Origin of the sequence: Bacillus sp. SG20033, from assembly GCF_044570195.1 — a bacterium.
Taxonomy (GTDB): domain Bacteria; phylum Bacillota; class Bacilli; order Bacillales; family Bacillaceae; genus Bacillus; species Bacillus subtilis.
This window is the reverse complement of record NZ_CP172606.1, coordinates 567,248-623,766: the sequence shown is the minus strand read 5'-3', so window position 1 is coordinate 623,766 and position 56,519 is coordinate 567,248. Positions and strand designations below refer to the sequence as shown.

59 protein-coding genes, 2 tRNA genes, 2 rRNA genes, 2 pseudogenes and 1 riboswitch (2 of these 66 running past the window's edge) are annotated in these 56,519 nt (G+C 42.2%); of the genes and pseudogenes, 28 read left to right on the top strand and 37 right to left on the bottom strand.

The window, feature by feature from the left end; all coding sequences use genetic code 11:
• The 4 genes from ACFVP7_RS03265 to ACFVP7_RS03250 all read right to left on the bottom strand — a co-directional run.
• Positions 1 to 40, bottom strand: a 23S ribosomal RNA gene (locus ACFVP7_RS03265) (it extends 2,888 nt beyond the left edge of the window).
• Between the two features lie 170 nt (positions 41 to 210).
• A 16S ribosomal RNA gene (locus ACFVP7_RS03260) occupies positions 211 to 1,760 on the bottom strand.
• The 16S and 23S rRNA genes sit together here with 2 tRNA genes alongside, the layout of an rRNA operon.
• 97 nt (positions 1,761 to 1,857) lie before the next feature.
• Positions 1,858 to 1,931: transfer RNA gene (locus tag ACFVP7_RS03255), tRNA-Gly, on the bottom strand.
• 13 nt (positions 1,932 to 1,944) lie between these two features.
• A tRNA-Arg gene (locus ACFVP7_RS03250) sits at positions 1,945 to 2,021 on the bottom strand.
• A 335-nt stretch (positions 2,022 to 2,356) separates the two neighbouring features.
• Here ACFVP7_RS03250 and ACFVP7_RS03245 point away from each other — a divergent pair.
• Positions 2,357 to 3,211, top strand: a complete 855-nt coding sequence (locus tag ACFVP7_RS03245; protein WP_024573398.1) for a manganese catalase family protein — start codon at positions 2,357 to 2,359, stop codon at positions 3,209 to 3,211.
• Positions 3,212 to 3,271: 60 nt separating this feature from the next.
• On the opposite strand, the gene gmuG is transcribed toward ACFVP7_RS03245, so the two are convergent.
• From gmuG to ACFVP7_RS03205, 8 genes are all read right to left on the bottom strand, one after another.
• Positions 3,272 to 4,351 (bottom strand): mannan endo-1,4-beta-mannosidase, encoded by a 1,080-nt coding sequence (gene gmuG, locus ACFVP7_RS03240; protein ID WP_396582967.1) that lies wholly within the window; start codon positions 4,349 to 4,351, stop codon positions 3,272 to 3,274.
• Between the two features lie 19 nt (positions 4,352 to 4,370).
• Positions 4,371 to 5,318 carry a mannose-6-phosphate isomerase, class I gene (gene manA, locus ACFVP7_RS03235; protein ID WP_153255736.1) on the bottom strand — a complete coding sequence of 316 codons (948 nt, stop codon included), beginning with the start codon at positions 5,316 to 5,318 and terminating at the stop codon, positions 4,371 to 4,373.
• Entirely contained in the window at positions 5,315 to 6,214 is a 900-nt protein-coding gene (gene gmuE / locus ACFVP7_RS03230) for a fructokinase GmuE (protein WP_396582966.1), read from the bottom strand. Before gmuE ends, manA begins: the two co-directional genes overlap by 4 nt.
• Positions 6,215 to 6,242: 28 nt before the next feature.
• Positions 6,243 to 6,956: a transcriptional regulator GmuR gene (gmuR, locus tag ACFVP7_RS03225; RefSeq protein WP_003234096.1), complete on the bottom strand. Its 714-nt coding sequence runs from the start codon at positions 6,954 to 6,956 to the stop codon at positions 6,243 to 6,245.
• Between the two features lie 148 nt (positions 6,957 to 7,104).
• On the bottom strand, positions 7,105 to 8,502 hold the full coding sequence (gene gmuD / locus ACFVP7_RS03220; RefSeq protein WP_396582965.1) for a 6-phospho-beta-glucosidase GmuD: 1,398 nt from the start codon (positions 8,500 to 8,502) through the stop codon (positions 7,105 to 7,107).
• A gap of 17 nt (positions 8,503 to 8,519) precedes the next feature.
• Complete coding sequence (gene celB, locus ACFVP7_RS03215; protein WP_015715334.1) at positions 8,520 to 9,848, bottom strand: PTS cellobiose transporter subunit IIC; 1,329 nt, start codon at positions 9,846 to 9,848, stop codon at positions 8,520 to 8,522.
• Between the two features lie 18 nt (positions 9,849 to 9,866).
• The gene (locus ACFVP7_RS03210) at positions 9,867 to 10,199 is read right to left on the bottom strand and encodes a PTS lactose/cellobiose transporter subunit IIA (RefSeq protein WP_134991913.1); all 333 of its coding nucleotides are present in this window, start codon (positions 10,197 to 10,199) and stop codon (positions 9,867 to 9,869) included.
• Positions 10,199 to 10,510, bottom strand: coding sequence for a PTS sugar transporter subunit IIB (locus ACFVP7_RS03205; RefSeq protein WP_396582964.1), 312 nt, complete (start codon positions 10,508 to 10,510; stop codon positions 10,199 to 10,201). The genes ACFVP7_RS03210 and ACFVP7_RS03205 overlap by 1 nt, the downstream gene beginning before the upstream one ends.
• A 175-nt stretch (positions 10,511 to 10,685) precedes the next feature.
• A riboswitch (purine riboswitch) is annotated at positions 10,686 to 10,785 on the top strand.
• A gap of 55 nt (positions 10,786 to 10,840) precedes the next feature.
• Here ACFVP7_RS03205 and pbuE point away from each other — a divergent pair.
• Entirely contained in the window at positions 10,841 to 12,007 is a 1,167-nt protein-coding gene (gene pbuE, locus ACFVP7_RS03200) for a purine transporter PbuE (protein WP_338732521.1), read from the top strand.
• A gap of 12 nt (positions 12,008 to 12,019) precedes the next feature.
• On the opposite strand, the pseudogene ACFVP7_RS03195 reads toward pbuE, so the two are convergent.
• Positions 12,020 to 12,639: pseudogene (locus ACFVP7_RS03195) on the bottom strand (YdhK family protein).
• 142 nt (positions 12,640 to 12,781) lie between these two features.
• Positions 12,782 to 13,759, bottom strand: coding sequence for an HD domain-containing protein (locus ACFVP7_RS03190; RefSeq protein WP_338732519.1), 978 nt, complete (start codon positions 13,757 to 13,759; stop codon positions 12,782 to 12,784).
• A 70-nt stretch (positions 13,760 to 13,829) separates the two neighbouring features.
• On the opposite strand from ACFVP7_RS03190, the gene ACFVP7_RS03185 reads away from it, so the two are divergent.
• Both ACFVP7_RS03185 and ACFVP7_RS03180 read left to right on the top strand, forming a co-directional pair.
• Positions 13,830 to 14,309: a GNAT family N-acetyltransferase gene (locus ACFVP7_RS03185; RefSeq protein WP_338732517.1), complete on the top strand. Its 480-nt coding sequence runs from the start codon at positions 13,830 to 13,832 to the stop codon at positions 14,307 to 14,309.
• Between the two features lie 17 nt (positions 14,310 to 14,326).
• The gene (locus tag ACFVP7_RS03180) at positions 14,327 to 14,824 is read left to right on the top strand and encodes a YdhH/YoaO family protein (RefSeq protein ID WP_338732515.1); all 498 of its coding nucleotides are present in this window, start codon (positions 14,327 to 14,329) and stop codon (positions 14,822 to 14,824) included.
• A gap of 74 nt (positions 14,825 to 14,898) precedes the next feature.
• On the opposite strand, the gene fra is transcribed toward ACFVP7_RS03180, so the two are convergent.
• Entirely contained in the window at positions 14,899 to 15,270 is a 372-nt protein-coding gene (gene fra / locus ACFVP7_RS03175) for an iron chaperone frataxin (protein ID WP_396582963.1), read from the bottom strand.
• 331 nt (positions 15,271 to 15,601) lie between these two features.
• Between fra and phoB the strand changes: the two genes are divergently transcribed.
• Together phoB and ACFVP7_RS03165 are read left to right on the top strand one after the other, a co-directional pair.
• On the top strand, positions 15,602 to 16,990 hold the full coding sequence (gene phoB / locus ACFVP7_RS03170) for an alkaline phosphatase (RefSeq protein ID WP_213419582.1): 1,389 nt from the start codon (positions 15,602 to 15,604) through the stop codon (positions 16,988 to 16,990).
• A 65-nt stretch (positions 16,991 to 17,055) separates the two neighbouring features.
• Complete coding sequence (locus tag ACFVP7_RS03165) at positions 17,056 to 17,766, top strand: membrane lipoprotein lipid attachment site-containing protein (RefSeq protein ID WP_038427455.1); 711 nt, start codon at positions 17,056 to 17,058, stop codon at positions 17,764 to 17,766.
• Between the two features lie 38 nt (positions 17,767 to 17,804).
• On the opposite strand, the gene ACFVP7_RS03160 is transcribed toward ACFVP7_RS03165, so the two are convergent.
• From ACFVP7_RS03160 to ACFVP7_RS03150, 3 genes are all read right to left on the bottom strand, one after another.
• Positions 17,805 to 18,992, bottom strand: a complete 1,188-nt coding sequence (locus tag ACFVP7_RS03160; protein WP_003234124.1) for a macrolide family glycosyltransferase — start codon at positions 18,990 to 18,992, stop codon at positions 17,805 to 17,807.
• Positions 18,993 to 19,153: 161 nt separating this feature from the next.
• Positions 19,154 to 20,416, bottom strand: a complete 1,263-nt coding sequence (locus ACFVP7_RS03155) for a glycoside hydrolase family 18 protein (RefSeq protein ID WP_064672000.1) — start codon at positions 20,414 to 20,416, stop codon at positions 19,154 to 19,156.
• A 126-nt stretch (positions 20,417 to 20,542) separates the two neighbouring features.
• Complete coding sequence (locus ACFVP7_RS03150; RefSeq protein ID WP_120027833.1) at positions 20,543 to 21,217, bottom strand: GntR family transcriptional regulator; 675 nt, start codon at positions 21,215 to 21,217, stop codon at positions 20,543 to 20,545.
• A 248-nt stretch (positions 21,218 to 21,465) separates the two neighbouring features.
• On the opposite strand from ACFVP7_RS03150, the gene ACFVP7_RS03145 reads away from it, so the two are divergent.
• Positions 21,466 to 22,203, top strand: coding sequence for a sulfite exporter TauE/SafE family protein (locus ACFVP7_RS03145; protein WP_041336928.1), 738 nt, complete (start codon positions 21,466 to 21,468; stop codon positions 22,201 to 22,203).
• Between the two features lie 20 nt (positions 22,204 to 22,223).
• Here ACFVP7_RS03145 and ACFVP7_RS03140 read toward each other — a convergent pair whose 3' ends face one another.
• The gene (locus tag ACFVP7_RS03140; RefSeq protein WP_101172155.1) at positions 22,224 to 23,447 is read right to left on the bottom strand and encodes an MFS transporter; all 1,224 of its coding nucleotides are present in this window, start codon (positions 23,445 to 23,447) and stop codon (positions 22,224 to 22,226) included.
• A 309-nt stretch (positions 23,448 to 23,756) separates the two neighbouring features.
• On the opposite strand from ACFVP7_RS03140, the gene ACFVP7_RS03135 reads away from it, so the two are divergent.
• Together ACFVP7_RS03135 and ACFVP7_RS03130 are read left to right on the top strand one after the other, a co-directional pair.
• On the top strand, positions 23,757 to 24,251 hold the full coding sequence (locus ACFVP7_RS03135) for a MarR family transcriptional regulator (protein ID WP_167568892.1): 495 nt from the start codon (positions 23,757 to 23,759) through the stop codon (positions 24,249 to 24,251).
• Between the two features lie 15 nt (positions 24,252 to 24,266).
• The gene (locus ACFVP7_RS03130) at positions 24,267 to 24,896 is read left to right on the top strand and encodes a nitroreductase family protein (protein WP_003234135.1); all 630 of its coding nucleotides are present in this window, start codon (positions 24,267 to 24,269) and stop codon (positions 24,894 to 24,896) included.
• 147 nt (positions 24,897 to 25,043) lie between these two features.
• Here ACFVP7_RS03130 and ACFVP7_RS03125 read toward each other — a convergent pair whose 3' ends face one another.
• Entirely contained in the window at positions 25,044 to 27,701 is a 2,658-nt protein-coding gene (locus tag ACFVP7_RS03125; protein WP_396582962.1) for an MMPL family transporter, read from the bottom strand.
• Positions 27,701 to 28,156: a MarR family transcriptional regulator gene (locus ACFVP7_RS03120; protein ID WP_130573279.1), complete on the bottom strand. Its 456-nt coding sequence runs from the start codon at positions 28,154 to 28,156 to the stop codon at positions 27,701 to 27,703. The genes ACFVP7_RS03125 and ACFVP7_RS03120 overlap by 1 nt, the downstream gene beginning before the upstream one ends.
• 168 nt (positions 28,157 to 28,324) lie before the next feature.
• Here ACFVP7_RS03120 and dinB point away from each other — a divergent pair, with 168 nt between their 5' ends.
• The 3 genes from dinB to vmlR all read left to right on the top strand — a co-directional run bounded on the left by dinB (position 28,325) and on the right by vmlR (position 32,357).
• Positions 28,325 to 28,843: a damage-inducible protein DinB gene (gene dinB, locus ACFVP7_RS03115; RefSeq protein WP_077671250.1), complete on the top strand. Its 519-nt coding sequence runs from the start codon at positions 28,325 to 28,327 to the stop codon at positions 28,841 to 28,843.
• A 171-nt stretch (positions 28,844 to 29,014) separates the two neighbouring features.
• Positions 29,015 to 30,391, top strand: a complete 1,377-nt coding sequence (locus tag ACFVP7_RS03110) for an amino acid permease (RefSeq protein WP_014475969.1) — start codon at positions 29,015 to 29,017, stop codon at positions 30,389 to 30,391.
• A 319-nt stretch (positions 30,392 to 30,710) separates the two neighbouring features.
• Positions 30,711 to 32,357, top strand: coding sequence for an ABC-F type ribosomal protection protein VmlR (gene vmlR, locus ACFVP7_RS03105; RefSeq protein WP_338732488.1), 1,647 nt, complete (start codon positions 30,711 to 30,713; stop codon positions 32,355 to 32,357).
• 163 nt (positions 32,358 to 32,520) lie between these two features.
• Here the strand turns inward: vmlR and ACFVP7_RS03100 are convergent, their stop codons facing one another.
• The 3 genes from ACFVP7_RS03100 to ACFVP7_RS03090 all read right to left on the bottom strand — a co-directional run bounded on the left by ACFVP7_RS03100 (position 32,521) and on the right by ACFVP7_RS03090 (position 34,093).
• Positions 32,521 to 32,991: a GNAT family N-acetyltransferase gene (locus ACFVP7_RS03100; RefSeq protein ID WP_085186826.1), complete on the bottom strand. Its 471-nt coding sequence runs from the start codon at positions 32,989 to 32,991 to the stop codon at positions 32,521 to 32,523.
• 161 nt (positions 32,992 to 33,152) lie between these two features.
• Complete coding sequence (locus ACFVP7_RS03095) at positions 33,153 to 33,497, bottom strand: DoxX family protein (protein WP_129137479.1); 345 nt, start codon at positions 33,495 to 33,497, stop codon at positions 33,153 to 33,155.
• On the bottom strand, positions 33,494 to 34,093 hold the full coding sequence (locus ACFVP7_RS03090) for a TetR/AcrR family transcriptional regulator (RefSeq protein WP_128737554.1): 600 nt from the start codon (positions 34,091 to 34,093) through the stop codon (positions 33,494 to 33,496). Before ACFVP7_RS03090 ends, ACFVP7_RS03095 begins: the two co-directional genes overlap by 4 nt.
• Positions 34,094 to 34,448: 355 nt before the next feature.
• Here ACFVP7_RS03090 and ACFVP7_RS03085 point away from each other — a divergent pair, with 355 nt between their 5' ends.
• From ACFVP7_RS03085 to cotP, 3 genes are read left to right on the top strand one after another with little or no spacing between them, the layout of a single operon-like run.
• Positions 34,449 to 34,721, top strand: coding sequence for a spore germination protein (locus ACFVP7_RS03085; RefSeq protein WP_021481644.1), 273 nt, complete (start codon positions 34,449 to 34,451; stop codon positions 34,719 to 34,721).
• A gap of 13 nt (positions 34,722 to 34,734) precedes the next feature.
• Positions 34,735 to 34,977 carry a spore germination protein gene (locus ACFVP7_RS03080; RefSeq protein WP_338732481.1) on the top strand — a complete coding sequence of 81 codons (243 nt, stop codon included), beginning with the start codon at positions 34,735 to 34,737 and terminating at the stop codon, positions 34,975 to 34,977.
• A gap of 12 nt (positions 34,978 to 34,989) precedes the next feature.
• On the top strand, positions 34,990 to 35,421 hold the full coding sequence (cotP, locus tag ACFVP7_RS03075; RefSeq protein ID WP_046160102.1) for a spore coat protein CotP: 432 nt from the start codon (positions 34,990 to 34,992) through the stop codon (positions 35,419 to 35,421).
• 14 nt (positions 35,422 to 35,435) lie between these two features.
• Here the strand turns inward: cotP and ACFVP7_RS03070 are convergent, their stop codons facing one another.
• A complete protein-coding gene (locus ACFVP7_RS03070; RefSeq protein ID WP_338732480.1) occupies positions 35,436 to 36,143 on the bottom strand; it encodes a DUF421 domain-containing protein in 708 nt (235 codons plus the stop codon).
• A 207-nt stretch (positions 36,144 to 36,350) separates the two neighbouring features.
• Between ACFVP7_RS03070 and ACFVP7_RS03065 the strand changes: the two genes are divergently transcribed.
• From ACFVP7_RS03065 to ACFVP7_RS03050, 4 genes are all read left to right on the top strand, one after another.
• Positions 36,351 to 36,935 (top strand): DUF421 domain-containing protein, encoded by a 585-nt coding sequence (locus tag ACFVP7_RS03065; protein WP_254491392.1) that lies wholly within the window; start codon positions 36,351 to 36,353, stop codon positions 36,933 to 36,935.
• A gap of 120 nt (positions 36,936 to 37,055) precedes the next feature.
• Positions 37,056 to 37,286, top strand: a complete 231-nt coding sequence (locus ACFVP7_RS03060; protein ID WP_070548621.1) for a spore germination protein — start codon at positions 37,056 to 37,058, stop codon at positions 37,284 to 37,286.
• Between the two features lie 32 nt (positions 37,287 to 37,318).
• A complete protein-coding gene (locus tag ACFVP7_RS03055) occupies positions 37,319 to 37,612 on the top strand; it encodes a hypothetical protein (protein ID WP_041517676.1) in 294 nt (97 codons plus the stop codon).
• Between the two features lie 204 nt (positions 37,613 to 37,816).
• Complete coding sequence (locus tag ACFVP7_RS03050; RefSeq protein WP_015482867.1) at positions 37,817 to 38,053, top strand: spore germination protein; 237 nt, start codon at positions 37,817 to 37,819, stop codon at positions 38,051 to 38,053.
• A gap of 50 nt (positions 38,054 to 38,103) precedes the next feature.
• Here the strand turns inward: ACFVP7_RS03050 and ACFVP7_RS03045 are convergent, their stop codons facing one another.
• From ACFVP7_RS03045 to ACFVP7_RS03030, 4 genes are all read right to left on the bottom strand, one after another.
• Entirely contained in the window at positions 38,104 to 38,442 is a 339-nt protein-coding gene (locus ACFVP7_RS03045) for a thioredoxin family protein (protein WP_024572376.1), read from the bottom strand.
• A gap of 185 nt (positions 38,443 to 38,627) precedes the next feature.
• On the bottom strand, positions 38,628 to 39,017 hold the full coding sequence (locus tag ACFVP7_RS03040) for a DoxX family protein (protein ID WP_003234169.1): 390 nt from the start codon (positions 39,015 to 39,017) through the stop codon (positions 38,628 to 38,630).
• Positions 39,018 to 39,115: 98 nt separating this feature from the next.
• Positions 39,116 to 40,054, bottom strand: coding sequence for a ring-cleaving dioxygenase (locus ACFVP7_RS03035; RefSeq protein ID WP_063336268.1), 939 nt, complete (start codon positions 40,052 to 40,054; stop codon positions 39,116 to 39,118).
• 15 nt (positions 40,055 to 40,069) lie between these two features.
• Complete coding sequence (locus ACFVP7_RS03030) at positions 40,070 to 40,690, bottom strand: nitroreductase family protein (protein WP_338732468.1); 621 nt, start codon at positions 40,688 to 40,690, stop codon at positions 40,070 to 40,072.
• Positions 40,691 to 41,165: 475 nt separating this feature from the next.
• On the opposite strand from ACFVP7_RS03030, the gene mneP reads away from it, so the two are divergent.
• The 4 genes from mneP to ACFVP7_RS03010 all read left to right on the top strand — a co-directional run bounded on the left by mneP (position 41,166) and on the right by ACFVP7_RS03010 (position 44,869).
• Complete coding sequence (mneP, locus tag ACFVP7_RS03025; protein WP_038428417.1) at positions 41,166 to 42,059, top strand: manganese transporter MneP; 894 nt, start codon at positions 41,166 to 41,168, stop codon at positions 42,057 to 42,059.
• Positions 42,060 to 42,171: 112 nt separating this feature from the next.
• Complete coding sequence (locus tag ACFVP7_RS03020) at positions 42,172 to 42,984, top strand: MerR family transcriptional regulator (RefSeq protein WP_338734123.1); 813 nt, start codon at positions 42,172 to 42,174, stop codon at positions 42,982 to 42,984.
• A gap of 89 nt (positions 42,985 to 43,073) precedes the next feature.
• A complete protein-coding gene (locus tag ACFVP7_RS03015) occupies positions 43,074 to 43,763 on the top strand; it encodes a DUF554 domain-containing protein (RefSeq protein ID WP_024572371.1) in 690 nt (229 codons plus the stop codon).
• Positions 43,764 to 43,966: 203 nt separating this feature from the next.
• On the top strand, positions 43,967 to 44,869 hold the full coding sequence (locus tag ACFVP7_RS03010) for a carboxylesterase (protein ID WP_086343503.1): 903 nt from the start codon (positions 43,967 to 43,969) through the stop codon (positions 44,867 to 44,869).
• A gap of 412 nt (positions 44,870 to 45,281) precedes the next feature.
• Here ACFVP7_RS03010 and ACFVP7_RS03005 read toward each other — a convergent pair whose 3' ends face one another.
• The 3 genes from ACFVP7_RS03005 to ydfH form a co-directional block, all read right to left on the bottom strand.
• Positions 45,282 to 47,456, bottom strand: coding sequence for an MMPL family transporter (locus tag ACFVP7_RS03005; protein ID WP_338732461.1), 2,175 nt, complete (start codon positions 47,454 to 47,456; stop codon positions 45,282 to 45,284).
• A 115-nt stretch (positions 47,457 to 47,571) separates the two neighbouring features.
• Positions 47,572 to 48,213, bottom strand: coding sequence for a two-component system response regulator YdfI (gene ydfI / locus ACFVP7_RS03000; protein ID WP_003234184.1), 642 nt, complete (start codon positions 48,211 to 48,213; stop codon positions 47,572 to 47,574).
• Positions 48,206 to 49,429, bottom strand: coding sequence for a two-component system sensor histidine kinase YdfH (gene ydfH, locus ACFVP7_RS02995; protein ID WP_015252722.1), 1,224 nt, complete (start codon positions 49,427 to 49,429; stop codon positions 48,206 to 48,208). The genes ydfI and ydfH overlap by 8 nt, the downstream gene beginning before the upstream one ends.
• A 267-nt stretch (positions 49,430 to 49,696) precedes the next feature.
• Between ydfH and ACFVP7_RS02990 the strand changes: the two genes are divergently transcribed.
• The 3 genes from ACFVP7_RS02990 (at position 49,697) to ACFVP7_RS02980 (ending at position 50,545) form a co-directional block, all read left to right on the top strand.
• Positions 49,697 to 49,840, top strand: coding sequence for a hypothetical protein (locus ACFVP7_RS02990; RefSeq protein WP_014478971.1), 144 nt, complete (start codon positions 49,697 to 49,699; stop codon positions 49,838 to 49,840).
• A complete protein-coding gene (locus ACFVP7_RS02985) occupies positions 49,837 to 50,016 on the top strand; it encodes a hypothetical protein (protein ID WP_080019537.1) in 180 nt (59 codons plus the stop codon). The genes ACFVP7_RS02990 and ACFVP7_RS02985 overlap by 4 nt, the downstream gene beginning before the upstream one ends.
• An 85-nt stretch (positions 50,017 to 50,101) precedes the next feature.
• Positions 50,102 to 50,545: a carboxymuconolactone decarboxylase family protein gene (locus ACFVP7_RS02980; protein ID WP_014478970.1), complete on the top strand. Its 444-nt coding sequence runs from the start codon at positions 50,102 to 50,104 to the stop codon at positions 50,543 to 50,545.
• Positions 50,546 to 50,624: 79 nt separating this feature from the next.
• Here the strand turns inward: ACFVP7_RS02980 and ACFVP7_RS02975 are convergent, their stop codons facing one another.
• Complete coding sequence (locus tag ACFVP7_RS02975) at positions 50,625 to 51,305, bottom strand: helix-turn-helix transcriptional regulator (RefSeq protein WP_003244115.1); 681 nt, start codon at positions 51,303 to 51,305, stop codon at positions 50,625 to 50,627.
• Between the two features lie 89 nt (positions 51,306 to 51,394).
• Here ACFVP7_RS02975 and ACFVP7_RS02970 point away from each other — a divergent pair, with 89 nt between their 5' ends.
• Positions 51,395 to 52,015, top strand: coding sequence for a flavin reductase family protein (locus ACFVP7_RS02970; protein ID WP_338732456.1), 621 nt, complete (start codon positions 51,395 to 51,397; stop codon positions 52,013 to 52,015).
• 117 nt (positions 52,016 to 52,132) lie between these two features.
• On the opposite strand, the gene ACFVP7_RS02965 is transcribed toward ACFVP7_RS02970, so the two are convergent.
• Entirely contained in the window at positions 52,133 to 53,581 is a 1,449-nt protein-coding gene (locus ACFVP7_RS02965) for a PLP-dependent aminotransferase family protein (protein ID WP_338734121.1), read from the bottom strand.
• Between the two features lie 132 nt (positions 53,582 to 53,713).
• On the opposite strand from ACFVP7_RS02965, the gene ACFVP7_RS02960 reads away from it, so the two are divergent.
• Complete coding sequence (locus ACFVP7_RS02960) at positions 53,714 to 54,634, top strand: EamA family transporter (RefSeq protein ID WP_338732454.1); 921 nt, start codon at positions 53,714 to 53,716, stop codon at positions 54,632 to 54,634.
• Positions 54,635 to 54,690: 56 nt separating this feature from the next.
• Here ACFVP7_RS02960 and ACFVP7_RS02955 read toward each other — a convergent pair whose 3' ends face one another.
• The 3 genes and pseudogenes from ACFVP7_RS02955 to ACFVP7_RS02945 all read right to left on the bottom strand — a co-directional run.
• Positions 54,691 to 55,476 carry a GNAT family N-acetyltransferase gene (locus tag ACFVP7_RS02955; RefSeq protein ID WP_338734119.1) on the bottom strand — a complete coding sequence of 262 codons (786 nt, stop codon included), beginning with the start codon at positions 55,474 to 55,476 and terminating at the stop codon, positions 54,691 to 54,693.
• A gap of 193 nt (positions 55,477 to 55,669) precedes the next feature.
• Positions 55,670 to 55,916, bottom strand: a pseudogene (locus ACFVP7_RS02950) (hypothetical protein).
• 58 nt (positions 55,917 to 55,974) lie between these two features.
• Positions 55,975 to 56,519, bottom strand: partial view of an arsenical efflux pump membrane protein ArsB gene (locus tag ACFVP7_RS02945; protein ID WP_014478962.1) — the end only. The gene runs 763 nt beyond the window's last position; the window shows 545 of its 1,308 coding nt (coding positions 764–1,308); its start codon lies off the right edge, out of view — the gene reads right to left on this strand; the stop codon is at positions 55,975 to 55,977.

The following is a 56,519-nucleotide window of genomic DNA, read 5'->3' as shown; positions in this document are numbered from 1 at the left end:
AGTGCCAAGGCATCCACCGTGCGCCCTTTCTAACTTAACCGTTAAAAAGAATCACTATGTGATATCTTGTATTACTAATTGAATGTGATGTCTACTGTTATCTAGTTTTCAAAGAACACGTTTCGAAGGAATGATCCTTCAAAACTAAACAAGACAGGGAACGTTCTGTTTATAAGACCCAAGGTCTTATATTCCGTATAATATCCTTAGAAAGGAGGTGATCCAGCCGCACCTTCCGATACGGCTACCTTGTTACGACTTCACCCCAATCATCTGTCCCACCTTCGGCGGCTGGCTCCTAAAAGGTTACCTCACCGACTTCGGGTGTTACAAACTCTCGTGGTGTGACGGGCGGTGTGTACAAGGCCCGGGAACGTATTCACCGCGGCATGCTGATCCGCGATTACTAGCGATTCCAGCTTCACGCAGTCGAGTTGCAGACTGCGATCCGAACTGAGAACAGATTTGTGGGATTGGCTTAACCTCGCGGTTTCGCTGCCCTTTGTTCTGTCCATTGTAGCACGTGTGTAGCCCAGGTCATAAGGGGCATGATGATTTGACGTCATCCCCACCTTCCTCCGGTTTGTCACCGGCAGTCACCTTAGAGTGCCCAACTGAATGCTGGCAACTAAGATCAAGGGTTGCGCTCGTTGCGGGACTTAACCCAACATCTCACGACACGAGCTGACGACAACCATGCACCACCTGTCACTCTGCCCCCGAAGGGGACGTCCTATCTCTAGGATTGTCAGAGGATGTCAAGACCTGGTAAGGTTCTTCGCGTTGCTTCGAATTAAACCACATGCTCCACCGCTTGTGCGGGCCCCCGTCAATTCCTTTGAGTTTCAGTCTTGCGACCGTACTCCCCAGGCGGAGTGCTTAATGCGTTAGCTGCAGCACTAAGGGGCGGAAACCCCCTAACACTTAGCACTCATCGTTTACGGCGTGGACTACCAGGGTATCTAATCCTGTTCGCTCCCCACGCTTTCGCTCCTCAGCGTCAGTTACAGACCAGAGAGTCGCCTTCGCCACTGGTGTTCCTCCACATCTCTACGCATTTCACCGCTACACGTGGAATTCCACTCTCCTCTTCTGCACTCAAGTTCCCCAGTTTCCAATGACCCTCCCCGGTTGAGCCGGGGGCTTTCACATCAGACTTAAGAAACCGCCTGCGAGCCCTTTACGCCCAATAATTCCGGACAACGCTTGCCACCTACGTATTACCGCGGCTGCTGGCACGTAGTTAGCCGTGGCTTTCTGGTTAGGTACCGTCAAGGTACCGCCCTATTCGAACGGTACTTGTTCTTCCCTAACAACAGAGCTTTACGATCCGAAAACCTTCATCACTCACGCGGCGTTGCTCCGTCAGACTTTCGTCCATTGCGGAAGATTCCCTACTGCTGCCTCCCGTAGGAGTCTGGGCCGTGTCTCAGTCCCAGTGTGGCCGATCACCCTCTCAGGTCGGCTACGCATCGTTGCCTTGGTGAGCCATTACCTCACCAACTAGCTAATGCGCCGCGGGTCCATCTGTAAGTGGTAGCCGAAGCCACCTTTTATGTTTGAACCATGCGGTTCAAACAACCATCCGGTATTAGCCCCGGTTTCCCGGAGTTATCCCAGTCTTACAGGCAGGTTACCCACGTGTTACTCACCCGTCCGCCGCTAACATCAGGGAGCAAGCTCCCATCTGTCCGCTCGACTTGCATGTATTAGGCACGCCGCCAGCGTTCGTCCTGAGCCAGGATCAAACTCTCCGATAAAGTAGTTTGACTGACTACGCACATCGCTGTGCGATTTTTAAAAACTGAATTAACAGGTACGTTTTGTCTTGTTTAGTTTTCAAAGATCATTCAATAATGGAGCGGGTGATGAGAATCGAACTCACGACATCAGCTTGGAAGGCTGAGGTTTTACCACTAAACTACACCCGCGTGGTATCTTATATGGCGCGCCCGAGAGGAGTCGAACCCCTAACCTTTTGATCCGTAGTCAAACGCTCTATCCAATTGAGCTACGGGCGCTTATCAAGCGACTTAACTATCATACTATCATTTGATGTTGAAGTCAAGAATTTTTTTAAAAATGTTTTTCGAATCTTTTTCAATTCGACTTTTCTTATTATACACATTTTTATAATCTTGTAAACACCTTAGAAAAAACTTTTTTGTTTTCCGTTTAGTTTCACGCTGTTCATCAGCGACGTTTAATAATATACCATGCCTGTTTTATTTGGTCAACACTTTTCCTGTATTTTTTTATTTTCTTCTTTCACGCCTTCCCATGCTTATCGTGTATATATTTTATCTCATCTTACAAATAATATAAGAAAATCTCTTAAGAAGAAATGAGGCGTGTTATGTATTACTACAAAGAGGAACTGATTAATATCATTAAACCGGACAAGCCAGACCCGGCAGCTGCTAAGGTCCTGCAGGAGATATTAGGCGGTCATTACGGAGAAATGCGTACAATGATGCAGTTTTTTTTCCAAAGCTCTAATTTCAGAGGAAAGCAGAAACAGTACCGCGATCTGCTTCGCGGCATTTTTTTAGAGGAGATTGCCCACGTTGAACTGGTTCAAAACACAATCAATGCTTTATTAGATGAATCAGGCGGTGAAGGTGTCGGCAGTCAAGGTACAGATCAAGCGCCACTTGATGAAGCGGTTAAACATGCTAATCCTCATCATTATATTATTGGAGCGCAAAGTTCCCTTCCTGTTGATGCAGGGGGCAATCCGTGGAACGGGTCGTGGGTGTATAACCACGGAAACTTAATTACTGACCTGCTGGATAACCTGCTTCTTGAGTCGACAGGTGTGCTGCAAAAAACAAGAATTTATGAAATGAGCTCTAATCAGACGTTCCGCGAAACACTTGCTTTTCTGATTGTACGCGACAATGCTCACCAGAATGCATTCGCGAAAGCGCTCGAGACATTGGGCGTTGAATGGGCGAAGCTGCTCCCTGTGCCGAATTATGACATTAATAAATATCCTGAGTGCAGAAAGTATGTCGAATTAGGCTACCATAATGCACAGTTTAACTTTAGGTTGGATGAAACGAGAATCAGTGAAATCTATCAAGGGAAATCTCCAAGCCGAAATGGCGGAGAGTTACAAGTAATAGATCCTCCGGCAGGCTTTCCCGTACCAGTGCTTCCTGAAATACCAAATGAACACAGTCCTGGGTTAGGCGATATGAATGCTTAATCCAGTGGGAAGGTGCTCAAGAAACTTCTTGAGCACCTTCTTAATTGTGACATTACGGATTCACTCAACGATTGGCGTTAAAGAATCACCATTCCATATTTCTCCCTTGTTGAGTGTCCAGCTGTCATGATATAAAGCTGAAGCACCCTTGTTTACTGCTGGGCTCCATTCATCATTCCATGCCAGAAAGTAAATGGTTTTAGGATATCTTTGTTTTATTGCATTGATAAATAGGCTGTAATCGAAGCTGCCGTTTGCTGTTTGCGGGCCGACTTCTGTAAAAGCAAATGGTTTATTAAGCGCTGTTAGCTGATCATATCCATTGATCGAGTAGGCATCTTGAAAATACGCATCTAATCCGACAATATCCACGTAAGACGCGCCCGGGTAAAAATCAGTTTTAAAATCTCGGTTGGCGTCGGGAGAGTAAACCCAAAGCAAATGATCAAGTCCTCTTGTGTCGGTCATATAATGATAGATTTTCTTGTAGAGCTGTTTATATAGAGAGATTCTTTCATTATCCTTTTGGTTATATGATGTAAGTCCCCACCAAAACCATTCACCGTTCATTTCATGCAGCGGCCTGAACAAAACAGGCACACCTTGGTTCTCCAGCTCTTGAAGTCCGTCAGCAATTTTGCTGAGCATGGCATTCAGCCGCTTCCCTTCTGCTGTTGAAGAATCTAGTATTTTTTTATACTGATCGTTTGTAATCGGTGTTTTAAAATGCCCTGACTGAAAAGCAGGATTCGCCAGGTGCAAGCTGATTTGAGGGATTCCACCATTTTTCCAATACGACATTAAATCGCTGTTGCAGCTTGAATCTTCAATATTTGCTGTTTCAAGCCATCCTCTGGCATAATCGCAGCCGTAAATAGCAGGCGATTGCCCGGTGGCGCTTCGGATTCTATCAGCCTCAGCCATAGAAAATGTGTCATGACTGTAACCTCCGAACGCTCCGGAAAGGACTCTGTTTTCCGTTCGGTTCGGCAGGTGCGCAAGCCAGTTCATCACTGCTTTTGTTGTCTGCTGTGCATTAGGATTCACAGGCGACACAGCATGCGCTTCAATTGGTTTTGCTAAAACAGCAGACGCAAGTAAAAATAAAATGAGCAAAGAGATCGTATGTTTCTTAAACAAATGCAACTCCCCCCATTCATTAAGGATGAGATATCATGAATTCACATGTTCCTTCTATTGAAAACTCGCCAAAATGCGCAGGCAAGACAAAGTGTGAGCCTGCATTGCATTCATACTGACTACCATTGTTTATGATTCGTCCTGATCCGCTCAGAACACTCCCCAGCAAATAGGTTTGATATGAAGGAAAAGCAGTTCGGCCGCTAATCTTCCATTTGTACACTGAGAAATAATCTGATTGCACATAAACAGTGATCTCGGCGTTACCAACTTCTTTCACTTCCGGTGTATGCACTTTATCGATATGCGGTATCGTTATGACTTCCATGGCTTTTTCTATATGAAGAGTTCTTTTTTGGCCCTGGTCATTACAGCGGTCATAATCGTATACGCGATACGTTGTATCAGAGTTTTGCTGGATTTCCAGGACAAGGGTTCCCTCACATAAAGCATGGAGTGTACCGCTTGGCACATAAAAGAAATCTCCGGGCTTGATTTTGATTCGCCTCAGCAGCCCGTTCCAATCACCGCTTTCTATTCGTTGTTTGAACTCTTCCTTTGTGCTTGCATGATGTCCCAAAATTAGTTCGGCGTTATCTTTGCAATCAATGATATACCAGCACTCCGTTTTACCAAGGTCGCCATTTTCGTGCAGTTTTGCATAATCATCATCTGGATGGACTTGCACTGAGAGATCCATATTAGCGTCTAGCAGCTTTACCAGCAGCGGAAACACCTTCCTATCTGGAAAACCGAAAATCTCTGGATGATCTAGCCATACTTGATCTAGTGTCTTTCCTGCCAGCGGGCCGTTCTTTACAGCCGACGGGCCATGAGCATGTGCAGAAACGGCCCAGCACTCACCTGTTTTTTGTGAGGGTATTGCGTAGCCAAAAGCGTCACGAAGCTTCGTCCCTCCCCATAGTCTTTCTTTAAAGACAGGCTCTAAAAATAAAGGATGCGTCATGATCGCACCTCCCCGGATGCTGCCTCTGCTTGTAAGGCCTGGTGCGCCAAAACTAGCGTGCCGATGATTCCGGCGTTAGAGCCTAAACGTGGAGGTACAATATAATTACTTATATCATCTGACAATTCAGAAAAATCTAAGTAGTTGTTCATGATTTTCGGTACATATTGATAGATATAAGAAAACACTTGTTTCTGTTGCATGACGCCGCCGCCAAGAATGATTTTTTTAGGTGCAAGGATCAAAATATACTGAGCCAGTGCTTGGGCAATATAGTACCCTTCCAGTTCCCAGACTTGTGCTATATCTGATAAATCCGCGGCTTTTTTTCCCCAGCGCGCTTCAATGGCGGGACCGGAAGCCAAGCCTTCAAAGCAATCTCCATGATAAGGGCACTTCCCTTGGTATACGTCAGACGGATGCCTCCGGATATAAATATGGCCCATCTCTGGGTGTGACAGCCCCTGAAGGAGCCTCCCCTCTACAATAGCCCCCGCTCCGATGCCAGTGCCAATCGTTATATACAGGCAGCTGTCAATACCCTTCGCTTCACCGAAAATGAATTCACCCAGCGCCGCAGCGTTGACATCTGTACTAAATCCGACTGGGATTTTCATTTTGTTCTTAACGGTTTGCAAAAAGGGATAGTGTCTCCAGCCCGCTTTCGGCGTGGCCATAATGGTACCGTATGTTTGACTGGTTTTATCGTTATCAATGGGACCAAAGGAACCGATGCCGATTGCCTGTAATGAAAATTGGCGAAAATATTGAATTACTTTCTCTATCGTTTCATCCGGCATCTTTGTGGGGAATTCTATTCGGTCAATGATTGTTCCATCTTCTTTACCGACAGCACAAACAATCTTTGTGCCGCCTGCTTCAATACCGCCAAGCATGCAGATGGCCTCCTTGTTGTCTCCGCAATCAGCGCCGTATGTTTACAGAAGTCACAACAAACTTGTCATGCCGATGACGTGAAAAGGAATATTCAAATGGAATCCCGGTATCTAAGAAGCCCACATGTTCCACTTCAAGAATTGGATCATCCTGTTTACAGCCCAGATGCTGCTGGTCAATATGATCAGATTTGCAGGCTCTGATTTTCCGATGCGTTCCGGCGATTTTGAGCTGCAGCACATTTGTAATATGATTGTAGATCGAATCATGAAGGACATCGTCATTAATGCCCGGTATTAAATGAGTCGGCATATATGTTTTTTCTAATACATAGGGTTCACCTTCTACAATTCGCAGCCGAACGACATAATAAACCGGTGTTTTCTGATCAATAGACAAATGGGCGGCCACTTCCTCAGTGGGAAATTGCACTTCAAACTGAATGACCTTGCTTTTGATTTTTTTATCTTTCAGCAAGTTGGTCAATCCGAGAATCTCATTGCTGACTACATGTACATGGTCATCCTGTATTGCAGATTGAATAATAAACGTGCCATGGCCGCGTTTTCTAAACAGCAGACCCTCGGCAACTAAATTATCCAAGGCTCTCTTCATCGTCATGCGGCTTGAGTTAAATTCTTTTGCAAGAGATACTTCATCAGGAATGGGCTGATCGATCGGATATACGTTATTTTTAATTCTATTTCTCATTTCATTTGCAATAATTTCGTATTTATTCATTGGCATCCTCCGGCAGCTGTTAGAGTCTGATATCACATAAGCTTTTACGGATATCATAAGTTCTTTTCCCTATTTCATCAATGTTGCGGATTTTCGTCATCTCTATTCGTTATGATGATTGCCGGAAGATCTTGACCTTTAGGAAAATCTAGAAACCGCTATGCTCAGCAACCTTTTTGAACCATTTTCCGCTCTTTTTGACGGTTCTTTCTCCGTCTTTCTCAAGATTGACTGATACAAACCCGTATCGGTTTTTATAGGCATTTGTCCAAGACCAGTTGTCCATGAACGTCCATAAGTGATAACCTTTTACGTTTGATCCTTCTTGTATGGCGCGGTGAATCCATTTGAGGTGCTCTTTTATAAATTCAATCCGGTAATCATCTTGAATGATGCCTTGTTCATCCCTGAATCGCTCTTCACCTTCAACCCCCATACCGTTTTCAGAGATAAAACACTCGATGTTGCCGTAGTTTTCTTTTAAATTAATCAAAATATCATAAACGCCTTTTTCATAGATCTCCCAGCCGCGATGCGGATTCATTTTGCGGCCCGGCATGACGTAGGGATCAAAATACCTGTCCGGTAAAAAAGGAGCGTCGGGATTCGGAAGATGTTCTTTCGCTTTCACACGTCTCGGCTGGTAATAATTCACTCCCAACAGGTCAACCGTGTTCTTTTTGATGATATCAAGATCTTCAGCGTTGTAATCTGGCATAAAGCCTTCATGCTTCAAAATGTCAACCAGCTCTTTTGGAAATTCGCCTTTGACAGATGGGTCTAAAAAAGATCTGTTAAAAAACGCGTCTGCGATTTCCCCGGCTTTCACATCCGCCGGATGGCTGCTTCTCGGGTATGATGGAGTCAAATTTAAAATGATTCCGATTTTTCCGTCCTGCTCCATCTCCCTATAAGCCTGAATCGCACGGGCACTTGACAGCATCGTATGAAATCCAACCTGGACAGCCTCTTTAAAGTCGACCTTGTTTGGATAATGAAAATCATATAGGTATCCGCCTTCCACGGGAACGATTGGTTCATTATGCGTGAACCATTTTTTCACCCGGCCGCCATATAAACGGAAGCAAGTTCTTGCATAGTTTTCATACGCGTCAACCGTCTCTCTGTTGACCCAGCCGCCGATTTTTTGAAGCGCCATCGGCATATCGAAATGAAACAAATTGACAAAAGGTTCAATTCCGTTAACGATCAACTCATCAATGACATTGTTATAGAAATCTGCGGCTTTATCGTTGATCTCGCCCGTTCCGTTTGGTATTAAACGTGACCAGGAAATCGACATCCGGAACGAGTTGTGCCCAAGCTCCTTCATCAGCCTGATATCTTCTTTATAATTGTCGTAAAATTGGGATGTGTCTGCGGGGCCGACATGATCAAAAAAACGATGTGGTTCTTTCTCAAACCAATAATCCCAAATATTCTGCCCTTTTCCGTCTCTGTCGGCGGCACCCTCCATTTGTGTTGCTGAAGCGGATGATCCCCACCAAAAATCCTTTGGAAAACGATATTGTTCTGTTTGTGCCAAGTCTCTCTCCCCTTATGTCACATTTTTATGCTGTTATCATTTTGCTGAGCAGCTGTCTCCTGCACAGCCTGTTCTTTTTCTTTTGCCAGATTTAATTTATCCATTGCTTTTAGGAACGGAAACCAGATCACGAAGACAATCAGCAGATTGATAAGCTGCATTACGCCCCCCATGATTGAGTTCGTCGCCATGATGCCATTAATGAACAATGGAACCGTCCACGGCACTGTCACACCAGTCGGAGGCGGAACGAGCCCGGCTGACATAGCCAGATAGGTGACGAGCGTAACAACCATCGGTGCCAGCACCCAAGGCACAATAATGATCGGATTCATGACAATCGGAAGCCCGAAGATAATCGGTTCGTTTACGTTAAAAATACCGGGAGCGAGGCCAAGTTTTGATACTTGCTTCATCTGCCTGCTTTTCATGAATATGAGAATGGTAAACACAATCGCAAGCGTCATCCCGGTTCCGCCCATCCCTACTGTATAAATCTCCATAAACGGTTTTGAAATAATATGAGGGATTTCTTTTCCCGCCGTGTAAGCAGAAAGGTTTTCTACCTGCAGTGTATTCCAAATCGGGTCCATCACGGAGTTGATAATGATCTGTCCATGCAGTCCGAAAAACCAAAGAATTTGAATGAAAAACACGGCAATCAGCGTCGGAATGATACCGCTTCCAAGTCCGACAAGCGGAGCCTGAATTGCGTGATAAATGACGTCGTGCATATTTGTTTTAAAAAACAGAGTCACCATTACGTTAATCAGCAAAAATACGGTCAATGTGATAAAAGCCGGAATAAGTGCGGCGAATGATTTTGCTACAGCAGGCGGAACGCCGGCTGGCATTTTGATTGTCAGGTTTTTTTGAACGATTCTTCTGTAGATTTCGCCAGAAAGAAATGCCGTAATCATCCCAAGAAACATCCCTTTTGCACCGAGACGGTCGACCGGGATAACCCCTGTAATGGCATCTCCTGTTTCCGGCTGAACGATAAATGGCGTTAAGAGCAAAAAGGAAACCAAAGCGATCGCTCCGCCAAATACAGCTTCGACCTGATAGCTTTTTGACAGGTAATAACCTATCCCGAACACAACAAAGACAGACATAATGCCCATTGTCGCCGTGGAGGCAATGCCGAAATGAGACTGAAACGACGTAAGCATTGAGGCGTTCATGATTTTATTTAGAAACGGCAAATTCGTTAACACGACAAAAATGGACCCGAATATCGTCAGCGGGAAAGCCAGCATAAATGCATCACGCAACACTTGCAAATAGCGGTTATTGTTTAACCTCCCTGCAATTGGAACAAGGAATTGGCTGATTTTCTCGAACACCCTATCCACCCCGATTATTTATAGATTCTTGGTTTTAAAGAGATCAAGCATTTCTTTCACTAATTCTTTCATGGATAATGTTGACATCAGATGATCCTCTGCATGCATAAGCAGCAATGAAAAAGCTGTTGCTTCTCCGCCGGATTCCTTCTGTATCATTTGAAAGTGAATGTCATGGGCCGCGGATAAGTCCTGCTCAGCCTTGGCAATGAGGGCATCCGCCTCATCCTTGTTCCCTTCTTTGTAGGCGCGCAGTGATTGTATGATGCAGCTGCGGGCATTGCCGCTGTGCAGGATAAGCTGAAAACTGATTTGTTCGTCTGTTAAATTCGTGATTTTCACCTGTTCCATTATTGATTCTCCATTAAGGACAATGCCTGCTCATACGCTTTTTTCCCATCTGCCATTCCGTAGGCCATCATGCCAATGACTTCAACCCGAATGTTGTATTGATCCGCTTCTTTTTGGAGTTCGCTTTTCAGAAAGCTCATTTGCGGACCGATCAAAACGGCATCCGCTTTTCTCATGTCTTCTTTTGCTTTATCCTGGCCAACAGCCCAAATCTCTGCTTCCTCACCGATAGACTGTGCGTATTCCTTCATTTTTGTCACCAATAAACTGGTAGACATTCCTGAGCTGCACGCGAGTAATATTTTTTTCAACTGCTATCCCCCCTGTTATTAAAACGCTTACACAGATTATTATAGACATTTAATTTTAAATGTCTATACTTTTATAAAATAAATATAATCATACACTTGTCCGGTTCATCACTTTGTAAATTTTTCTATGGAAGATTCATTCATAATGTGGTACACTCATCAACGGAAACGAATCAATTAAATAGCTATTATCACTTGTATAACCTCAATAATATGGTTTGAGGGTGTCTACCAGGAACCGTAAAATCCTGATTACAAAATTTGTTTATGACATTTTTTGTAATCAGGATTTTTTTTATTTATCAAAACATTTAAGTAAAGGAGTTTGTTATGAATTTCAAAGTTTTCCTGCTTGCAGCTTCTACGATTGCAGTCGGATTGGTTGAGTTAATTGTGGGGGGAATTCTTCCTCAGATCGCAAATGATTTAGACATTTCCATTGTTTCAGCCGGACAGCTGATCAGTGTGTTTGCGCTGGGATATGCAGTATCTGGGCCGCTGCTTATGGCATTGACTGCGAAGATTGAGCGGAAGCGCTTATATCTAATTGCTTTATTTGTTTTCTTCCTTAGCAATCTTGTCGCCTATTTCAGCCCTAATTTCGCAACACTGATGGTATCTAGGGTATTGGCAGCAATGAGTACAGGGCTGATTGTTGTGCTTTCTTTAACAATTGCCCCGAAAATTGTAGCGCCTGAATACAGAGCCCGCGCAATCGGAATTATTTTTATGGGATTCAGCTCTGCTATCGCATTAGGCGTGCCGCTCGGAATCTTAATCAGCGATTCCTTCGGGTGGCGGATTTTGTTCCTTGGCATCGGCCTGTTGGCACTGATCTCCATGCTGATTATTTCAATCTTCTTTGAAAGAATACCGGCGGAGAAAATGATTCCTTTCCGGGAACAACTCAAGACGATCGGTAATCTGAAAATCGCGAGTTCACACCTCGTCACGATGTTTACATTAGCTGGCCACTACACGCTATACGCTTACTTTGCGCCGTTTTTAGAAGAGACTCTTCACCTGAGCTCTTTCTGGGTCAGCATTTGTTATTTCCTTTTCGGGATATCTGCTGTATGCGGAGGCCCTTTCGGAGGAGCACTATCTGACCGGCTTGGTTCCTTTAAGAGCATTTTGCTGGTGACCGGTTCCTTTGCCATCATTATGTTCTTACTGCCGCTGTCTACATCGTCTATGATTTTCTTTTTGCCTGTCATGGTGATTTGGGGTCTTCTGAGCTGGAGCCTCGCCCCGGCTCAGCAAAGCTATTTAATTGAAATTGCACCTGATTCGTCTGACATTCAGCAAAGCTTTAACACATCGGCCCTCCAAGTCGGAATTGCCCTTGGCTCAGCCATTGGCGGTGTTGTTTTGGATCAGACGGGTACTGTGGTGTCAACGGCATGGTGCGGCGGATCGATTGTGATCATCGCTGTCCTGTTTGCTTTCATTTCTTTAACAAGACCTGTTCAGACAGCAAAAAAATCCTCCTTGTAAAAGGAGGATTTTTTATGATTTAGCTGAAAGCTCATCTTCTGTGACCCATTTGTGGTTTTTCACTTTTTCGCCGCTCGTTGTCGATGTATAGTCAACCATGTATACAGTTGTTTTTTCTGCAGAGTCGATCTCGGCTGTTGCTCCTTTCATGCCTTTCATATGAGAAGCTTCTAAAATCACCTGATCTCCGGGTTGTAACGTTTTATCTCCGGCATCTTTGATTTCTTCTTGGATCACCCATTTGTGATGATCCACACGCTGTTCCCCATTAGTCGGAGTATAAGAAACAACATACGCCGTTGTATCATAGGCGCCTGTTACCGTAGCTTCGGCACCTTTCATGCCTTTCATATGAGAAGTATTGATGATTACTTGGCTGCCTACTTTGTATTTCGGATTTTTAGATTCCTGTAATCCCTCTGGAACGTCAGCTGATCCGGAATGGTCCATCTCTTCATGTGTTGAGGAGTCTGAATGATTGTCATGTGTGCTTTCTTTCGTACTGTTGTTATTGCCGCATGCTGATAAAACAAAAACAAGAGATAACATCAGAATTCCCAGTGCATTTTTAGAGATTTTCATGTTCATTCTCCTTTGCTTCATTTTTTCCTGTAACTTTTGCCCGCAGACAATGAAAACATGCCCCCTAGATAATACTATACCCCCGAATGGTATGTAAATACGCTGATATTCTCATAAAGCGTTCCCGCAGTTTGTCCTATTCCCCTTTGTTTGCAAAGCCAAACATGAAAAAAGGCCGCTGTCAGGCGGCATTTACTGATTTAAGACTTTTATATACACACCTTTTTTTGCTTTTTGATAAGCGGCCTCACCCATTTTCCTCACCTTTTCAGAAGCATCTGAGGATTTGATCCATTCGTCATCAAAAAAAATGGATGGATCGATTAGGCGCATTTTCTTCTTTTGATGGAAATCGTACTGGATGTCATCTTCTATTACTTGTATGCCGGGATGAATAGATGTAAGGAAGCTCAGAACTTCTTCATTTTTTGATGCACGCAGGATGTTCAGTACCTCTTGGTCCGTTTTCAGCAGATCCTCTGCGGATATGACATCATGCCGCAGCGCTGCCTTCAATTCTCGCGCTAAATATTCATATCCATATACATTCACAGGATTCAAAAAGAAATCAATCACTTCCTTGTAGTACACACCGACAAACCATTCGGCAGCTTCAATACTATCAGGAAACATCTTTCCGTTTCTCACAATAAGATGATCCAAAAAGGTTTGCCCTTCGTGCAGGTTAATGTATCCATATCGGTACATATCACGCAGCGTATAGTCTGTCCGATCAGCACATAGCTCCGGTGCGGGCTGTTCGAGCAATGTCCACCTTGAATCGTCAGATAAAAGTTCTTCAGTATGATAGCCGTATTTTTTTAGAATGTCCGGGATTTCAGAGTGAACAATGACTTGTTGAAAGATGTTTTCATGATAGTCTTCTGCTTGATTTTCAAAGACAACGTCGACCACATGAGAAAAAGCTGTGTGTGATACGTCGTGGAGCAGACCCGCAATCTGTTCTTCTATCGTTCCTCCGAGCTTTTTGATGAGGAGCATTACGCCGATGGAGTGCTCATACCTGGTCACATTCCACTTTCGATTGACTAAAAAGCTTGCTCCGCCTTGATAGATTCCTTTTAATCTTTGCACAGGAGCGCTTTTGATAAGCTCTTCCAGCACTCCGTCTATATGGTGGTGCCCGTAAATAACATCGCTGATTTCCATGCTGTCACCTCAACATCTATTTTTTGTTATATATTGTTTATATGCAATCTTTCAATAGAGGAGTGTTACGATGATCATCATCCCAAACAATGAGATAGCGAAACATATGTTGACCGATTTTTTTGCCAAGCATTGGGGTACACCCGAGATGGCGATTTCAAGCGGCATTTTTCGGTGTGATGAATTAGATGGATTTGCTGCAGTAAATGAAAGCGGCGAAATCCTTGGCTGTATTACATACTTGATAGATGGGAAAGATTGTGAAATTATTTCATTAGATAGTATGATTGAAAATAAAGGAATCGGCACAGCTTTACTTCAGCAGGTTGAAGAGACGGCTAAACATGCACATTGTCAACGAATAAAGCTTATCACAACGAATGATAATGTACATGCGATGGCGTTTTATCAAAAGAGAGGCTATCAATTCGCCGAAGTGTTTCCGAACGCAGTTGAAAAAGCGCGTCGACTCAAGCCGGAGATTCCCGAGGTGGCTGAAAACGGCATTTTGATTCGGGATGAAATTCTATTTTCGAAGGTAATTGATTAAACGAATAGGAGTCTTTTATGTCCAGTCATTATAAATACCCTCTCATTTTCACGGCATTCCTATTAATCACTTTCTGCTTGATCTTTTTTTCCTATCACCTGATTCATCATGTTCGTTTGGAGTATCCGAATTGGCAGGGAGAAAGCAAAGATCAGAATTGGGAAGCTGTTTTCAAAAAAAATGAAGATGCACCGAATGAATACAGCGGCGAACTTTATTGGATCGGTGATACAATTGAAACAGACAACACTTATTTGGAATCACTGATTGTAAAAAAGGATGATGAAGTTCTGCTGAGTTCTGACACGGAAATCCCGATGCATGATTATTCTGGAGGCACTTTTTCTGATGGAAACGCAAAGGAAAAGTCCGTTTCTTTTTTAGAGCGGTTAGATGAACATGAGCTTGAAGGCCATGATATTACGATTGAAGTGAAATGGAAACAAGGTAATCATTATTCTGCGAGTCAGCTTACGCTCAATGAAAAGACCTTGTTTGATGAAAAGCAGCAATAGATGATCAAAACGAAAAATAGACAAATGAAAAGGCATAACATATTTTATACAGCTCATATGTTATGCCTTTTTCTTCATTTCCGCCAAAAAGTGGAGCAGTCCGCCTTATCCAGAATATTAAACTCAATCATTTTCTCAAGTAGCGTGTAATCAACTGGATCGTTCCAAAGGATACGTATCAGCTGCTCGGTGTAGTCATATCCTGCCTTCACAATATCATCCTCTACGTGCGCTATCGTTACTTTTTCAGGAGCGACAGCTAAATGCTTTTTAGAAACACTAAAGCCAATAATAAATGTACCGTGATCCGTAAACATCGGTTGGTTCCATTTTATTTCTGTATGTAAATTTGGATATTTATTTTTTATCCAAGTTAACACCTCTTCCGTTCTTTCTCGGTGGAACGGGTCATCAATCCCGGCTAAATACTCAGAAAAAACGTCCATGTTGTTCCCTCCTAAAATAAAATGATGCCACTCCATATGAATTGCTCAGACATGTGCTTACACAATACCTCTTTCCAACATAATACTTAAAATTGTTCAAGATGTAAGCGGGTTGCTTGTATGCGACTATAGCAGATTTCAGTCCGCCTATCCACGGCCAGTATCTATTCCTCCAATTTATTTCTATAGTACTATCACTCTTTCCTTTCTCTTGATAGCAGTTCATTATTCTTGTAAATCCAATCTTTAAAATCGATTAATACTAGCTTAACAGTTTAAAAATATAATTGGGTTGTCATTGAGATTCATCTATATTTAGGAGGTTATCCAGTTGAAAAAATTCCCGAAGAAATTACTGCCTATCGCGGTTTTATCATCAATTGCGTTCAGCAGCTTAGCCAGCGGCAGTGTGCCTGAAGCCAGCGCCCAGGAAAAGAAAAAGGGGAACCACGACGAAATTAAGAATGTTATTGTTCTGATTGGTGATGGTATGGGTGTGTCTTATACGTCTGCTTATCGATACTTAAAGGATAATAAAAAGACAAAAGTTGTGGAGCCTACGGCTTTTGATCAGTATCTTGTCGGCCAGCAAACAACTTACCCCGATGATCCTGAACAAAATGTAACGGATTCTGCAGCGGCGGCAACGGCTATGTCTGCGGGAATTAAAACATACAATAATGCCATAGCGGTGGATAACGACGGATCAGAAGCCAAAACGGTACTTGAAGCTGCGAAAGAAAAAGGAAAAGCAACAGGACTTGTGGCCACTTCAGAAATTACACACGCCACTCCGGCCTCTTTCGGTTCCCACGACCACAGCCGAAAAAATATGAACTCAATTGCGGATGATTATTTTGATGAGATGGTCAACGGCAAGCACAAAATTGATGTCCTTCTAGGCGGAGGAAAGAGCAATTTTTACCGTAAGGACCGTAATTTGATCAAGGAATTCAAAAAAGCGGGATACAGCTATGTGGATAACCGCAAGGACATGCTGAAAAACAAAGACAGCCAAGTTCTCGGCCTATTCGCTGACGGCGGCCTGCCTAAAAAGATTGACCGGACGAAGGATGTTCCATCACTTAAAGACATGACAAACACAGCCATAAAAAAATTAAACAAGGATAAAGACGGATTCTTCCTCATGGTGGAAGGCAGCCAAATTGACTGGGCGGGCCATGACAATGATATCGTCGGCGCCATGAGCGAGATGGAAGACTTCGAACAAGCTTATAAGGCGGCTATTGATTTCGCTAAAAAAGACAAGCACACATTGGTTGTCGCAACGGCTGACCACTCAACCGGCGGATATTCCATCGGTGCGGACGGCATCTACAATTGGTTCAGTGAACCCATTAAAGCCGCAAAGCGCACACCAGACTTTATGGCAGAAAAGATCGCTGACGGCGCGGATGTTGAAAAAACATTGAAAACATATATCGATCAAAAAAAATTGGCTTTAACAAAAGCCGAAATTCAATCTGTTGAAGAAGCGGCAAAATCGAAGGAAGTACTGGATATCGATAACGCAATCGAGAACATCTTTAACAAACGCTCTCACACTGGATGGACCACAGGCGGACATACCGGTGAAGATGTGCCCGTCTATGCATACGGTCCGTCTAGTGAGACATTTGCCGGCCAAATCGACAATACAGAAATCGCCAAAAATGTCTTCAAGGCTTTACAATACAACATTAAGATTAACGATAAGTAAAAGAATACAAGGTGTCCCGTTGCTTGTATGAAGTAACGGGATCTCTTTTTAATGGAGGAATCATCATGAGAAGAATTCTTTCAATTTTCGTTTTTGCTATCATGCTTGCGGGCTGCTCATCAAACGCCAGTACTGAAAAACAGCATGCAGGCGGGGAGAAAACAGTAAAAGCTGAGCCGCAAAGCACTTCATCCCAGAAGGACAGCACAGATAATTATCAGCCTAATTCCCAGGTAACTGATGACCGGTCATTGCTTAAGGTCGGCCAAACGTTTTCAGATGATAAAGGAAAAGCTGTCTTAAAAGATATCAAACAAGTGAACAAAACCTATAAGATTGGCGACGTGGAGTTAACAGTAAAAGAAATGAAGCTGATCCACTTGCGCCCGGACTACAGCATGATTGATTACTTTCATGAGTTAACACACGATGAAGAGTTTGATTTCGTTAAGGTTTTCGTTGATATCAAGAACACCTCTTCAAAAAAAGTAAATGTTGCGCCGATTGCATTGATGAAAACAAATACGGGCGAAACCTTTGATTGGAACAAAGATATTTATCTTGAAGAGTTAAACGGTGAATTGGAAGGCGGGGCCGAAAAGTCCGGAAATCTCGGCTTTATTGTGAACGCATCAAGCGGCCATGCTCATGATAAGGCCGCGGATGCGGAGAAGAAAACAAAAGAGATTAAGTGGATCGAAATCACGACAAGTGACGTCTTTGACCATAACCATAAGAAAATCAGTGATGCTCAAAAAATCAAAATCAAGTTTTAAATGAAGAACTCCCGTACAAGGTACGGGAGTTCTTTTTCTTATTTGTTTTTTTGGCGAATCAACTCATCAATCCGCTCCATCACTTCTTCCATGTCCATACATTCCTTGAAGCTTTGATTGATTTTTTTAATGCCTGCCGTATACTGATCGTTGCGCAAAACCTCATCTACGGCCTGTTTTAATATTTGGGCATTGACTTCATCTTTAGAGATGACATAGCCTGCATGGAGTTCAGAGAGACGCTGCGCCACCATCGGCTGATCCTTGTCATGAGGCATGACAACCAGTGGCACGCTGAAATGAATGCCTTCGTTTACGCTGTTCATTCCGCCGTGTGTAATGAAAACATCCGATTGCTCCAGCACTTCCAGCTGAGGGACATACGGAGCAATGATAAAGTTTTCCGGCGCCTGCTTTAATTTGGTCAGGTCCGCTTTTTCTCCGGCAGCGATGACGACTTTTCCGTTAAAGCCTGAAAATGCATCAATACAAAGGTTGAAGAAATCCTCTGTATGATCCAGTACAGTCCCCATTGAAATATAAATGACCTTCTCATCTTTTAGCTGTTCAATCGGGAAATCTGTTTTTTCCGCTCTCTTTGGAAAGCTCGGCCCGATAAACAGACATTCATCCCCGAAACGATCACTTTCTGGCTGAAAATAACGGCTTGTATACACTACGTTCAATTCCCCTTTATTGTTCATGAATTGAACCAGGTTTTTCGGGGCAACACCGTACGTTTCTTTCATTTTTGCCAAAAGATCTTCGCACTCTTGATCCAATTCAAGCGGCGCTCCAGACTCCGGATGCAGCGGCAGGATTTTCAGATGCTCCTCGCCAAACAGGAAAGACGCCGATGAAGAGACCCCTGGAATATCTAAGTAATCCCTCACCAATTCCCCCGCGCCGAATTTATCATAATAAACAAAATCAAATTGAATGCTCTTAGATAAGTCTTTGACAATCTGTAAAATGTCTAATGACGTTTTGATATGGATTTTCACGAAATCAAGAATGCCATTGGGCGAACCGACATGAATAGGTGTCGTTCGCAGCAGATCCCGGTGAAGATGGACCGTTGCTCCCGCTGCTTCTAATCGTTTTTTATATTTTTCAGTGGATATATAATGGACATCATATCCCTTATCGGAAAACGCTTTTGTAATGCCTAAGGTAGGATTCACATGGCCTTCCGCAGGAAAATTCAAAATCAATACTGTCTTCATGTAGACAACTCCCTCTCAAATCGTATTCTGACTCTTTGTTTGATCAGACTACTACTAATCGTAAAATGGGAACACAACCCATGCAAGGTACAAATGAATGAACTATTCTGCTGCTCTGGACTTAATCAAAAAAAAAGACACCCCAGCTGTGGTGTCTTTTTTTATACTTTTCTGATCGTAAAAAATTTCCGCAGAAGCCATGGGCCCGGCGTAAAGCCCAGCGTTAACTGCCAAGCGCCAATAGCCTGCAATCTGTATTCACGGACGATCTGCATCTTCCGGCTCATGCTTCTGACATCCTCAAACCATACCTCATGCGTCCGTCCCTGCTGATCACTGTACCGGAAAAACGGTGATTGATATTCGGCTGAATATTGTATCGGAGCTTGGTACCTCATCGCTCTTTCGATTGCGTTTTGATTTGAAATCGCTGAAGCAACTGTGCCCGGCTGGTACGGTATGATCCAGTCGTACCCGTAGAGCGGGACTCCGATAATGATTTTTCTGCTCGGCACCTGCGCAATCGTAAACTCAATGGTTCTCCTTATTTCAGTAATCGGCGCTACAGGACCCGGCTCACTTCCGGCATGATGCCAATCATAAGCCATGATAAACATATAATTGACAACCGCTCCTATTCCTCCGTAATCATAGCCTCTCAGCCATGGAATATTATCGCTTGTTTTTGCAGGAACGGCTATCGTCAGCACATACCCTCCCGCCTGAAGTCGATCTCTCAGCTGGCGTAAAAACCCAGTGAAAAGATCGCGATCCGCGGCGCTCACCTGCTCAAAATCGATTGTGACACCCCCATATCCCCTTGTGGAAACTAAGTCATAAATGTTGTTGACCAGATTGGTTCTCGCTGTCGGATTGTTTAGCACTTGGTGAACAATCTCCGTACTGAAGCCTCCTGATGTAAGGTTCGTTATTGTTGCCAGCGGCGTGACTCGTCTTTGCCAAGTTGTCTCAATAGCGGCCGCATCATTCAATTGGTTTGCAATATCGCCGTTCGGTGCAATATGGTATTCGAAAATTGAAATCGAAGACGAGTATGGCGCATAATCATTGATTAATTCTCGATCGAGGTCTGGGTTTCGGAGCACATAAAAACTTAACGTTCCCGCAATGTAATTTGAGATCGAAGGAATCGTTATTTTTGCTCCCGCTTGTAAAGCATTTGGGTTGATGCCCGGATTGGCGGCTCGCAGTCGCTCTAATGGCACAAACGCTTTGGCTGCAATGGCGGTAAGCGTATCTCCAGGCTGGACTGTATATACATAAAGAGGGATAAGCAGAGCCTGCCCCGGCACGATATTCGTTTCATCTAAACCATTCACACCCCGTATTTGATCAACAGAAGCACCGTATCTTCTGCCTATCGAAAACAAAGAATCACCAGGCCCGACGATATGGATAAACATGTTTAACCCCCATTATTCGTTAGTCAAACCATCATAAAATCTTATTAACGGGGCCTCTTAGATATGTGGTGAATACATAAAAAAATACCAAGGGTTCTGCTCCCCCTTGGTACCAGATCATAGAAATCAATTCTCTTTACCTTCTTCAAGCACATGCTTCAAATGCTCACAGTCATGATTGAAATGAGCCAGTACATGTTGTTTGGCTGCTTCTTTGTTTTTCTTTTTCACTTCTTCAAATATCCTGCGGTGCTCACGCAGTATCGTTTCTGCACGGTGGTCGCCGGTATAATTAAGGATTCTGCAAAAATGAATCAGGTCATTTACATGCTCAAGCAAATTTTTCAAATGTCTGTTATGGCTGAAATCAACCAGCAGCTCATGAAATTTTTGATTTAAACGAATGATTTCCGTATCTTCCGTGCCGTTGTGAATCGCCTTCTCTGTTTCTTCAAGCTGTTTTTGGAGTATGGTCAGCTCTTCTTCGTCCGCTTCATCTATGACTAATTCGACTGCCAGCTGCTCCAGCGGAATTCTGATTTTATAAATCTCATCTACATCTTTTGCCGTTAATGACGTGATCGAAAAACCATTTCGGTCATCTGCTTTTAACAAACCATCTTTCTCAAGCAATCGCATGGCTTCCCTTATCGGAGAGCGGCTGACACCAAAGCTTTTCGCCAGCTGTGTTTCGTTTATCCGTTCCCCAGGCTTAAAAGTCCCGTTAAAGATCATTTTTTTTAGCTGGTTATAAAATTGCAGGTAGTAGGGAGTCGGCTTATCTAATTTAAAATCGTCCATATATAATACCTCTTTTGAATATATTCAAGGGCTTTTCTTCATCAAAATCATATAACAGATGGTAATGGGAAGCAACAAACTGCCTTGTCAGATCCCTGAATTTGAGGTACGATATGTTTGCTGAACGACGGTCGACGGACTACTGGCAACTGAAAAAACGTCGTGTTTTTCTTCGTCAATAGGACACCATACCTCCGCCAGAATAGCGCACGTTTACATTTTTACATCTTTTCAATGGAGGAAAAAATATGCTCATTATTCTTGTTATGTTTCTTCTAGGAATTATTTTAGGCTTTATTGGCGCCGGTGGAGCCGGCTTTGTCATTGCCCTTTTAACGCTTCTTTTCCATATCCCGATTCATACGGCTTTAGGCACTTCACTTGCCGGCATGGCTTTTACAAGCTTATCAGGGGCATACAGCCACTATCGCGAGGGCAACATTCAAATGAAAATCGGCTTAATAGTCGGAGGCTTTGCTGCAGTTGGCTCATTTTTCGGCGCCAAGCTGACATCTTTTATTCCGGCTGATTTGCTTCATTATTTGACGGCTGGAATGTTATTTTTATCAGCAATTCTCATTTTAATCAGATTATTTATTTTAAAAGAGAAGGCTCAAGTGAATCAAAGCACTCTTTCAACGTATACGAGAGCGGTCATCTTAGGAATTGCAGCCGGCGTTCTTTCCGGCACATTCGGCATTGGGTCGGCACCTTTTATTCAAATTGGTTTAATGATTATGCTGAATCTGTCCATTCGCCATTCTGTCGGAACGACGATGCTTGTGATCATCCCTCTGGCTGTAGGTGGAGGGATCGGATATATCACAGAAGGTTTTGTTGATTATGTATTGCTGATCAAAGTTCTGGTCGGGACAATGTGCGGTGCCTATGTAGGCGCGAAATTCACCAACCTCATGCCAAAGGTGGTTTTGAAATCAGCCATCTTTTTGACTCCGGCGATTGCAGGCCTGCTGTTGTTATTCTAAATAAAACAAAAAACCTGACGTCATGTCAGGTTTTTTTGTGAATTCTGCCCTACTCGTTCTTTCGTTAATCCAAAAAACGCCAGTGAGCCGATGACAGCTGTCACAAACATGATCGCTCCCATCGGAACAGCTGTTGTCTCATTAATGCCTACAAGCGGTGACACGATTGAACCGAGGAGCAGCGGGAGCATTCCAAGCAGCGCACTTGCACTTCCGGCGCGGTGCCCCTGCTTTTCCATGGCCAGGGTAAACGTGCTGGTCAGAACCATGCCGATCGTAATCATGTAAATGAAAATGGATATGACTAATGTAGCAAGAGGACCGTGAATCATGGTCATGGTTAATAGCACAGCCGTCGCAATCACAGCCGTAATGACCGCTATACGAAGCAGGCTTTTTTCATGAATGATTCCGCCAAAGCGCCCGATGATAAAGCTGCCCGATATAATCGCCAGCCCGTTAATGCCAAAAAGAATACTAAATACCTGTGGAGACACCCCGTAGATATCCTGGTATACAAAAGGCGTACCAGACACATATGCAAAGCTTCCCCCGTGAATAAATCCGACAGTTAACGCGTACCCCATAAAGGACCGATCCTTCAGCAGGCTGCCCATCGTTTTGACGGATGTTCCGATTGAGCTTGGAATCCGTTTTTCCGGCGGAAGCGTTTCTTTTAACCTCAATGCAATCAGAAGAACTAGTAAAAATCCGATGATCATGAGAACGTGAAAAATTGTATGCCACGTTGCGAACGGCAAAAGCAAAATGGCACCGCCTGTCATAGGCGCAACCATTGGCGCCACCGCGGTAATGACCATTAACAGCGAGAAAAATTTAGAAAGCTCTCTTCCGGTAAACACATCGCGGACGATTGCGCGAGACAGCACAAGCCCTGCAGAAGCAGTGAAGCCCTGTAAAAAACGCGCAGCCACTAAAGTTGTTATATTGGGCGACAGTGCACAAAACAGAGAAGATAACGCAAATAAAAAAATACAGATTAATAGCGGTTTTCGTCTTCCCTGCGCATCGCTGACCGGCCCGACAATCAGCTGGCCGATCGTAAGTCCGACCAGACAGGCTGTTAAACTTAACTGAACAAGTGAAGCACTTGCTGATAAATCTTCCGCGATTTCAGGAAAACTTGGCAAATACATATCTATATTAAGCGGGCCCAATATAGCAAGCATGCCGAGCAGAAACGCTAGTGCCAAGCGTTCTTTTCCAGTTGGATTGTGCAGCATGTTATCAAACCTTCCCTTCAACCTAGTCCCTTATATAATGGATGTCAGCTCCAACAATGGATTGAAGCTGTGAAACATTTGTATATTGTATCATAACTTTCAGCCTGTGAAAGCCGCTTGAGCACGTGCTCGGCAAAGTGATATTCCGAACACCTATAAATGGAATGATGCAGGGAATCATCGTGACCAGCATCATCTGAAGAAGCGGCCAGCTTTTTATCTAAGTTCTAGCCTAGCGAATTTTATACGCTGGGAGGTTTTTCTAGAGTGCAAATGGCTTGCAAGATGAAATCAATCGTTGTATATTAATTGATATGTCAATCATTGATATATCAATTAATAGTTTTGACAGGAAAGAAGGGATGGGTTTTGGCGTCATTTTGTTCAGAGGAAGCCGAGATTTTATATCAGCTGCAAGGCGTGAACAAGGTGATTGGCGTGAAGTTCGAGGCATGCACGGGCATCAGCCAATCTCGTTTGGAATTGCTGACATTGCTTTATCATGCAGATGAGATCAGTCAAAGCGACCTTCAAAAAAAAGTAAATATTGATAGCGCAGCCGTTACCAGACATCTGAAACAGCTGGAAGCCAAAGGCATGGTATCAAGGCGGCGCAAGCCTGAGGACAACCGCATCACCCTTGTTCGGTTAACAGACCAAGGAAGAGAGCGAATTGAGTCTTCTAAGAAGGAAAAGGAGCGTTTCATGAAGGAAATGCTCGCAAATGTAAGCGCAGAAGAACGCCGCCTGCTCATTGATGTGCTGGCGCGCATGCGAAACAATATAAATAATATCGAAGCTTAAGAGGAGTGTATCAACATGATCAAAACAAACGATTTTATGGAAATTATGAAAGGCCGCCGTTCTATCCGCAACTATGATCCGGCAGTAAAAATCAGCAAAGAAGAAATGACAGAGATCTTAGAGGAAGCAACAACTGCCCCATCTTCTGTTAACGCGCAGCCATGGCGTTTTCTTGTCATTGACAGCCCGGAAGGAAAAGAAAAGCTCGCACCGCTTGCAAGCTTTAACCAAACACAGGTCACAACATCATCTGCTGTCATCGCTGTATTTGCAGACATGAACAATGCAGACTACTTAGAAGAAATCTATTCAAAAGCCGTGGAACTTGGTTACATGCCGCAGGAGGTCAAAGACAGACAAATCGCTGCGCTGACCGCACATTTTGAAAAGCTTCCGGCACAGGTCAACCGTGAAACGATCCTGATTGACGGAGGTCTCGTTTCCATGCAGCTGATGCTGACTGCACGCGCGCATGGCTATGATACAAACCCGATCGGCGGATACGATAAAGAAAACATCGCGGAAACCTTCGGATTAGATAAAGAACGTTATGTACCGGTTATGCTACTTTCTATCGGAAAAGCAGCAGACGAAGGCTATGCTTCCTACCGTCTGCCGATTGATACAATTGCAGAATGGAAATAAAACAAAGAGCCCGGGAATGTTTTCCGGGCTCTTTGTTTTTAAGTACAGCCGCCGTTTGATCGTCTGACCTTTTTTGGGTAACACGACTGAAGTTCGTCGTTTAGATCATGAAAAAAGAGTGATGACCATTCATCACTCTTCTCTCGATTACTCTTTTCCTTTCTTCCTGCCGAACGGCCACCAGTTTCCTTCTCCAAAGGTCGCAATGATTGCCGGGATGAAAAGCGGAAGAATGACAAGGCCGTAAAGCAAGAGCCCGATGATGATAACACTTGCCACCTGCATCAGTGTATTAACACCTGAAGGCATCATCGCCGCGAACGTACCGGCCAATATAATGGCAGCTGTAATAATGACAGATCCCATTTTGCTCATTGACCTGACGACACCTTGCTCAATGCCAAGGTGCACCTCTTCCTTAAATCGATCCAGCAAGAAGATCGAATAATCTACCCCTAACGCGATCAAGATGACAAAGCTGAAGAATGGCACTGCCCAGCTGACACCCGCGTTTCCTAAGCCGTTTACAAAAATTAATTCTGTTATGGATATCGAAGTATAGTACGTCAGCAGCAATGACGCGATCATATAAATCGGCATGATCATTGAGCGGAACAAAATGGTTAACACGATAAACAGGCCTATAATCATAATCACCATTGTTCTGGAGAAGTCCGTTGTGGACAGCTCCTTTAAGTCCGCATTCATACTCGTGACCCCGCCGTATACGATCTGTGCATCCTCCAAAGGAGTGCCGTCAACTTCGTTTGCGACAGCTTTTTTGATTTGGTTTATTGTCGCAATAGCTTGTTCTGAGTACGGATTTGAATCCAGAACGACACTTAATTGAACACCTTTGCCGTCTGCAAAGGAATACTGGTCAATTGACTTCTTAAAGTCTTTGTCCTTCATTACTTGATCAGGAATGAATATGCCTGTATCTCTTACAGTTGGACTTTTGCTCATGTCCTCTAACATATCACTGGAAGCTGTAATACCGTCAGAGACTTTCGTCAGGCCCTGATTTGCGCTCCTCACGCCTTCGGACAGCTTCTTCAGACTTTCTGTCAGCGTTCCGGCTTGTGCCTGCTGGCCTGAGAGCTGCTGGTTCGCTTGTTCAAGACCGGTTTGAATCTGGCCAAGCTGTCCGCTGATTGCCGTAAGCTGCTGCACGGTCTGTGCGGTATTGCCGGTTTGGGAAATCTGTTTGCTCACGAGCTGCAGCTGCTGATTGATTTTGCCCAAGCCATCTGCCGCATCGCCCAGTGAACCGCCAGACCCTCCATTTGAGGCCGAGCCGGTTTGCCCTGCCATTTGATTCAGTCCGTTTTCTATATCCGTTAATCCGCTTTGGACATCGGCAATCCCTTTTACCGTCTTATCCAGCCCGTCTGAAACCGATCCTAGCTGGTTATCAATATATAAATCTTTGATTTTTTCACCAGTCGGCTGCGTAATGGTCATCACAGAGTCAACATGATCAACTTTCTCGATCGCTTTGCTGATATTTCCTAGATAGGGAATTGTATCAGCTGTTGTAAGATCTTTGTCTCCTTTTACGACAACATTGATCGGGAACGCTTTTCCTTCCCCGAATCCATCCTTAATGACCTCGAGAGCTTTTATAGATTTATAATCGCTGCTGATTTCCGCAGTTGAGTCGAATGAAATCTGGTCATCATAGGTCAAGATGAACGGAAGCGTAATCACCACCGTGATGACAATGAAAAGAAACGGACGCGCAACGGAGTGTCTGCCGAGAAACGCCCATAGTTTGTTATCACTGTGTGACAGCACTTTCTTAGAAGGCCAGAATAATTTTTCACCCAGCGTCACCATAAATAATGGCAGCAGTGTGTAGAGGATGATCATTAAAATTCCCACACCGACTGCTACCCCTACTGCGGATTGGAAAATCGCAAACTTCGCAAATCCTAAGGCGGAAAATCCGATCAATACCGCAAATCCGCTGATAAATAAGGTTTTTCCCCCTGTGCGGTAAGCGATAAGCGCCGCTTCTTTTTTATCATGCCCGTTTGCCAATTCTTCACGGAATCGTGTAAGAAGCAGTATGCAGTAATCTGTTCCAATGCCGAACAAGATCGCGACTAAGAAGGTTTGCGTAAACGTCGAGATTGGAAAATCAACATTGTATACAAGGATGCCCAGTATGGATTGACTGATCAGATAAGAAAAACCGACAACCACAATCGGGATAAAAGGCGTCACAACAGATCGGAACACGATCAACAGTAAACCGATGATCAGGCAGACTGTGATCACTTCCGTTTTCTTAAGCCCTTCCTCTGAGCTGTGAGCGAAATCCTGGTTGATAAGGGAAGCTCCCGTAATATATGCCGTCAAGTCATCAGGAACGATTTGATAAATCTCGTCCGCAATTTTTTCCGCCTTTTTATCAGAACCTGTAATCGTGATAGGCATGAGAACGGTTTTCTTGTCTTTCGACATCAACTGGTCTTTGACTTCTTTTTCCGCTGACAGAGGAGATGTTACCTCTTCTACACCGTCGATCTTTTTAATTTTATCAATCATTATCCGGAGCTGATTCTCTGTTTCTTTCTTTATAGCGTTGTCTAATGTAAAGACAACACTGATCGAATTATTGTCTTCTCCCGCTTGTTTTAAAATGGCGTTTGCCCTTTCCGAAACAGCATCAGCGGGAAGCTGGGCCTGCCCCTTTTGATTGGCCAGCTCCGTTAAGTTCGGAGAAAACAAACTCAAAACGACGGTAAGTGCTAATACTATGGCTGCAATTGCCCACTTGAATTTGATGATTGCTCTCATTAGGCAGAATCTCCTCCTTTAAATTTGCTTTTTAAAATGGTGAATATCTCAATGATGGAATGTAAGTGTTCCTCATCTATATCATCAATCAGCGGTTTGAGCGCGTTAAAGATGGCAGAATCTAATTCTTCTAGTATGTGTTCACCACTGGGTGTAATGTTAATAAGCTTAGAGCGCCTATCACTTTTTGCCGGACAGTCGTCCCATTGAACCAATCCCTTTTCGAGCAGCTTTTTCAGTCTGTTAGAGATCGCGCTCTTATGTACATTTTGGTACATAGCCAGGCTGCCGGGAGAGGTTGGGCCCTTGACTTTTAAAATTTTCAACAGGTCTGCCTGTTCCCTTGAGATATGCTTGAAGACATCCTGATTGATTTCACGATGCACAAATTCTGTCCCTTCAAGCAGGACTTCCACAAACAGGTTTATCGCCTGACATAGCTTTTGTTCATTCAATATCTTCCCCTCCTCATTATAGTTTACCCCGCTAAACTTTATGTTCAATGTCAATTAGTTTATTCCTCTAAACTATATATGTCAACAAATTTTATTCACGGGCACTCTACACGAGAACTCACGTTCGTGTATAATAGAAGCTATACACATGAAAGGGGGAATTTTAACATGTCAGATTTGGCGTTCAAATTGTATGAATATAACGTCTGGGCCAATCAACAAATATTCAACCGATTAAAAGAGCTTCCAAAAGAGGTATACCATCAAGAAATTCAAAGCGTGTTTCCGTCAATATCCCATGTATTGTCTCATGTTTATCTTTCTGATCTCGGCTGGATTGAAGTGTTTTCCGGCAAAACCTTGAGCGATGCGTTGGCTTTAGCTGAACAGCTTAAAGAACAGACAGAGGCAAAAGAAATAGAGGAAATGGAAGACCTTTTTCTGAGGTTATCCGAGCGCTTTACACTATTTTTACAGCAAAAAGAACAGCTCAATAAGCCACTCCAGATTCAAAATCCCTCAAGCGGAATCATGAAATCAACTGTTTCCGAACTGCTTCCCCACGTTGTCAATCACGGGACATACCACCGCGGCAATATCACAGCAATGCTGCGGCAGGCAGGCTACGCATCCGCACCGACAGATTATGGGCTCTACCTGTTTATGAAAAAAACTGAAAAAGCATAAGAAAGCGGCTCCCTAAATGGAGCCGCTTTTTTCGGGAAATAGTCCAAATCACATTAAAATTCTTTTCATCAATCCTTTTTTAGTAAAAAAGATAGAAATTTTAGTGTTATAATAATCATTAAAAATAGATTGCTGACTCAATAAACAATTTTCAATGGAGGAACACATAAAGTGACAGACGACATGACGAAAGACAATATAAATCAGCAAACGTTGCAGAGAGGCTTGAAAAACAGGCATATCCAGCTCATCGCCATCGGCGGAGCCATTGGGACAGGCTTATTTCTCGGCTCGGGCAAATCGATTCATTTTGCCGGACCTTCGATTTTATTTGCTTATATGATCACAGGGATCATTTGCTTTTTAATTATGAGATCGCTGGGTGAACTGCTGTTATCAAACTTGAACTATCACTCTTTTGTGGATTTTGTACAAGACTACCTAGGCGATATGGCAGCATTTATCACCGGCTGGACATATTGGTTCTGCTGGATTTCCATTGCGATGGCTGATCTGACAGCAGTCGGGCTCTACACTCAATATTGGCTCCCGGGTGTGCCGCAATGGGTGCCCGGCTTGATCGCTCTTATTATTTTACTGATTATGAACCTGGCGACAGTCAAGCTTTTTGGAGAATTAGAATTTTGGTTTGCTTTGATTAAAGTCATTGCCATTTTGGCGTTAATCGTCATTGGCCTTGTGATGATTTTCAAAGGCTTTTCCACAAGCTCAGGAGTGTCCAGCTTCACAAACCTCTGGAGCCACGGAGGCCTGTTCCCGAATGGCATGCACGGGTTTATCCTCTCGTTCCAGATGGTTGTGTTTGCTTTTGTCGGCATTGAGCTTGTCGGGCTTACGGCCGGTGAAACAGAAAACCCTGAAAAAGTAATCCCTAAGGCGATCAACAATATCCCTGTCCGTGTGCTGCTTTTTTATATCGGGGCTCTTCTCGTGATTATGAGCATCTATCCTTGGGATGTCATCAATCCCAGCGAAAGCCCATTCGTACAAGTATTTGTCGCGGTTGGCATCGTCGGGGCTGCAAGTATTATCAACTTTGTTGTGTTGACATCCGCTGCTTCAGCGTGCAACAGCGCTGTATTCAGTACAAGCCGTATGGTCTATTCCCTGGCGAAAGATCACAATGCGCCTGAGTCAATGGCGAAACTGACTCAGCGTAAAGTGCCTAGAAATGCTTTATTCTTTTCAGCTATCGTGATTTTAATCGGTGTTACGTTAAACTACATCATGCCAGAAGGCGTATTCACCCTGATCACAAGTATTTCAACCGTATGCTTTATCTATATTTGGGGGATTACGGTCATCTGCCATATGAAATACCGCAAAACAAGACCTGAATTAGCGAAAACAAACAAGTTTAAGCTTCCGCTTTATCCGTTTACAAATTACCTGATTCTTGCGTTCCTGGCGTTTGTTCTGGTTGTGCTGGCACTGGCACAGGATACTCGTGTTTCCTTATTTGTCACACCGGTTTGGTTTATTTTGCTGATTGTGATTTATAAAGTGAGAAAAGCGAAGCATCAATAACACTCGAAACTCCTGCCTCAAAAATGAGAGCAGGAGTTTTTTTGATGAAAATGACCTTTGCTTTTGAATTTGAAGGTATGCTATAGTGTTTGTAATCAAAACAAGAAGGGATGATGGGTGGACAATGATTAACTAATCTTATTTTTACCGTTTGAAATCAATATTTCAAATCAAAAAATAGGATTAGTCTGCCCATTTTCTATATATACGACACTGCTATTTATAAAAAATAGCTTATTTGATCATGCACAGGCACGGCTAATCCTTCCAACACATTTGGGAGGATTTTTTTATTCTCCCTTTAAAGCGAGGGATATGGATGAAAGAGATCGTAACATTAACAAACGTTAGCTATGAAGTAAAGGATCTGACTGTTTTTAAAAAGGTAAATGCCAGTGTTCAGCAAGGAGATATCATTGGGATTATCGGAAAAAACGGCGCTGGGAAATCTACGCTGCTGCACCTCATTCACAATGACTTAGCCCCTGCACAGGGTCAAATCCTTCGGAAGGATATAAAACTGGCTTTGGTTGAACAGGAAACCGCGGCGTATTCCTTTGCGGATCAGACACCTGCCGAAAAGAAGTTACTGGAGAAATGGCATGTGCCTCTTCGTGATTTTCATCAGTTAAGCGGCGGTGAAAAACTGAAAGCGCGGCTGGCGAAAGGACTATCAGAGGATGCAGATCTGCTGCTGTTAGATGAACCGACAAACCACCTTGATGAAAAAAGCCTGCAATTTCTCATCCAACAGCTGAAACATTATAGCGGCACTGTGATTCTCGTTTCTCACGATCGATATTTTTTAGACGAAGCCGCAACAAAAATATGGTCGCTTGAGGACCAGACGCTGATTGAATTCAAAGGGAATTACTCCGGGTATATGAAGTTCCGGGAGAAGAAAAGACTCACCCAGCAGCGTGAATATGAAAAGCAGCAAAAAATGGTTGAACGGATTGAAGCACAAATGAATGAGCTCGCTTCTTGGTCGGAAAAAGCCCATGCCCAATCGACGAAAAAGGAAGGGTTTAAAGAATATCACCGGGTAAAAGCGAAGCGTACGGATGCCCAAATAAAATCCAAGCAGAAGCGGCTTGAAAAAGAGCTGGAAAAAGCAAAGGCGGAACCCGTTACCCCAGAATATACAGTCCGCTTTTCAATCGATACAACCCACAAAACAGGAAAACGTTTTTTAGAAGTTCAGAATGTAACAAAAGCGTTTGGAGAAAGGACCCTCTTTAAAAACGCAAACTTTACGATTCAGCACGGCGAAAAGGTTGCGATCATAGGCCCCAATGGCAGCGGAAAAACGACATTACTGAACATCATTCTGGGACAGGAAACAGCAGAAGGAAGTGTATGGGTGTCGCCGTCTGCAAACATCGGCTATTTAACGCAGGAGGTGTTTGATTTGCCTTTAGAACAAACACCGGAAGAGTTATTTGAGAATGAAACATTTAAAGCAAGAGGGCACGTTCAAAATCTGATGAGACACTTAGGTTTTACAGCTGCCCAATGGACTGAACCGATCAAGCATATGAGTATGGGTGAGCGTGTAAAGATCAAGCTGATGGCATATATTCTGGAGGAAAAAGACGTGCTGATTTTAGATGAGCCGACAAACCATCTCGACCTGCCTTCACGCGAACAACTGGAAGAAACACTGTCACAATACAGCGGCACATTGCTGGCGGTTTCACATGACCGATACTTTCTCGAAAAAACAACAAACAGTAAACTCGTCATCTCAAACAACGGCATCGAAAAGCAGTTAAATGACGCCGCTCCTTCTGAAAGAAATGAGCGGGAAGAGCTTCGATTAAAGCTTGAGACAGAAAGACAAGAAGTGCTGGGAAAACTCAGTTTTATGACGCCAAATGATAAAGGGTATAAGGAGCTTGATCAGGCTTTCAATGAGCTTACGAAACGAATAAAAGAGCTGGATCATCAAGACAAAAAAGACTGAGGGAGAAAGTTCAAGCGGCATTGAAAAGGACAACAGCTGTTGTCCTTTTTCTTTATATGTTCAAGCCTTCCCATGACATTAATGTTTCTAATGATGACTTATAGTATCCTGCCACCGCTTCCAGATAGGCATGTTGTATTTGGGTAACGTAAGCGGCTTTTCACTATAGCTGTTTCCGCATACGTATATTGGTCATGGCATAACCCATCTTCTGATAGAGATAGACGGCTGTCTCGTTGTGTGCAAATACATGAAGAGCCAGCCTTTCCGCACCAAGCTCTCTTGCTCTTTCATCAAGCGTTTGAAGCGCCAATTGAGCAAGTCCTTTTCCGCGAAAGGCTTCATACAACCCAAAGGAATAGATAAACGCTTCCTTTTGCGGATGAAACGGATCAGCATACAGCCAGAGCCAGCCCATTCTTTCCCCTTGGTCATTTGTGATGTTCCAAAAATAATGATTGCTGCTGTCACGCCCATTCGGAATCATGTTCTCATATGCCTGCTCCGATTTCTCAAGCGCCTCTTTTTCCGTCCAAGTTCCTGACGTTATGTTTTGTTTCGCATAATTTTGCACGGACATCCCGCGAAAGGCTTCGAACTCTTCCTCAGTCATGTCTTCCAAAGTTAATGCCATCCTGTATTCCTCCTTTATAAAAAAAGCCCAGCTGATGCCGGACGAATAACGCAGAAATGGAGCTCTATTTTACTGATTCAGTTAATTCCTGGACTTTCTATTATTCGATAAGAAAAGGAGATTTCCTGCAATGGGCTTGTTCTTAAACATTAGTGAAAAGCTTACGTGTAACTCCCCAGGATGATCATGATAGAAACAATCAAACAAATCATCGCTGGTATCGCCATGATGACCGATTGTCTTGCTCGAAACATATGCGCATGAATTGCTCCCGCCATGAGAACGACAAACAGAACACCTGCTCCAATTGCTGCATACCGATTCCAAATTCCCGCTGTCATAGCAAGTGCCCCGGCTATTTCAAGAATGCCAGTAACAGTCAGAAACCATATTGGATATTGATAATGCCGCCAATGCTCAACTTGAAAGGGAACGCGGCTTACCTTTATGATGCCTCCCGCAAGCATAAAAACTGCCAAACTGACTTTCATCATAATAGATATCATCTTACGTCATTCCCTTTCGGAAGCATCCCGTATATTAAAAGATTCACAACCTCTGCTGCGAGGCTTGCCGGATCTTTGATTCCGGTTAACAAAAATGATTCGGTTAAATGTTCAATCATGCCGACCAAACACTCAGCGACAGTTTCCATATCCAGTTCAGAGTGAAAATAGCCAAGCCGCTGTTCTGCTTCTAAGTTCTCTTTCAAAACCATCGCCAAGTCTTTTTTCATTTGTTTTGCTTCCGGGTTGAGAAAAAAGCCGATCTTGGTTAAATCCTTGTCCTCAGCCAAAAATTGAAAAACAGTCTCTACAGCTAGCAGTACCCGTTTTGACACATCCTCCGTGTTTAATCCGTTTTCCAGAAGAAGTGACTCTGTCAGCTTTCTGACTCGAGAGTGAAAATCGGTGATTAACTCGGCAAAGATGGCTTCTTTGCTTTGAAAGTACAGATAAAATGAAGGCTGTGTGAACCCAGCTTTTTTCACAATTTCACTTACCTTCGCGTCATGGAATCCCCGAATCGAAAATTCATTAGCGGCAGCTTTGAGTAACCGTTTCCGGCTTTCTTCTCCTTTACGTCCTTTTTTGCTTTTCAACGAGGACCACCCCCAAAAATAATACTCGCAAGTAATGTTACTCACGAGTATTATTTCATGGCATTTGCTTCATTGTCAATGATTTCAATCTGATCCTGTTTGCCAGCTTCCTTTATTAAAGGGTCTCATGTATTTCGAATAACTGAATCAATTCATTTATTACTGTATCAATGGCTTTTTATTCACTGATAAGTATTTGCCAAATAGATTGAAATTCAGGCTGTGACAAACTTTATTCTTTTTTTCTAACGAGCATCACTCCAGGGCCAGATAGAGTTTTGCCCGCAAATGCAAGGAACAATTGGGTGCAGCGGCGCATAATGTACTGTACAGAATGATGGAAGGGTGTGATGGGATGCCGTCTACAATAATCAACCTATATTATTTAAAGATCAACAGTATTTCGGGCAATGGTTCAATTACAATAGGTGAAGCCGCGCATAACAGCCATACCGCAAATAATAAATCCCAAGGGATCAACTCCTCTTTCGGTGATACATCACCTGCAGAATCAATCATGGAAAACTTCTTAAATGATCCTGATGTCAACGATCAGACAGAACTCGGAAACTCTGATACTACCAATATGAATGCTCCTCCGCTTCCAGTACCGCCAATTTTAGATTAAAAGGAGTTTCGCTATGCCATACCAAATTAACATCGCAAATATTAAGGTGAACGGCGTCACACAAAACGGAAATATTGATGTCGGTCCAACCGTACACAACAGCCATACAGCGAACAGCAAATACTTTGGGGTAAACTTTTCTCTAGGGGATTTTTCGCCTTCTTCTTCTCTTTTAAATACTGGGAACCTCGATACTGATATCAGTGATCAAGACCAAATTGGAAACCCTTCTGCACCGATTTCAAACCAAATTTAAGGAGGATCCTAGATGGATCTCGAAAAAATGAGAAAGTGGCTTGAGATTACAAATGAATATAAGCAAAATGACTTTTGGACAAATGTGCTCAAGTATAAAGCCCCGGAACAATTTTTTAATACCAACACCTATACGCTCGTTTACGACTTTTATCAAGATGAAGAAGATAATTTTATCATTGTGGAAATGCCCGGTGTGTATGAGGAAGAATTAACGATCCGTTTACTATCTAAAACCCAGCTGTTGATCAAAGGGACGATCACGCCTGTTTTTCCTGCCGAAATGGAAGTGCTGCGTGAACGGTATTACGGAGAAATTGAGCGAATCATTCAGCTTCCCGAAGCCACTGAATCTCATTTGTTACAGATTCAGCTGTTAAACGGGCTTCTGCACATTTCGTACCCAAGACAAGTTGGAACCATTGCGTTCAATAAGGGGCTTTAAGATTGATTGTTCCTTCATTCCTTATCCATAGGGACTGATATATGGTCTTTATACTGATCCACATAAATATCCCCATTACCCAGCAGCACTGCGTACACGGTCTCTTTCACCTTTATGTATCTTTTTTGCAATTCTTCCAAAAGCCAGGATTCCGTCAAACGATTCTGCTTTAAATTATTCTCAATGATTTCTCCGTCCATAATAAGCTCTATCGGAAGCCTGTGTTCTTGGTTTACCGCAATCATTAAATCCTGTTTGGTCACATGCCGGAATTGCGGTTTTCTTAACACAGTCAGCTGACCATTCGTTTCAAGAATGGCAAAAAGAACTTCTTCGATATTAAATATTTCTTTTTCCCGCAATTGCTGATTTAAATAATCAAGTGTGTAACGCATTTTCCTCATATTTGATTCAAGTATCTTCCCGTTTTGAATCAGCACTGTTGGATCGCCGGCAAAAAATTTCCTCAGCTTCCTGTTCTTTATCGACAGAAACGAAATTAGAAAAATGGTTAACACAAAAATACTAAACGAAATGGCCATATTGTGCGGTTTTATTGAAGTATTGTAAGCTAATCCACCAGCAATCGCCCCTAGTGTGATCGCCGCAATAAAATCAAAAATCGTCATTTGAGAGATTGTCTGTTTGCCTAAAATTCGTTCTGCGATTAACAGCAAGCCAAAGCTGGCAACCGTTCTAATGACAACTTCAAGTTCAATCATGTTATGGCGCTCCCCGCTTCCCAGATTGTTTCGGCCAAAAAACTCCTGTTGCTATCATTGTTTGGTTTAATATATCCATCTATACCAAAAATATTGTTCGGTTTAGGACAGAATGAAAAACTGCCTTTCGGATATATTAAATTGCGATTGGCCGGAAGAAAAGCCAATCCTATGACAAATCTAATTCATCAGTGGTCAGGTGGTAGCATGAATTTCACTTGGGAATCTCTTGTTCTCATTGTAGCCGGAGTCATTTTGCTGAGAGTTTCAGGCATGAAATCAATCGCACAAATGACTTCAACTCAAACGGTTGTCATGATTTCAATCGGAACTATTATCGTGCAGCCAATCATCAAGTACAGCCTTTTCAAAACATTAATTGCGGCGGCAATTTTCACAATAACACTCATCGTAATAGAATGGATCCAAATGAGATCGAACTTCATTGAAAAGATGTTGACCGGAAAAGCAAAAGTTGTTATTGAAAACGGACAGCTTCATATCGAAAACTTAAAGAAGATGAGACTTACAGCTGATCAGCTTGAAATGCAGCTACGGCTTCACGGCGTTACGGCTATACAAGATGTCAAAATTGCGACATTAGAGGCAAACGGGCAATTAGGAATAGAATTAACTGATGACGCCAAACCTTTAACTGTCAGGGATCTGAAAAAACTCATTCACCCGGATTTCATAAATAAGGACGGACAAGCCCATTTGTCTAGCAATCAGAATATTTTTGATGAAATTGGTAAAAAAAATAAAAAAAACATCCCAAAAAAACTGCATTAACAGGCACTTGTGGAATTTTGCAGGTTTTTGTCTCTCGCTGAATGTTTTTGCCGTTTTGTTTAAGCAATTGCTGCTCACACACCATATTGTATAAACAGTCATAACAGAGAGGAGAGATGAATGATGAAATTCCCAGTATATATTCATTCGATATCCGGAAACAGCATTTTTAATAACGGTTTTGCATTCTCCATCAGCCCTTTCTCTGTTTCTAAAGAGACAGATGGTTCCGGAGGGAATAATACAGGTTTGGTTTTTGAATCCAATGCTTTAAGCCAAACAAGCTCCGCCAATCAAGCCTTACATGTTACAAATGCGGTCCAAGAACTGCTTTCCAAGCTTTTAGCGTAAACATAAGAAATGAACACTTCATGAGGTGCCGTATGGATTTTCCAATTATTCACACAAACTTTTGGGATGCTGTGATAGCTGTTCCAATCATCATATTGATAACCCAAATCCTCAAAATATTATTGAAAATCCCCAAAACTTTTGTACCGTCAGTTGCCTTAATAACAGGCCTTGTCATTTCTGTTTTCATAAGCCATCGACACAGCCTCTTTTCTGGCGTATTTATGGGCTGGTTTTATGGCTACGCTGCTATAGGCTCCTACTCATCATTAAAAACGACCATTCTATCCTTTAGGCAAACGAAAAACGATACATCAAATTCATAGATGACATATAACGATCTGCCGCCTCTTTATCAGGCGGCTTTATTTCTGCTGATAGGTTGATCATCTTCAAAAGAGACTCATTCACTCGCTATTATTTTTACCATTATGTTGATGCAATGATATAAAAACGCAATATCATAGAAGTAAATAGACTGCCAGCGTCCTCTATGACGGCTACTTCTGAGTGAAAGGAGTTTTTGAAGCATGCGATCTCAAATCAACATTTCAAATCTCACGATAAATGGAATGACACAAAACGCCAATACAGATATCGGACAAAACTTGCAAAACAGCCATACTGCGAACAGCAAAAATTACGGTGTCAATTTCACATTAGGAGATTACTCTCCTTCTAATTCAATTATTATTTCAGCAAGTTGTGATAATGATACAAGTGATCAAGGGCAGGTTGATAACCCTTCTTCGCCTAGTGAAGAATAAATTGATGCAAAAAAAGAACTCATTTGAGTTCTTTTTTTTGCCTTATTTCTTTATTCGCCTTCATATAATCGATAAACCCTTTTCAGCTTTTGTTCAAGCTGTTCAAAATGAACAAAACGGGCTTCTCTTAGAAACTCAGTCCCATCAATGAACAAAAGAAGCACAGGAACGGTGAAAACTGAAAATCTGCCGGCGACCTCTGCTACATCGTCAGCATTGATATGCCCCAATTTGATGTTTGGAAACTGATCCAATACTATTCTGAGCTGGGGCAGGACTGCGTGACATACTGTACAGGCAGGCCTTGATATATAAATAAAACTGAATTTGTGCTGTTTGATAAAATTATCTATAGAATCTAATGAATGTAATTCTGTCATCTCTTTCATCCATTTACTCCTTCAAATAGGTCTGTCTTTTATAACCAAGCTCATCAATACGTATCATTCACTATACTGATTTATATTTATTATATCCGCTTTTTTACTTTGCAGAGTACCTGCAAGCTTGCCGAAAATGTCAAAATAAAAGAACAGTTACTGACAAGCAGCAACTGTTCTTACATACTTTCGTATTAAAAATGCAAAGCGTAAGCTCCTGAACCGATGAGTGCAACCCCTATGGAAACTGCAATGAGCACCAGGTTATATTCAAAACCTCCGGCGCCATTCGCAAAACCTTTCGCTCCATGGACTTTTACGATAGCACCTAACATGATGATCGTTATGATAGCAGCTCCAAGCGGGAGGAATACGCCTAAAATAAATAGAATTCCGCTTACTAACTCCCCAAGACCTGATAGAGCGGCCGCAACGTTTCCTGGTTTCACCCCAATTGACTCGAACCATTGTCCGGTTCCTTTAATCCCGTATCCGCCAAACCAGCCGAATAATTTTTGTGTGCCATAAAACAAAAACACCACACCAATCATTATACGAATAAGCAACAGTCCTGCATCTTCCATTTGTATCTCTCCTCATCTTTGATTTTATCTAATTCTTTGCTGACGGTATCCAGCAATCATCAATTGAATATATGTTTCTTTATTTTTTATGTGTCAAATCAATCTAACTCTCTTACTTCAAACGGCAGCAGCCCTTGTTCAATTTGTGTGCGATGCGGTTCATATTGTACAGGCAGCATCAGTTTTTCGCCCATTGTATCCTGTGTTTCATCATGTGCAAAGCCAGGGGGATCAGTTGCGATTTCAAACAGGATTTCCCCGTGTTCCCTGAAGTAAATGGCATTAAAGTAGTTTCTATCCCGAACAGGAGTTACACCATATCCATGGGAAGCAATATATCTTTGCCAATCTAACTGATCTTCATCATCGTTAGCCCGCCAAGCGATGTGATGCACCGTTCCCGCCCCCATTTGCCCGCGGCCAATAGGCGTTAACTTAAGGTCAATCACATTTCCGATATCACCGGCGGAACGATAACGAACGAAGTCTCCTTCTTTGCCGACTCGTTCCAGCCCCATGATGTTTTCTAAAAGGTCAGCGGTTTTGTCAGGCTGCGCTGATAATAGGGTTGCACCCCCAAAACCTTTAATGGCAACATCGGGCGTTACATCTCCGAAAGTCCACGTGTTAGCCTCTCCTTCTTCTCTTTCCACGATTTCTAAGTGCAGTCCATGAGGATCATCAAATTCTACATATTGTTCCCCAAAGCGCTCGATTTTAGTGTAGGGAACGTTGAACTTTTCTAGTCTCTTTTCCCAAAATGCCATAGCCCCTTTCGGCACGACATACGAAGTCACGCCAACTTGACCGTCTCCAATGACGCCTTGGCGGGCTCCGGCCCACGGAAAGAAGGTAATGATTGTTCCCGGCTTCCCGCCTTCATTCCCAAAATAAAGATGATACGTACCTGGGTCATCAAAATTGACAGTTTGCTTGACCAAACGAAGCCCAAGCACTCCTGCGTAGAAATCTGTGTTCTCTTGAGGGTGACCGACAATCGCTGTAATATGATGAATTCCCATCGTTTTTTTAGCCATTTTTATCCGCTCCTTTTACATATACTCAACAAACTCATTCACAGGCTTCCGGTAGCCGCGCGGTCTTCTGCTCTCTGTTTTTTCTTTTCCAATCGTAATCATCATGACAACCTCAAATTGGTCGTCTATGTTCAAAATCCGTTTTACGGCTTCCGCATCAAAGCCGATCATCGGGCAGGTATCCCAGCCTTTTTCCTTAGCACTCAGCATAAACATCATCGCAGAAAGTGAAGCATTCCTTATCGCCTCATCTCTCTTAAATTGTTCTCCCCTGTTTTCATAAAACGAAACGGTGTCGTGTACCATGTGGTCATACTCTTGCTTATTTAATATCCCCAATACCTTTAAACCTTCATAGATATCGGACGCTTGTTGATATGCCTGCTTATCCCCTAATACCAAGAGAACCGCAGATGAGCTAACCACTTTATATTGTCCGTTTGCGGCCTGCTTCAGCTTTTCTTTGATATCCGGATCTAGAACCGCCACATATTTTGTATGCTGCAAATTAAAAGCCGATGGTGCCAATGCAACCAATTCAAACATCTCATTGAGATCTTCTTTTGTGATTGGATGACCTGAAAGAAAATTGCTTGCAGATCGTCTTTCATTGACTAAATGAGTAAATTCAGCCATTACGCTACACTCCCTTTTATCTCGAATTCGAGATATTATGTTATAAAAAATCATATTGAATATTGTGTAAAAGAACTGACAACGATTGAACACTTAGAGTTGCGCTTGATCGCTGATCTTTTCAATCAAATATCTCGAATTAAAATATCTTAAATATGAGATAATAATAAAATACAGATCTTCTCATGTCAATAGGTTTTTGAAAATTAGTGGGAATTTTTCACTGACGGCAGCATTTTAATAGCGGAATCATCACTGTTGTTACATAAGAACTCATTTGTTTGCTGTATGACCTTTTAGCACAGCTCCAACTTTTTTTCTGTCACCTTATTTATTAGTAAACAGGAAACAACGTTGCTATAGACCCACTCGAAATTGAATTGGTATGATAAGCAAAGTGATTACACAGGAAAGGATACGGAGAGCGTATATAGAGCACTCCTATTTTTTTTGTGCAGTTTTATAGGAGGAAAAAATGGCAAGTGAAAGAGAACAAATAAGCAGAAAAGTTGCTTTGATTGCATTGATCGCCAATCTGATCTTAATGGCAGGAAAGGTCTTTTTTGGGCTGGCAGGCGATAGTGAAGCCGTGTTTGCAGACGGAATACATTCCGCGGCAGATGTCGTTGCTTCGATTGCAGTCTTGGCAGTGATCGGCATTTCCAATAAACCGCCCGATCAAGATCATCCTTTTGGTCACGGAAAAGCTGAAGTCATTAGTGAGGCGATTGTAGGAATTATCTTAGTGATCGTATCCGTTTATATCCTCATAGAAGCGATTCTGTCCTTTGTTAAAGGGCCAAGCGTTCCCCAATACAGCGCATTGTTTGCGGCTCTGATTTCGTACGTGGCTAAGGAAATCTTATATCGTTATTCTATAAAGCAAGGGGAAAAATGGAACAGCAAAGCGATTATAGCGATTGCGTACGATCATAAAGGCGATATCGTTGCCTCTCTTGCCGCTTTTATCGGCGTCCTGTTGGCTATCATCGGAAACACCCGCGGCTGGCCCTATCTGTTGTACGCAGATGCCATTGCCAGTGCAATCGTTGCTTACCTCATTTTTAAGATTTCAATGGAATTAATCAGGCCGTCTGTTGATGTGCTCATGGAAAAGAGTGTTGATCCCGAGCTGATAGAGGAATATAAAGCTGTTATTTTTCAATGTGATCAGGTAAAACGAATTGATAGAATCCGCGCGAGAGAACATGGCCACTATAAATTGCTTGATGTCCGTTTATCTTTGGATCATGATTTGACAATTAAGCAGGGACACGACATCGCCCGCGAAATTCGAAATGAAATCAAAAGACAGTTTTCAGATGTAGAAGAAGTGCTCATCCATGTGAATCCTTATTTCGAAGAATGAAAAGCTCCTTTTTAGAAGGAGTTTTTTCTTTATGCTGCAAACTTTACCTTTAGAACTCAGCGTACTATATAATGTGGATGTATATAATCATAGGGACAGAAAGGTTGTTAGAATGAAGGAATTTTTTTCGATTGGAGAAGTGTCAAGGTTATTCAATGTGAAAATCTCTGCTCTTCGGTATTATGATGAAATCGGTCTGTTGAAACCGGAATATAAAGATGAGCAAACGAACTATAGATATTATTCTACCCAACAGTTTGAGCGGCTTGATACCATCAAGTATTTGAGGGCCTTAGGCCTGCCAATCAATAAGCTTCTTGATTTTTATAACTCTCAAAATACGAACACTCTTCTTCATTTACTAAAAAGCCAGCAGGCTGAAATTGATCGCAAGAAGAAAGAATTGGAACGCATTGAACGAAAGATCTCCCGACGCATCACACATATAGAAGATGCCGTTAACATGCCGTTATATCAAATTACAAAAATCAAACTTCCCGCAATGCGTGTGGCTTACTTGCAGCATGAATATGTTCTCGGCCATGATATCGAACATTCGTTAGCTGAATTGAGAATCCACCTGAATGTAAACGAAGATATATTCATAGGCAAGATCGGTTTATCCATATCAGCAGCAAATGTGAAAGCAAAACAGTTTGACAAATATTCCAGTATATTTATGATTCTTGAAGATGAAAATGAAAAAACTTCTTCAGAAATCATCTTTCCTTCAAGAGAATATCTGCAAATTAGGTTTAAAGGGTCACATCCAGAAGCCGAACCATACTACAAAAAATTACTGGCATATATGAAAGAACATCATTATGAGGTAGCAGGGGACTCAATTGAAATCACACTCATTGATTATGGCATTACGAATAACCTAGATAATTATGTGACTGAAATCCTGCTGCCCATCAAATAATCTCATGAATATGTTTTTATCTCCCTTGACTCTCTACTAACTAGAGGGTTTATTTTTTATGCAGGAATGATTTTTGGAGGAGAAAGCTTATGTTTGGAACGATTTTTAACACAGTGATGATTATTGCAGGAAGCATAATCGGGGGGATATTCAAAAAAGGCATTAAAGATGAATACCAGGATATTTTGATGCAGGCAATGGGATTCGCTGCGGTCGCGCTGGGGATCAACGCCATTACACAGCACTTGCCTGATAGTAAATATCCCATTCTATTCATTGTGAGTTTAGCCATTGGAGGTTTGCTAGGCCAGATCATCAATTTAGAATTACGATTCAACAAGCTGGTGAACAAATTTTCTAAAAGCAATTTAGCAGAGGGCTTATCAACTGCGGTCTTATTATTTTGTATAGGTTCGCTGTCAATATTAGGCCCTGTTGAAGCCGCTTTGCATGGAGATTATACATACCTTCTGACAAACGGGATGTTAGATGGGATCACCTCCATTGTGCTCGCTTCAACTTTTGGTTTTGGAATAGCGGCTGCCGCACTTGTATTATTTGCCTGGCAGGGCTCCATCTATTTATTTGCACAAGTAATGGAGAGCGCAATCAATACAGACCTTATTAATGAAATCACAATTGTGGGAGGCATACTCATCCTCAGTTCAGGTCTAAGCATTCTTGGAATCAAGAAGTTCAAAACACTGAATCTGCTGCCTTCCCTCCTGATCCCTCCTGTTGTGATTTTTGTGATTCATGCATTTGGATTGCGGTTTTAATGAAGCGGCTCCCACAAAAGAGGTTAATATTCTGTTATATTGATTTTCAATAATCTGTTCCAATCGTTTTATTTCCTTTTCATCGTGGATTTGACGTCGAATAACAACTGTATTATATTGTAAATAAAGTCTGTTATATCAAAATCAGATTCCCCATCACGAAACGGCACATTCATTTAAACAAAATTGGGAGGGGCATTTGTATGTCAAACCATTCATCTAGTATTCCCGAATTAAGTGACAACGGTATCCGCTATTATCAAACTTATAATGAAAGCCTTAGTCTTTGGCCGGTCCGTTGCAAATCATTCTATATATCTACTCGTTTTGGTCAAACACATGTGATTGTAAGCGGCCCAGAGGATGCCCCGCCGCTTGTATTACTCCACGGAGCATTATTCAGCTCGACGATGTGGTATCCCAACATCGCCGATTGGAGCAGCAAATACAGAACTTATGCAGTTGATATCATAGGTGATAAAAACAAGAGTATTCCTGAGAATTTAAGCGGTACAAGAACGGATTACGCCAATTGGCTTCTTGATGTGTTTGACAATCTGGGGATCGAAAAGTCCCACATGATCGGACTTTCGCTTGGCGGTCTCCATACGATGAATTTCCTTTTACGTATGCCTGAGAGAGTAAAAAGCGCAGCTATACTGAGTCCGGCAGAAACGTTTTTGCCATTTCATCACGATTTCTACAAATACGCTCTTGGCCTTACAGCGTCAAATGGAGTTGAAAAATTCTTAAATTGGATGATGAATGATCAGAATGTGCTGCACCCGATTTTTGTGAAGCAGTTTCAGGCAGGGGTAATGTGGCAGGATGGATCAAGAAATCCAAATCCTAAAGCCGACGGATTTCCGTATGTTTTTACCGATGAGGAATTACGTTCAGCAAGAGTTCCTATCCTATTATTACTTGGTGAACATGAAGTCATCTATGATCCCCACTCAGCCCTGCACCGAGCCTCTTCATTCGTTCCTGATATTGAGGCAGAAGTCATTAAAAATGCCGGACATGTTTTATCGATGGAACAACCCGCTTACGTAAATGAACGTGTAATGCGTTTTTTCAATGCAGAAACAGGCATTTCACGGTAAGGGCTTATAAGATAGTGATTTGCATTCATAAAGTCCTGCAATATGCTTCTAGCCGGGCATTTCAAAAAATAGAGTCCCTCTTATGGACTCTATTTTTCTTGGACAAAACCCGCAGCTGGTTTTGTGTGCTTGTTTCTTTAGGTTTCTTATATGATCAGTTGGTTTATTCTTAGAATTATCAAGAACCTAGGCATCACGGAGAGAAGGCAGCGTCAAAAAAATCATTTGATGTGCTTTATCACTTCTCCTGGAATGCCTGCTAGTATAATGCAGCTTCTGCCAATATGAAACAAAGTTCCATCCAATCGAAAATGAGTGATTGCGCCATAAGCGTCTCCTTTTAACTGCCGACTTCATCTTCTAAATACTACCATAAGCAAAAAAGCAGATCATAAAAGATCTGCTTTTTCTATTACACACTGATTTGTTTCTTTTGTTCATGATCTATTTCCGGCTGTATTTCCTTTGTCAGTTGATGCCCTTCTATATCCACATTCGGAATAATCTTGTCTAACCATTTCGGCAAATACCAAGCTGCATTCCCCATCAGCTTCATGACACTTGGAATCAGTGTCATTCTTACAATAAAGGCATCAAAGAGTACACCAAAGGAAAGAGCCAGCCCATTGGCTTTAATAGAAGCTTCGCCTGCAAAGATAAATCCTGCAAAAACGAAGATCATGATCAAGCCGGCTGCTGTAACAACAGGACCACTGTGTTTTAATCCAGCCTGAATGGCTTGTACTGGATTCTTTGTTTTTACATATTCTTCACGCATTCTGCTGACAAGGAATACTTGATAATCCATGGCTAACCCGAACAGAATCCCAATAGATAAAATCGGCAGGAACGCGAGTATCGGCCCTCTTTCAGGTATTTTGAAAAAGTCGATGAGATTCCCGTCTTGCAAGACAAATACACAGATTCCAAGAGTGGCTGTCATCGTCAACATGAAACCTGCAACAGCAACAAGCGGCACAAGCAGCGAACGGAAAACGATGGTCAGCAATACAAACGCAAAGCCCACAATAAGTACAGCAAACACCGGTATCGCATCATTGAGGCGATCTGAAATGTCAATATTCACTGCAGTCGATCCAGTAACAAGCAAATCTACTCCGTTTTTATCTGACAAACTGCGTACATCGTGTACCAAATCTTTCGTTGTGACATCATTTGGACCTGTTTCCGGAACGACCGTAATGATGGCAAAGTTCCCTTCTTTATTAGGCATTGCAGGGGTGACACTTGCTACATGGTCTAAACCCTTTATTTCTTTCACTGCATCTGCGAAAGCCTCCGCCTTATTTTCTGTAGCATTTGCGGCATCCGCTACGATTGTTAATTGGCCATTAAATCCTTCTCCAAAGCCTTCGGCAAGCAAGTCATATGCCCGGCGATCCGGATTATCCTTAGCTTTCATCCCAGCATCAGGCAAGCCCAGTTCCAAATGCATAGATGGGATACTAATGACGATCAAAATCAGAATGCTGCATACACTTAGCATGATAGGATTTTTGGTGACAAAGCGTCCCCAGACATTTGTTTCAGTGCTTTGTTTTTCTATTTTCTTGTTTGATTTCGGAATCATCCGCTTCCCTGCAATCGATAAGACCGCAGGCACAAGTGTGATGGAAGCCAAAACAGCCATCAGTACACTAAGCCCTGCTGTCAGCCCCATCGCAGACATAAAAGGAATGTTAACGACAGTCAATCCGCAAAGTGCAACGATAACAGTAAGTCCGGCAAAAACGACTGCGCTTCCCGCTGTTCCCACGGCTCTCGCAATTGATTCATTCTTTTGTATGCCTTCGCCTAAAAACTGGCGGTGTTTCGTAAAAATAAATAAAGCATAATCAATACCAACAGCAAGGCCAATCATTCCGGCTAATGAAAGACTGACGGAAGCAATATCAAATACTTGTGTCCCAATCAAAACCAGTCCAATACTTACACCTAAACCAATCAGTGCAGTTAAAATCGGCAAACCTGCTATTAATAAAGAACCGAATGTAATGGCTAAAACGACAAAAGCCAAGATAATGCCGACAATTTCAGAGACACCGCCTATCTCCATCTCGGCTCCCGGTACATCTCCGCTTAGCTCAGTTTGCAATCCTTCATCATCAGCCATTTTCAAACTGTCTTTTAAGTGTTTGATAGAGTAATCCTTTATATCATCTGCTGATGATTTATACTTGATATCAGCATAGGCAACTGTGCCATCTTTCGCGATTGTCCCTGTCACAAAAGGACTTGCAATCGAGTCAACAGAATCATCTTTACTGATTTCTTTGAACGTATCTTCTATTGCTTTTTTTGCTGGCTTCCCAGTAAGTTTCTCCCCATCACCAGAACCGAAAATAACCCGTATGCTCCCTTTATCAGGACCATGAGGAAATTCTTTTTGAATCACATCCATCGCTTTTTCCGAAGGTGTGTCAGGTATGGACATATCCTCAGAAAAACTTGGTTTCAAGGTCACTGCAAGGCCTATCGCAGCAACTAACACAACGATCCACGCACATATTGCTTTTATGCGATTGCGAGCAACCCATCCTCCTAATGTATATAACATTTTTGACATGATAATCTCCTTTCAACACATTGCTTGATCACATTCTTTCTCATTGTAGTTGACAATGAAATGAAAAAAACGTACATTCGGGCATGTACGTTTGGGCAATTTTCAAATATGCAGTTTAGTTGTCTATTGTCAGAATACCTTTTTGCATGGCAATCGTTACTGCCTCAGTTCTTGAATTCGCGCCTAATTTATTGTAAATGGACGTTAATCTGGACTTTACTGTTCGCTCAGAGACGCCCAAATCAAAGGCAATCGCTTTGCTTTTAAGACCTTTAGCAATTGCTTTTAGAACAATGACTTCCTTTTCTGTCAGCTGCGTCTCATTGCGCTGCTTTTTCATCCGCTCAAATTGGATTTCTTGCAGACGTTTGAGGATATCAGGCTGCAACAGCACATTTCCTCTGATCGCTGCATCCATTGTGTGAAAAAGGGTTTCTGAACTCGTATCCTTTAACAGATATCCTTTCGCTCCTAATTCAATCCCTTCGATCATTAAGTGATCTTCATTATATGTAGTCAAAATAATGATGGGGATATCGTGTTTTTCTTTTATTTGTTTAATGGCCTCTAACCCGCTCATCTCCGGCATATACAAATCCATCAGAATGATATCCGGTTCTAATTCATCTGCAAGACGGACTGCGACTTTTCCATTTTCCGCCTCTCCTATAATGGTGTATTGATCATTCGTTTCAATTAAAAGCTTCAGACCTTCCCTCACGACAAGATGGTCATCAACGATTAAAACCTTATTCATCTTGCATCTCTCCCTGAATTGGTACAGTGATCTCAATTTGTGTTCCTTTCAATTTTGTACTCTTGATATTGAATTGGCCATTTATTGCCCTGACGCGTTCTTGTATGCCAAGAAGCCCATAATGTCCTCTCTTTTTCTTTCCTTTTTCAACATCAAATCCCTTGCCGTTATCCTTAACTGTTAAATGGAGCCTTCCCTTTTCATCATCCCAAATGGATATCCAGATTGTTTTCGCCTCAGCATGCTTTGCCGCATTCGTCATGCATTCTCCAATGATGTAATAACAGTTTTCAGCTGTACGCACATCCAGCACCTGATGCAATCTGTAATCTAATAAACAAGCCATGCCTGTCGACTCTATAAAATGATCCATTAGCGAGGTAATTCTTTCTTTTAAAACACCGATTTCTTCTGATTTGCTGCGGAGATCGTCAATAGCTGAACGTGCATCAGCTAATGTGCTTTTCACTCTTTTCATCGATTGTTGTATGATTTCCTTCGCTCTCTCTGTGTTGCCTTTGGCGAGATGAACATGAATCGCATCCAGCTGCATATTTAAACTGACAAGACCTTGAGCAAGCGTATCGTGTAAGTCTCGGGCCATCCGCTGTCTTTCGTTCTGCAGCGTCAGCTGTTCTACCTGCTGATGAGCCAGCTCCAGCCTTTCAAGAGTCAATTGAGCTTTTATTTTTTCATCGACTTGGGCAAAAAATGTTGCGGCATAAGTGATGATGACAATCATGATCGGCGCAGCAATAACAATAAAATGCAAAACTTCACCTTTATGAAGGTGATACGCCGAATTTATGACCAGCAGCAGCAATAGATAAAGAATGGGAATCGTCCTTCTTCTGTCTGCCATTCCTAAAATCTGTCCAATCAAAAATGCATAAAGGCCAATGATGACCAGCATAAGGTAGCCAGTCATGAGATTAGCAAGTGTAAAGGTGATCAAACCTTGTATCACAAAATACAGAACCACCCTTTTCTTAACCCAGCGATATGAGTGCCAATGAAGCAAAGCAAAAATGGCGATTAATATGGTAAACGCATAAAGCAATAAAATGGACCACCCCCCAGAAACAAATTGCAGCACGATAGAGGCTATATAGATCATGAGAATAAAAGCCAGGCCCGGCACTCTGAGTGCAAGCATGTTTAATGCCCGCCTATCATGTGAGTAATATTTATCTTTAAAAGGATTCCTTATAAGCAAACCTTATCCACTTCCTTTACCTGTTTCACCGAATAGAGATTCATGAAAATCGAACTCATATTTCAACGTGCAAACATACATGTATCCAATCATTTTATAGGAAGAGAAGGAACACAACAATATCAGGTGCAGGGAAACATTAGAGTTTCCAACAAGTGATCATTGCCCAAACGTACATGAACGTTCTGCCTCTATGTACGTTTTATCTTTTCAAATTTACCTTTAAAATCATAAGGAACTTACTATTCATTGAAGGAATGATCATCATTGAAATCGATTGATCTCACAATTTTATCATTAAAGAGAAAAGGAATCCGGACCGAAAAGGTATTAAAAAATCAGAACCCTGATCGATTAAGCCATATGACAGACAAAAATGCGCAACCAAAAAGCAAGGAAAAAGAGGATTGAACATGTATTGGTTTCTAGGTGCTTTATTATATTTTCTGATCGGTACTTATATATTCATTAGAATCACTAGAGACAGCCAATCAGGCTCATGGATACTGCTTGCATTAGCAGCTCCACTCATCATTGCTGGCTACCCTTATTTTTATTCAAAGAAGCTTCTTTCCAAAAGACGCTGAAACAGCTGTCATTCAAACCGCACATTGGTAAAATGATCAATACCGGGATACAATCTAGGTATTCTATGGAAAGGAGTCTTGCTTTATGAGTCAAAGAGTGTCCTACTATGAGATTGCACCTGAAGGTATGAAAATCATGATGGATATGGAGAAATACACGAAACAATCCTCAATTAACCGAACGACGAGAGAACTAATCAAAATCAGAGTCTCTCAAATGAACGGCTGTGCCTACTGCATAGATATGCATACGTCCGATGCCCGCAAAATGGGGGAAACTGAACAGCGAATTTACTGTTTACATGCTTGGAATGAATGTGATTTTTACTCACCTGAAGAGAAAGCGGCTCTCGAACTATCTGAACACATCACGCTCATTCCATCTAAAAGGGTTCCTGATGAGCTATATCATCGGGTGCGGGAACATTATGATGAAAAACAATATGTTGACCTTGTTCTCATCATTAATCAAATAAACAGTTGGAACCGCATCTCTATTGCAATGGGGAATCGAGCTGCTTCAAAATAAGAAGAAGGAGTAAGATTAGAACAAATCTTACTCCTCCTAGATATCGTGCCTCATCATCTGGTGTTTCCGCTTCAAAATCCTAAATCTTCACGTTTAGGTGCTTTTCAAACGCGATTTTCCCGCTTTGTGTAATCCTAATCGCTCTCGTTTTAGGCATACGAACGATCCATTCTTCTTCTAACATGCGCACCAATAGGGCGTTTCCTAATGCTCCTGCAATATGATGCTGCCGTTCACTCCAATCCAAACAGCAGCGGGCAAAAGCTCTCCTCTTATTCCGTTGTTGCTCTTCATTGATGCCTAACTTTGAAAAGAATAAAGCACCCTCTGAAGTCACCTCAAAGTTTAAATCAACTTTTTTTAACATCCCCTGCTCAACTAATGAATGTGCCATTTGCACGCCCACATAACCTGCCAAATGATCATAACAGGTACGGGCGAAATGCAAGTCCTTTTTCTCTTTTGACTCTTTTAAAGATTTGACTTTTGCTTTAGGCGCAATATGAAGCAATTGTTCGATCACATTTGCAGCATCTGAGTCAGCCAATCTGTAATACCGATGTCTCCCATGCTTCTCTACGCTAATCAGCTTTGCTTCAAGCAATTTATTCAGGTGAAAACTGGCGGTTTGAGGTTTAATGTTAGCGAGATATGCAAGCTCTCCCGCAGGGTGTATCCTTCCATCCATCAGACTGAGAAGAATGGAAGAACGCGAGGGATCTGATAGCAGCGAAGAGATTTTTGCAATATTAGGATTCATGATTTTCCTCCTTACATTCATATTTCGATGATAGTTGAAATGTTAATCCTTTACAATATAAATGTAAGCGTGACAAGGAGGAAAAAACATTGGACATCAAACGAGACACTCGTCGATTTAAAGAAATCAAACCCAAGATCATGTATTATGGTACCTCGACATTTCTTCTAACCACATTGAATGAGGATGGAACCACTAATATTAGTCCTATGTCTTCTTCTTGGGCTCTTGGACATTATATAATCCTTGGAGTAGGACTGGGAGGAAAAGCCATCGACAATTTGGAAAGACACAAAGAGTGTGTCATAAACTTGCCTGGCCCGGAATTATGGGAAAACGTTGAAAGAATTTCATCTTATAGCGGAAAAAAAAGCATACCGCCTTTAAAGAAGCAGCTCGGATTTACATATAAAAAAGAAAAATACGAGGCAGCAGGGTTAACGCCTTTACAATCAAAAACAGTATCACCAACACGAATTAAAGAATGCCCTATCCAAATCGAAGCCGAAGTGAAACACATTCGGCTTCCAGAATATGAATCGTCATTCGCAATTGTAGAGACGCAGGCACTACATTTTCATGCCGAGGAAAGTATCATTCTGGACGAAAACCATATCAACCCTTCCAAATGGAGCCCGCTTATCTATAATTTCAGACACTACTTTGGTTTAGGAAGAGAAGTCGGAAAGACTTTTCGTTCAGAGACATGATCATTTTAAGACCGAACCATGATTTGGTCTATTCTAGTAACCCTTGTTATTATCAGATCAAGCGATCATTAGGCTTGATCTCTTTTTTAGTGAAACATCCATTTAAGGATATAAAAGTTACCTGCTTGCCAATTCTTTAATCATTAAACCCAACTCACAAATCCCCTTTTGAAGGTCTTCAAGAGATGCATAAGCATATGATAAGCGAATATAATTCCCTTTTTCCTGAGCATAGATACTGCCGAGATTGAGCAGAATCCCTTTTGATAAGGCTTTAGTATAAAGTAATTTCATTGATATGGAAGGCAATATTTTTATCCAGACAAAAAACCCTCCTTTTGGGATATTCCATGTCGCCACATCTTTCAAATGAGTTTCTAAAGCACTCAAGACCAATTCTCTTCTCACCTTTAATTGCTGCCTAACCTTTTCTACATGCTGCTGGTAGTGGCCGGAAGTAAACCACTCTGCCGCTACTCTCTGGGATAGCGAACTGGATCCGTAATCTGTTTGCATTTTAATGTCAGATAAACGTTCAATCACCGGTTCCGGTCCGACGATCCATCCAATCCTCAAACCTGGGCTTAATGTTTTCGATAAACTTCCTATGTACAGTACGTGTCCATTTTTATCAATTGTTTTAATAGGATATGGCGGAATTTCATCGATCCATAACTCACGATAAATGTCATCTTCAATAATAGGAAGCTGTGTATTCTCACTTACTGTCAGGATCTCTTCACGCCGCTTTTTAGACATAAGAATACCAGTCGGATTGTGAAAACATGGATTTGTATATAAGATAGCCCTTCCCCGCTCTCCTCTTGTTAAATGAACATTTTCAGGCAAAAGTCCTTCATTATCCATAGGAAGTCCAGTCAGCTTCATACCAGCTGATTGAAATACGTGTAATGAATAAAGGTAAGAGGGCTGATCAAGATAAACGGTTGATCCTCTTTGTAACAGCCCCATTGATATCAACTGCAGGGCTTGCAACGCTCCTGAGACAATCAGAATGGAAGAAGATGAGACGTTGATTCCAATGGTTTTTAAATAGTTGCTTAATGCCTCCCTCAAAGGTAAGTAACCTTTTGGTTCTTCATAACCGAATGCCTCCATGTGATGAGATACCTTCCCCATCATCTCTTTCATAACAGCCAAAGGAAAAATCTCAGCTGAAAGTTCACCTTTACTGAGCTGTATAAGGTCTGTATTTGATTCTGATTGATTGATCTCTTGAACGATTTTTCGGCTTGGCATCTGAATGCCAGAGGTGACATATTGATCCCAATCGGGAGCAGAATTCTTAGCCATCAGTGTCCATGTGTTGTTGATAACAACTGTGCCTTTCCCCATTGTGCCTTCTATTAGCCCATCGGCCATCAATTCCTCTAACGCTGTAATCACTGTGCTCCGATTTACCTGAAAATCTTTTGCAAGCGTGCGCTGGCTTGGAATCTTGCTTCCAATCGGCCACTCTCCATTTCCTATTTTCTCTTTAATAAAATGAACAATTTGTCTGTACTTAGGGAGCTTTTTCATCTTTTTTTCTTCTGGAAAGCTCATAGAATCGGTCTCCTTAAAATAAATTGGTTGGGTCAAAATCCGTTTAACTGGTTGAAGCCATATCACCAAATCTTTATTAATATAAAAACACATTAAATAACTGGTTGGTTTTTGTAAAGAGGAGTGAGAGGAATGCGAAAGAAAACAGTTCAAATAATGATATCTCATAGTCTCATGATTGGTTTATGGGCATCTGCTTTTCCGGGAATTCGCGCAGGACTAGAAGGGTACACATCAGAACACCTTGCTTTATTTCGTTTGTTAATCGGCTCTATGGCATTATTGCTTTTTGCTGTTTTGACTCAGATGCGCCTACCCGACTTGAAAGACATTCCTGCCATTTTTCTTTTAGGGTTTTTAGGTTTTGCACTGTATCACATTTTATTAAATATTGGCGAAAGGACAGTTAGTGCAGGGGTTGCAAGCTTACTAGTCACCACAACACCAATCTTTTCCGCCATATTGTCCCGCCTATTTTTTAGTAAACATTTTGGATTTACTAAATGGGTTGGCTCTGTCATCAGTTTACTGGGTGTGTCATTGATTGCATTTGGGACAGGAGACAATACATACTCATTGAAAGGCTTTTTGGTTATCCTGCTGGCAGCTTTTTCTGAAAGTATTTACTTCGTTTTTCAACCTAGCTATATAAAAAAATATGGTTTTATTCCATTCGTTACATTCACCATTTGGGGCGGAACAGTACCTATGCTTATTTTTTTGCCTGGCTTAGGCTCGGAGGTGATAGACGCACCTTTGAACGCTACATTGTCGATTGTTTATTTAGGTTTATTGCCAACAGTTGTGCCATACTTTGCCCTTGCATATGTCACTTTACTCGTCGGTGCCTCAGAAGCAACCCTTTCACTTTATGTTACACCGGCTTTAGCCTTGATCATATCTTGGCTCTGGATCGGCGAGATACCCACACTGCTCTCTCTGCTAGGCGGAGTGGTTACAGTTGGCGGGGTATGTTTTACCTACCTAAAAGTAAATAAAATGAATAAGATTTTCATCACTCATTTTTCTGCTAAAAGGGTAAAAAAACTCTAAAACAAAAAAGATACCAACATCGGTTGGTATCTCCTTTTAAGGTTCTTTCATTAAGGTTAGCCAGAGTAGTAAATAGTGTATTCCGTTACCGGTCTAAACCCTAGTTTAGCTGCTAATGCAATGGACGAATTGTTGCAGATATCACAATCCCAGCTAGGAACAATCCCATTTTCCATACAAAACGCTATAAACCTATTTGCTACGCAATAAGCTAACCCCAGTCCTCTATATTCTTCAAGTGTATAGATATCCATTTCCGCTCGATTATGCCCTAAAAATATAGAGGTACACTCACTTACTACATGATTGCCATGTAATACAGCAAATCCAAAACCTTTTGAAGCAAACTGTGAGACAGAATTCCAATACTCCTCATAATAAGCGCTGTTAAACGCTGTGCTGTGTGAAATGATGTCTTCGTCTATTCTTTTCAATACAAGACCCTTTGGCAGTTGCAAAGTCTTTTTGAAAGATTTTGGTTGATAAGAAAATGCAGCTCTTCTCATTTGGTTCAAGTCATCTTTCAGTATGGGTTTCAGTACACTATCCCATGTATCACTGGAAGAAAACAAGGTAAATCGTTTTGATGATTTCACTTGTTCTTCATAATATCCTGCAATGAAATCATGAAAATCCCGATTCCCTTGGTCTCCCGCAATAAAATAAATGCCTGATTCAGTTCCTATAAAAAACGATTTAGGAAAGGTTTGATCATCTGCATAAACAGCTCCCGGAATGGTTTGGTCTAATATTGAATAGACAAATGTGGGACAATATTTGTCATCAAACATTGTTTTTAAGCTACTGTATTTTTCTTTTGTTAATTCCTGCAAAACAGACAACTCCTTTAAAACACCGTCTCCTTCATGATTCTGTTCACAAATCAATTTTCCTCTGTCACCAGCTAAATAACTTCCCTGTTACGAATCTCAGACAAATAAAAACAAAAACAGGTGTCTGCACTCAGCTCGCAGACACCTGTTGAACAACACATTGCATTATATAACCCAAGGAAACGCTGAATATATCGATTCTTTATTCCCCAGTTACAGCAAACTGTTTTAAACGGTCACCAATTTCATCACGGACCCTTTGGAAACACTTCTTCTGTTCCGTGTGCTTTTGCCGGATCATCAAATTTATCCGATGTTTGATTTGAAATATCAATCCCTGCTTCTTTCATAGCTTTGACAGCTTTCAGATGTCATCCATGACATTCGATTTCAGCGCTATACTCATTCCACTTGTCCCCAAGATATTTTCTCCCCCACCCTTCAGCCATTTGGCTGCGGCAAGAGTTACCAGTGCATTGTTTTCCTTGATATAGTGACCTTGTCCTTTTAGAAACAAGAATGGATTATCAGCAGCCAAATATACAGGCCGACAAGTGTGATCAATAAAGTGGGTATCGTGAGGATAATTCCTGTTTTAAAATACGTGCCCCAGGAAATCTTCATACCTTTGTGCGAAAGAACATGAAGCCATAATAATGTCGCCAAGGAACCAATCGGTGTTATTTTAGGCCCTAAATCTGAACCGATCACATTTGCATAAATAAGCGCTTCTCTCATCATCCCATGTGTATCTGTACCGGCAATCGCCAGTGCGTCAATCATAACAGTCGGCAAGTTATTCATAATGGAAGAAAGAATCGCCGCAATAAAGCCCATTCCAATTGTCCCAGCAAACAATCCTTGATCAGCTGCGGCTTGAATCACATCTGAAAGGACATCCGTTAATCCGGCATTTCGGACACCATACACAACAACGTACATGCCAATTGAAAAGAATACGATAGCCCATGGCGCCTCTTTCACCACTTTCTTTGTATGGACGGCCGGACTCTTTTGCGCAGCGATTAAGAAAATGATTGCAATGCTGCCCG

What these genes read in the sequence shown, in the direction of transcription:
- ACFVP7_RS03245 (WP_024573398.1), top strand. Translation starts at nt 2,357, where the DNA reads ATGTATTACTACAAAGAGGAACTGATTAATATCATTAAACCGGACAAG.
- manA (WP_153255736.1), bottom strand. Translation starts at nt 5,318, where the DNA reads ATGACGCATCCTTTATTTTTAGAGCCTGTCTTTAAAGAAAGACTATGG.
- gmuE (WP_396582966.1), bottom strand. Translation starts at nt 6,214, where the DNA reads ATGCTTGGCGGTATTGAAGCAGGCGGCACAAAGATTGTTTGTGCTGTC.
- gmuR (WP_003234096.1), bottom strand. Translation starts at nt 6,956, where the DNA reads ATGAATAAATACGAAATTATTGCAAATGAAATGAGAAATAGAATTAAA.
- ACFVP7_RS03210 (WP_134991913.1), bottom strand. Translation starts at nt 10,199, where the DNA reads ATGGAACAGGTGAAAATCACGAATTTAACAGACGAACAAATCAGTTTT.
- pbuE (WP_338732521.1), top strand. Translation starts at nt 10,841, where the DNA reads ATGAATTTCAAAGTTTTCCTGCTTGCAGCTTCTACGATTGCAGTCGGA.
- ACFVP7_RS03190 (WP_338732519.1), bottom strand. Translation starts at nt 13,759, where the DNA reads ATGGAAATCAGCGATGTTATTTACGGGCACCACCATATAGACGGAGTG.
- ACFVP7_RS03185 (WP_338732517.1), top strand. Translation starts at nt 13,830, where the DNA reads ATGATCATCATCCCAAACAATGAGATAGCGAAACATATGTTGACCGAT.
- ACFVP7_RS03180 (WP_338732515.1), top strand. Translation starts at nt 14,327, where the DNA reads ATGTCCAGTCATTATAAATACCCTCTCATTTTCACGGCATTCCTATTA.
- fra (WP_396582963.1), bottom strand. Translation starts at nt 15,270, where the DNA reads ATGGACGTTTTTTCTGAGTATTTAGCCGGGATTGATGACCCGTTCCAC.
- ACFVP7_RS03165 (WP_038427455.1), top strand. Translation starts at nt 17,056, where the DNA reads ATGAGAAGAATTCTTTCAATTTTCGTTTTTGCTATCATGCTTGCGGGC.
- ACFVP7_RS03160 (WP_003234124.1), bottom strand. Translation starts at nt 18,992, where the DNA reads ATGAAGACAGTATTGATTTTGAATTTTCCTGCGGAAGGCCATGTGAAT.
- ACFVP7_RS03155 (WP_064672000.1), bottom strand. Translation starts at nt 20,416, where the DNA reads ATGTTTATCCATATCGTCGGGCCTGGTGATTCTTTGTTTTCGATAGGC.
- ACFVP7_RS03150 (WP_120027833.1), bottom strand. Translation starts at nt 21,217, where the DNA reads ATGGACGATTTTAAATTAGATAAGCCGACTCCCTACTACCTGCAATTT.
- ACFVP7_RS03145 (WP_041336928.1), top strand. Translation starts at nt 21,466, where the DNA reads ATGCTCATTATTCTTGTTATGTTTCTTCTAGGAATTATTTTAGGCTTT.
- ACFVP7_RS03140 (WP_101172155.1), bottom strand. Translation starts at nt 23,447, where the DNA reads ATGCTGCACAATCCAACTGGAAAAGAACGCTTGGCACTAGCGTTTCTG.
- ACFVP7_RS03130 (WP_003234135.1), top strand. Translation starts at nt 24,267, where the DNA reads ATGATCAAAACAAACGATTTTATGGAAATTATGAAAGGCCGCCGTTCT.
- ACFVP7_RS03125 (WP_396582962.1), bottom strand. Translation starts at nt 27,701, where the DNA reads ATGAGAGCAATCATCAAATTCAAGTGGGCAATTGCAGCCATAGTATTA.
- dinB (WP_077671250.1), top strand. Translation starts at nt 28,325, where the DNA reads ATGTCAGATTTGGCGTTCAAATTGTATGAATATAACGTCTGGGCCAAT.
- vmlR (WP_338732488.1), top strand. Translation starts at nt 30,711, where the DNA reads ATGAAAGAGATCGTAACATTAACAAACGTTAGCTATGAAGTAAAGGAT.
- ACFVP7_RS03100 (WP_085186826.1), bottom strand. Translation starts at nt 32,991, where the DNA reads ATGGCATTAACTTTGGAAGACATGACTGAGGAAGAGTTCGAAGCCTTT.
- ACFVP7_RS03095 (WP_129137479.1), bottom strand. Translation starts at nt 33,497, where the DNA reads ATGATATCTATTATGATGAAAGTCAGTTTGGCAGTTTTTATGCTTGCG.
- ACFVP7_RS03085 (WP_021481644.1), top strand. Translation starts at nt 34,449, where the DNA reads ATGCCGTCTACAATAATCAACCTATATTATTTAAAGATCAACAGTATT.
- ACFVP7_RS03080 (WP_338732481.1), top strand. Translation starts at nt 34,735, where the DNA reads ATGCCATACCAAATTAACATCGCAAATATTAAGGTGAACGGCGTCACA.
- cotP (WP_046160102.1), top strand. Translation starts at nt 34,990, where the DNA reads ATGGATCTCGAAAAAATGAGAAAGTGGCTTGAGATTACAAATGAATAT.
- ACFVP7_RS03070 (WP_338732480.1), bottom strand. Translation starts at nt 36,143, where the DNA reads ATGATTGAACTTGAAGTTGTCATTAGAACGGTTGCCAGCTTTGGCTTG.
- ACFVP7_RS03065 (WP_254491392.1), top strand. Translation starts at nt 36,351, where the DNA reads ATGAATTTCACTTGGGAATCTCTTGTTCTCATTGTAGCCGGAGTCATT.
- ACFVP7_RS03060 (WP_070548621.1), top strand. Translation starts at nt 37,056, where the DNA reads ATGATGAAATTCCCAGTATATATTCATTCGATATCCGGAAACAGCATT.
- ACFVP7_RS03055 (WP_041517676.1), top strand. Translation starts at nt 37,319, where the DNA reads ATGGATTTTCCAATTATTCACACAAACTTTTGGGATGCTGTGATAGCT.
- ACFVP7_RS03050 (WP_015482867.1), top strand. Translation starts at nt 37,817, where the DNA reads ATGCGATCTCAAATCAACATTTCAAATCTCACGATAAATGGAATGACA.
- ACFVP7_RS03045 (WP_024572376.1), bottom strand. Translation starts at nt 38,442, where the DNA reads ATGAAAGAGATGACAGAATTACATTCATTAGATTCTATAGATAATTTT.
- ACFVP7_RS03040 (WP_003234169.1), bottom strand. Translation starts at nt 39,017, where the DNA reads ATGGAAGATGCAGGACTGTTGCTTATTCGTATAATGATTGGTGTGGTG.
- ACFVP7_RS03035 (WP_063336268.1), bottom strand. Translation starts at nt 40,054, where the DNA reads ATGGCTAAAAAAACGATGGGAATTCATCATATTACAGCGATTGTCGGT.
- ACFVP7_RS03030 (WP_338732468.1), bottom strand. Translation starts at nt 40,690, where the DNA reads ATGGCTGAATTTACTCATTTAGTCAATGAAAGACGATCTGCAAGCAAT.
- mneP (WP_038428417.1), top strand. Translation starts at nt 41,166, where the DNA reads ATGGCAAGTGAAAGAGAACAAATAAGCAGAAAAGTTGCTTTGATTGCA.
- ACFVP7_RS03020 (WP_338734123.1), top strand. Translation starts at nt 42,172, where the DNA reads ATGAAGGAATTTTTTTCGATTGGAGAAGTGTCAAGGTTATTCAATGTG.
- ACFVP7_RS03015 (WP_024572371.1), top strand. Translation starts at nt 43,074, where the DNA reads ATGTTTGGAACGATTTTTAACACAGTGATGATTATTGCAGGAAGCATA.
- ACFVP7_RS03010 (WP_086343503.1), top strand. Translation starts at nt 43,967, where the DNA reads ATGTCAAACCATTCATCTAGTATTCCCGAATTAAGTGACAACGGTATC.
- ACFVP7_RS03005 (WP_338732461.1), bottom strand. Translation starts at nt 47,456, where the DNA reads ATGTCAAAAATGTTATATACATTAGGAGGATGGGTTGCTCGCAATCGC.
- ydfI (WP_003234184.1), bottom strand. Translation starts at nt 48,213, where the DNA reads ATGAATAAGGTTTTAATCGTTGATGACCATCTTGTCGTGAGGGAAGGT.
- ACFVP7_RS02980 (WP_014478970.1), top strand. Translation starts at nt 50,102, where the DNA reads ATGAGTCAAAGAGTGTCCTACTATGAGATTGCACCTGAAGGTATGAAA.
- ACFVP7_RS02975 (WP_003244115.1), bottom strand. Translation starts at nt 51,305, where the DNA reads ATGAATCCTAATATTGCAAAAATCTCTTCGCTGCTATCAGATCCCTCG.
- ACFVP7_RS02965 (WP_338734121.1), bottom strand. Translation starts at nt 53,581, where the DNA reads ATGAGCTTTCCAGAAGAAAAAAAGATGAAAAAGCTCCCTAAGTACAGA.
- ACFVP7_RS02960 (WP_338732454.1), top strand. Translation starts at nt 53,714, where the DNA reads ATGCGAAAGAAAACAGTTCAAATAATGATATCTCATAGTCTCATGATT.